Genomic DNA, 57,671 nt, shown 5'->3' on the forward strand with positions numbered 1-57,671 from the left:
CGTGGTTGTGTTCGCCTGCTTTGAGCGAGCCGTAGATCACGACCCGGTGTTTACCGTCGGGTGTTGTGGGGTCTGACATAAATCACCGCGTGTGTCCGCTGGGTGTGCCGCTCACGATGTCATTAATACCGATACGACGTCGATAAAAACACACTGACGTCCATCACCGTGGTGTCCTGCACCAGATTTTTCAGGTCTCCGAACAGCTGCGATTCGCCTTCCCCGCGACTGGCCATCACCCCCATCGTAATCGATGAATCCCGCGTGAAGCGACTCAGGCTGGTGGTCAGCCCGATGATGTCGATGTGCGGGTCCTGAAACGTTTTTCCGAGTTCGAGCTCGGGGGTGTTGGCGTTGGCGGTGAACACGCCGCCACGCACGGCGTAGCGGGGCGTCCAATAGTACTCCGCGCCCAGGGCGACATCGAGCGTCGGCTCGCGTTCTGAGAACACGATGATGTCGTCGTTTTCCGTCGCGCCCGCGCCGGTGTGGAAAATCATATCGGCGGACAACAGTAAAGCCGGGTTTGGAAACCAGGCGATGCCGGTCCGCACCTGAACCGGGTAGAGTCGAACGTCATTGAAGGTTTGAATTTCGGGGACGGCTTCCTCACCATCGGCATCGCACCCGCTGGAACCTGTGCCCGTTCGGCAACGTGCCGACTGGTAATGCGTGTTTGACGACAACACCAGGGTTTGATCGATGGACAAACCGATCGCAACTTTGTCGGCCGGTGACCACATAAAACCAAGCTTGGGTCGTACACCGTGTTCCTTGGTTTCCAGGTAGGTGTTTAGCCATTCCAGGGTATCGTCATTGAACCGCACATACTGGTTAATGTTGCTTTCGAAAACCCGGTAGTGGTAATTCAGCGTTAGACCAATCGCGAATTGCTCGTTCAATTCATAAGCGATACCGGGGCCGAAGTTATAGCGAACGTCCTCCCGGTTGAGATTAATGATGTAACGGTCGACGCTGCCGAAATCCTCGAATTGCTGGTCCTGGTTTTCCGATACGGAATCCGGAGTCGAGGAAGACAGGCCGACCTTGAACGGACCGACGGTTTGCATCACGCCGAAGAAGTTCGGCAGCAACTGGGTGCTGGTGCGTTCCCAATCGTACTGACCGTCCAACACATCGTCGTATTGAATCTGCCGGTATTGCAGGCTGTTGACGCTGGCGGAGATGTTGTCGGCGGTGGCGTACACCAGGCCGGCGGGGTTGTAGTACAACCCCGCCGGGTCGTCGGAGACGGCGGTATAGGCACCGGCCATGCCGAGGGCGCGATCGCCGACGATCTGGTTCACGTTGTGGTATTCGTCGGCCAGGGCCGGCAGCGCCAGCAAAGGCAGGACGAAGCCGACTCGGGTGAGCCTGTGTCTTCTAATCGATCTCATGGTTGGGTTCTGTCCCGGAATCGCTCGGCCAGGCGCGGATAATCGAGTCCGGTCAGGCCTTCGTCGTGCAGTTGACGGTCGAGTGCGGCGAGGCGCACATCGAAGGGGGGATGGGTGCCGCTCAATTCGGCGTGTTGATCGGTACCGCTTTCGTGAACACGATCGAGATAGCGGCGCAGGGCGCCGGGGTCGTAACCGGTGCTTGCCAGCAGGATGGCGCCCTGGGCGTCGGCTTCCAGTTCGTCCTGGCGTTCGAGACCTTTCTCGAACAGGATCGACAACGCCTGATCGACGGCCTGGTCGAACACCACCCGGGTGGTCTCGCTGGCACCGCCCATCAACTGCGCCAGGCCGGCGTCGCTGCCGGTGGCGCCGATGTCCAGCGCCCGTACGATATGGCGCTGGTCGACGTGGGCGATTTCATGGGCCAATACGGCCGCCAATTCGCTTTCGTCCCGCATCAGGGCCAGCGCCGGTCGGGTGATGAAGACATAGCCGCCCGGTGCGGCGTAGGCGTTCACCTGATCGGATTCGAGCACGTAGAAATAAAAATCCAGCTCCGGACGTCGGCTGGCCCGGGCGACCGTCTGACCGACCAGATTGACGTAGCGTTGCACGGCGTCGTTGTCGAGGCCGTCCATGCGGCCGAGGATGGATGCGGCGACGTGGCGGCCGAAGTCGACTTCGGCCTGAATGTCGGCCGGCGTTAACGTCTCTTCGAGTTGCTGGGACAGGCGTGGTCGGTAGTCATCCGGTGGCGCGCTCGCGCAGGCGGACAACAGCAGTGCGAGTGACAGACACAGGGCGGGGGACAGGGTGCAGGTTCTCGGGTCCATGGTCGGCCTCAGCGTGCGGTCAGTGGGCGCTGGAATTCGGTCAGCTCGTTCGGGTCGGGTTGCAGCCCTTCCATCCGCTCCAGCTCGGCGTAATCAGTACCGCCGCCGAATTCGGTTTCGCCCTCGCTTAGGCCGCGGATGGCGCCGGCTGTGGTCACTTCGGAGGCGCGCAGCCGGACTTCATCCGCGTCCAGCTCCCCTTCGAGGTGGGTGACTTTCGCCTGCGGCGGTTCGGTGCCGACGAGCCAGCGCGAGACCCAGCCGGTCTGGCCGTGGTAGTCCACCTGCAGCCAGTTGTTCTCATTGGTGAGAATCGTGAGCGCCGTGCCTTTCGGAGGTTCGGCCAGGGTGGTGGCGTTGAAGCGGGGCGCATCCAAAACGGGCGCCACCTCGCTGAGCACGAAGACTTCATCGGCCAGGGCCGACAGACTCATCAGCAGACTTATCAGCAAACCGGTACACAGGCCGGTCAGCCACCGGCGAGCGCTCGATGTTTGAATCACAACCGTCTCTCCTCGAATCGGGCAACCCTACTTACTGGTTGCAGTATAGACACCCGCCCATTCTTTGCCGGGCGGCTCTCGCTGGAATTGCCAGCACCGGGCGCGGTACAGCTTGCGCAACCCCGGGTGGTCGATGGCGCTGAACAGATCGAGCGCGTCTTCCCAGCGTTGTTCGTAGTAGCAGGCCAGGGCTTCGGTCATCCGGCGGACCAGGTCCTCGGCTTCGGCGCGCGCTTCCGGGCTGGGGTCGAGTCCGGTCCAGGGGGCGAAGAGGTCGACCGGACGCTGGCGGCCTTTGACCTGCACGCGGTCGACCGGCACACATGGGATGTCCAACGTCAGGGCACGATGGGTGCTTTCGGAAATCAGCAGGCGCAGGCCGTAGGTCTTGGTCAGGCCTTCAACGCGCGAGGCCAGGTTCACGTTGTCGCCGATGACGGTGTAGTCCAGATGTTGGTCGGAGCCGATGTTGCCGAGGATGACATCGCCGCTGTTCAGACCGATGCCGATGTCGATCTGCGGCAACCGCATCGCTTCGAGTTGTTCATTGACGTGATCGAGCCGCTCCACCATGCGCAGCGCGGCGGAGACCGCCAGGTCGGCGTGATTGTTAATGCGGATGGGGGCGCCCCAGAACGCCATCAGCGCGTCACCGATGAATTTGTCGACCGTGCCGTCGAACTCGAAAATGGCCGCCGACATCTCGGCGAAATGGCAGTTCAACAGTTGCACGATGTCACGCGCAGCGAGGTTTTCCGACAGACCGGTGAAGTTGCGCACGTCGGAAAACATAACCGTCATGTGTTCGGTCACGCCGACCTGGGCGTGCAACACCTCGTCCGGCCGGTTCAATACGTCGGTCAGCACCGAGGGCGAGACATACTGCGACAGCATGCGCTTGATGCGGCGTTTGTCGCTGCTTTCGACGAAGAAACGATGCGACAGCGAACCCATCCAGGTGAGTGTCAGGCCGGCCAGAGGCGTGACCGTGTCCAGCACCCGGTTGTGCGACAGCAGAACATCCGCCAGCACCGCATAGCCGAGGCCGATGCCGAACGGCACCAGCAATTGCAGGCTGAAGCGGTTGAGCCGGGCCACGGCGAGCAGGGTTAGGGTCGAGGTCAGAACCAGCGCCAGATAGGTCCAGCCGGCGCGGGGCGGGTGCAGCAACCGGCCGTCCATCAGGTTGCCGGTGGCCGTGGCGTGAATGAAGACGCCGGGGGTTTTCTGGCTCATCGGCGTGGCCTTGATGTCGTCCAGCCCGACCGCGCTGGCGCCGATGTAGACCAGTTTGTCCTCGAACTCGTCCGGCGTTATGCGCAGGTTGGCGATGTCGCCGTTGCGGATCCGTTGCAGTGAATCCAGCACGCCGGCCATCGAATAGGGCCGATACTCGCCGTAGTAATTCAGCAGCAGTTGTTCATCCTCGCCGATCGGGATGTCGAAGCCATCGACGAACAGATGGTGGCCGTCCCGCCGGGCGCGGGACTGGTTCGGCTCGTTCAGCAGCGGCGCCAGGCTCATCGCCGGGAAGTAAGCGGAATGGTATTCCCACAGCAGGCGGAGACGGCGATAGACCCCGTCCCGATCCGGTTCGGCGCCGACGATGCCGAGGTGGGGCGTGGTTTCCAGCAGGGCGTCGAAAGGCAGCGAATAGTGATTGTGCCGGCCTTTCTCCAGGCCGGTGGCGGTTAACAGGCTGTGGCGGTCACGTACGCCGTCCGGCATGGGTTGGTTCAGCCGCTGGGCGCCTTCGTCCACGCTTTCGTTGCGCATCAGGCCGGAGTGATACAGGTTTGAATGGTTCCAACTGGTTACCACCAACTGCTGGTCGCTGGCGCTCAGCGCCTCCTCGGCACGGCCCTCGCGTTCGGTCAGCAGGATATCGAACAGCACCGCCCGGGCATTGCCCATGGCCAGGAATTCCGCCAGGTCGGCGTAAACCGACCGCGGCCAGGGAAACCGGCCCAGTACCGGTTCCAACGCTTGTAACGAGGCCTCGTCGATCAGGATGAGGGCGATGTCCTCGGGCAGTGGTACGTCCTGGCGCTTGGCTTCCAGGCGGGTGTCGTACACCTGGTGGTTCAGGCGTTCGAACGCCTGGATGTGGTGCAACACGCCGACGATCAGCAGCGTGACGATCAGAACCAGGCTCTGGGCCAACCAAAAGGGCAGTCGTTTCAGTCGGTTCAACAAATCGGCAGCGTCCTTCTGTGGTTGTGATTAAGGGGTGGTGGCACCGGATTCCAGCAGCCGGATCGAGACGGCGTAGTCTCCGTAGCGGGCCAGATAGCCGTAATTGGCCGGGGCGAGCCAGGCGGCATCGGCGGTATCGGTGACCAGGTAAAGGGTACCGTCTTCGGCGGCCACGAATTCCAGCGAAGAGGCGAAGTGGCTGCCGTCGTGCAGCGGCGAGCAGCCGCCGGCCTGGGTCTCGCAGTCGACGTCGTCGTCGTTGACGAGCGGGTCACCATTGCCGTCCAGCAGTGCCGTGCCATCGGTATGATAGAGGCCTATACGGGTATCGGCGCCATTGCGCAGATCGTGAGTCCAGATGCGGTAGCGCACCCCGGCCGTAACGCTGATGGCCAGAGTGTCGCTGTCGGCCTGGCCGCTGGCGTGGTAGAGGGTGTGGCGTTCGCCGACGATGCAGTCCGCCGGCAGCGTCTGGTCGGTCAGGGAGCAGTCGCGTGCCGGGGCATCGGCGAAGAGTTGATCGCTCTCCAGGGCGTCGCGTTGGTACAGAATCGACCGTTCGCTGAGTATAGCGCGCCACTGGGCCAGTTCCTGGTTGGTCGGCTGGCTCTGCAACAGGCCGTCCCAATAGGCTTCGAGGGTGTCGGCATAGGAATTGGCGGGTAGCTGGTCGACCAGCGGCGCCCAGACCCGGGCCTGGCCGGCGTTGTCCTGCAGGCCGATCAGGGTCATGGCGATGGCGGCCTCGTTGGTGGCGTAGCTGAAGCTGGTAGGCAGGCTGGCCAGATCGAGGCTGACGTTGACGGTGTTGCTGCGGGTGTCGGTATAGCGGGTGCTGGCCAGGTGGCCGGGAATCGACAGCCGCTGCGGGTACTGGGCGCGCAGCCAGGCTTTGACCGCGATCTGGAAATAGTTGGCCATGCCCTCGCTCCAGCTCAGGCGCAGGTCCAGGTCGGTGTCCGCCAGGCTGTGGTAGCCGCCGGGCGAGTCGGTCATGCCGGTCGAGAACTCGATGTGGTGGGCGAATTCGTGCCAGAGCACATCGTCGTCGAATTCGTCGGTGTCGCCCGTGGAATACGGGTCGCTCAGCACGTAGATGCCGGAGCCTTCGCTGCAACCGCCGCCAGTACCGAGGCAGGTGTAGGAGCCGGGGCTCTGGCCGTATTGCCAGAACAGGTTGAGGTCGTTCAGCGTGGCGGTCGTGTCGCTGTAGTAGTGGTAGAACTCGGTACCGCTGAGCATGACGTCGAGCATGTTGAAGGGGCCGGCCATGCGGCTGGACAGTGGAACGTTCACGTCGGCCGTGGTCTGTTCCTCGCTGAAGCTGACCGCCTGGCTCACGGCGTAGAGGGTATCGCTCATGTTGTAGACGTTCAGGGTTTCGCCGCTGTCGGCCGTGGCGCGGGCGAGTACCCGGAGGCTGTAGTCGCCGATCGGGACCTGGGTGAAGGCGTAGTTGCCCGAGTGATCGGTAAGCGTGGTATCGACCGGATTGTTGTCGGCGTCGAGCAGGTCCACCACAACCCGGCGGGCGGGTTTGTCGGGTGTATTGCCGGTGATGAACCCGGTGTCGTCGTACATCCGGTCCTGGTAGGTGATGCGGCCGGATACGTCGACCTGTGGCTGTGTCGTGGTCTGGCTGGTGTCGTCTTTGGTATTGGCGTCCGCGTCGCCTTCGGTCCCGTCACCGGTTACCGAACCGGACGGGCCACAGGCCGTCAGCCCGAGCAGGGCGAGCGTAACAACCCAGAGGCGGGCGGTCATCGCTGTGCCTCCGGGTTCAGCGGAACCACCCAGAGGGGTTCGCCGTCGCGCGATTGCAGCTCGGGCGCGGGTGCCAGCGAGCGGCTCGCCGGTTTTTCAGACGCATTGGACCACTCGGCTTTGAAGGGGTGGTCCAGGGAGTCGCCCTCCGGCAACGTCAGGGTGACGTTAATTCCGATGGGCGTAGTGAAATCGATCGGACCGGTCAGGGTCCAGTGTAATTGAGTGGTGTGGCGCTCGGTGAGCGCTCCCCGCCATTCTGTGCCGTCCACCGCATTCAGCGGGGCGGGCAGTTGCAGATGGATCGAGGCCGGCGCTTCGGGCAGCACCGTGGTCAGGGTGACCGTCAGGCTGGCGCTGTCGGGCCCGGTCGCTTCCAGATGGCTGACCAGATTGAGCCAGGCCGCCGGTTTCTGGGTGGTGTTCGCCCAGACAACGGAAAACGGCGTCAGCAACAGCACGCCGATGAATACGATGTGAAACGGAATCCGACGGTTTCCCATGCTGTGATTCCCCGGTTACGACAAGGCCGGGTACCGCCCGTAAGCGGTACCCGGCGTCGGGTCAGTTTTCAGGACGGATCAGTGGCGCTGACGGGCCGCCTGTACGCGGCGCGTACGGGCTTGATCCTCGGCGGTCGGTTGGCCGCTGCCGGGTTTCCAATAGTGGTCATCCATGCCGAATTCACCGTCGTTCAGATAAATTTCATGACCACGGCATCCTTCGGGACCACACCCCTCCACTCGGATCATCACCTGCTCGGCACCCGCTGGAATCGTGGGGCTGAGGCTGAAGCCGTTGGCCGGGGTTTCCGGGTCGTAAGTCATCGGCATGTCGCCCATGGTGTTGGGCGTGACCAACGTTGAGTCGAAGTAGGTCGACTTCCAGGTTCCGTCGGTCGGATCCTGATAGCCGACGTCCGCCCACATGCTGTCCGGGACGAAACCGGAGCTGCCGAAGTCCCCGGAGACCGTGATCGGGTCGCCACTGACATCATCGCTGCCGTGGACCGGGTCGGTGATGTAGACATATTGAGGACGGGGTTCGCCATTAGTGACCTGGATGTTCACATTGAACTGGTTCCAGTCAGCGTCGCTGATGTTGATTGAGTTATTGCCGTCGTACAGATCCACATCGAAGCTGAAGGTGCCATCGACGATCTGGAAGGTTTGGAAGGTATTGCCGGCCCAGAATTCGCCGGAACCGTCACTGCCACTGGTTGTACCGCTTAAGGTGACGGTCATGAGCTGGCCGCTGGCGTCACCGGCATCCCACTGAAGGTATCCACAGCCGTCATTGTAGGTCTCCGTCATACCGTTGGGCATCGGTACGCTGATCGCCGGCGCGGGTGGCGTCACGTTGTTGTCGGACAAGACCGTAACGCTGAACCAGTTGTGGCCGTCGTTGATGTCGATCCACTGGTGATGTTGATTGCCGTTGGCGGCGTCCGGATCGTACACCGATATCACAGCGCTCCAGTTATAGGTTCCAGTGCCGTTGGCGGTGCTGCTCGCCTGGACAGACACTTCCTCCATACTGCCGCAGGCTTCAGTGGACAGTTTGATGTTGCGACCGGGAACGGTGGATGTGCCATTGACCGTTACCGTGTCGGCCACAATCGGTTCAGGGAAACCGGAGCCCCCGTCGATGCCGTAGGTGTCCATATCGGAGACCAGGGTATTGCTACTGCTGTCGACGAGTCCGGTTACATCCAGCATCGGTTCGGTGTAGGTGCATGAGGTCTCGCTGGTGCGAATCTCGACACCAGCCCAGGTGCCATTGGTTTCGTCGTAGATGTTGACGAAATTGTAGGCTCCGGTGCCGCCGATGACCTGGAAGGTCGCGGACCAGGATTGAGTCGCACCCTCCGCGGTGCCATCGCCGGCCAACAGGACTTCCTGGTTTTCCCAGTAGTAGTCCACATCGTCGCTGCCTTGCCAATCGACCCACAGTCGTGAGGTATTACCAGGGGCGGTACCGTTGACCGTGGCTGTGCAACTGGCGATGTTGGCGACCCACTGGCCGAAGTCATCCACCGGCGTGACGCTATTCACGTCCACGACTTCGGGGCGCGGCAGAGTGGCGCCGTTGTCGGTGTAGATGTTCAGGTTATAGAAGTCGCCACTGCCGTTGTCGATACCGATCCAGTTCCAGCCGTTATAGAGCTGAACAGTGAAGGTGAAGGAGCCGTCGCCACTGGCGTCGATTTCGCCATCGGTATGGGCACCATCCGCGCCGGCGTTGTAGTAGCCCAGGGTCGGTTCGGCGAATTGCCCGGTGATGGTCACCTCATTGGTATTCACCGTTACCTCAGTGGCGTTCCAGTCGGAACCCTGTCCCCAGTTGCCGGTTTCTTTCAAGGTACCTTCACTGGTGGTCGGCGCGTCGATGGAGACGGGTGCGACAAAGGTGCTGCCGGTGTCGGTATAGACGCCGAAGTGGGTACTGACGTTGGCGTGTTCACCGGTGCCGTTCGGGTCGCCGCTCAGGTCGAGGTTGATCCAGTTGTCACCGGAGAAAATCGGCATATCGACGACGCTGACAGTACCGTTCTGCTCACTCAGCGTGAAAGCGGACGAATCCTGACAATAGCTGTACTGTGCATAAGCGCCGCTGTCGTTGTGAACCCAGATGTTCAAGTCGGCCCAGCCGCCTGTTTCACTGCACAGGGCGCCCATCAGGTCGGATACTTTGGTGTTGTTCGGATCCGCAGCCCAGGTAACATCCAGCGCGGTGGTGCCACTTGGGGCGTCGGCGAAGTTCCACTCGTTCAAGTCCACTGTGCCCAGTGAGCCGCCCATGGTGTTGAGCGCATTGATGGTCGTGGCTTCAACCGCCGGTGCCTGACCGCCTTCGGTGTGGATCTGGAAGTCTTTGTACAGGTTGCCGCCGTCATTAACAGAGACCCAGTTCCAACCCTGGAAGAGCGGTACGGTGACGGTGGCTTTGGCGGTACCGTCGCTGTTGTCGCTGAAAGTTAGCGGATGTTCGGCGAAGCCACTGTTGCTGTTCAGATAGAGGAAACCACCGTTCTGTACAGCTTCGTCAACGTTCGGTGTGGTGACGGTGATGTCCACGCCATCGGATGAACCGGCGTCGAAGCCCCAGATGAATTCATCGAAGGTCAACGGTTGACCGATGTCATCGACCACGCCGAGCGCTAACTCTTTGCGTTCGCCCGGATTCTTGAATTTCTTGACCGCACTGACGGCTTTGAAGTCACGCACCAGGTCGCTGACCGAAGGCATGTTTTCCCCGTCGGCGAAATCACCCGGCGTCAAACTGCCCAGACCAATGATCTCCCACAGGAAGGCTTCGCCGTCACGTTCGATGCCCCAGTCGCGTTCGGTCTCAAAGTCGAACAATTCACTGACATCGACCGCTCCGGACGGCAGACCTTCGCTGCCGGAAGAGTCCGGTACGGTCAGGGATTTCAGCGAGGTTGAGCCTTCGACGCTGTCCAGGTTGCTCTCGCTGATGGCAATGGCCACGCCCAGTTCGGACGGGTGCCGTGCGTTGGCGATCAGCAGGATATAGCTGTCGACGCCCTGGACCGAGGTATCGAACCGGAAGGTCAGTGGGTCGGCTTGGGACGGAGCGGCACTCAGGGTGTCACCGGAAGCGATGTCGGTACCGGTATCATCGGACAGAATGGCCTCCAGCAATTCGAAGCTTTGCAGCTGGGAACCGCGATGGTCGAAGCCTTCGGACATGCGCGACAGTTTCCATGCGCCGTTGCTGTTCTTGACGGACGCGAACATGGAGTCCTGCGGGCCGCTTTCCAGGCATTCTTGGCTTTGATTGTCGGACTCGAAATTCAGCGAGAATTCAAAGTCACCGGTGCTGGCATCCGAGACGTTGATGGCGCTCTCGATGTTGCCGGTGATGGTCATGCCGCAATATTCCCAATGGGTCAGGCCTTTTTCCATCATGCTGATAAATTCGTTCAGGCTGAGACGACCATTGCGGTTAACGTCCTCGTCCATGAACCCTTGCTGCAGCACACTGTATTCGAATACGAAGCTGCCGGTCATCATCGACTGCAGTTGCGACAGGTTGCGATCGTTGATGGCCCGCACCCACTTTCCGAATATCTCGGAAATGCCGGACTGGGCGGTCTGCGTTTCGGTGCTGGCGGTATCGTCCACGCCTTCGGCTTCGGTGGCGCCTTCGGTGGTGAAGCTGCCGTCGATGGTACCGTTCACATTGCCGGACAGGTCCGCGATGCCGGAAATGCTGTAGTCGTAGGTGGTGGCCAGTTGCAGCGGATTGCCCAAAATGAACTCATAGACATAGCTGCCATCGGTTTCGCCGACGAACAGAACGCCCGGTACGCCGACATCCGGCGTGGCATCGAGGGTCAGACCGTTCACGTCCAGGGCTTCATTGGAACTGATCCGAATCGGATCGCTGGTCTTGACGCCGGTGGTCGCGGTGGGCGAAACCAGGCTGACGGTGGGCGCTGTGCTGTCGGTTTCCGCCAGAGCCGTGAAGGTGCCGGTAGCGGCGTCGCCCATGGCATTGCCGTACACATTGGTGACGAAATCCGGAACATAGACTTCGTAGACGCCGGCGGCCAACGGCTCATCCGGCTGGAAGGTGGCGGTCAGCCAGTCGGCGCTCAGTTTCCAGGACCCGGCGATGTCGCCACCATTTTGAGTGACGTCGATGTTCTGCACGCTGCCGCGGCTCATCGACATATCGAAAGTGACCTGGATGGCCGAATTGGGCGCCAGTTCCAGAGCCTCGGAGCCCCAGGTGTTGGTGCCGTCGGTGTTCTTGGCCTTGCCGAACATCTTCAGTACGCGCGGGGTGACGTCGCTGACTTCGGCTTCGACATTCTCGACCGCGACGGATTCATCCTCGGCCTTGAACGCCGGCATGACCGCGACGATGGAATCGGTGGTGACGCCGCTGATCGGGTCGAAACTGGAGGGTTTGAACACCAGCATGGTGTACTTGCCGGTCGGCAGCGGGTCGCCGTCGACATAGAGATTACCGTTGGACGCCGCGGTCGCGACACAGTCGCTGGACTGGACATTGTCGGTACAGCCGTAGGCGCTGATGTCGTATGCCCCTTCGCTGTTGGTCTTGTCCTGGGCGACCGGGGCCAGCCACTCGGGGTGATCCGCGTCGTACACGTAGACAAAGGCGTTGGAGAGGGTACTGCCGGTGGCCATCATGGCGGCGGCGTTGACCTGGCCGTTGATGATCGGCTTGTTGGCGACCTTGAAGCTGCCATCGGCCTGGACCTTCTTGCGCGGACTGTGCGCGGAGCCCCGCATCAACAGATCCCCCGGCTTGTTGGAACCGGCGACCGAGCTGGACAGTGTAACGGTACCGGACAGGCGGGTCTTGTTGCTTTGGGTCGTGTCACCGCCGTCATTACCGGTATCGCCTCCGGTGTCACCACCGGTATCGCCGGTATCCGTACTGGTGTCTGTACTGCTGTCACTGCCACCAGAGTCGTCTGAACTGGAAGATCCACCACTGGAGCTGACATTACAGGCGGCCACTGCAAGGGTCGCCAGTAAGATCAGCATCCATCTGCCTAAAGGTCTCATACGCTGTCCTCTTGTTTTCTACTGCACGGACCGGCGCCCAACAGCTCGGGCCGGATTTGGTCCAATCAGTATAGGAAGCTGAACGTTGGTGGGAGATCGCCGAAATAGGCGTCAAATCTTACTTTGCTCGATGTAACGGAATGTAATTTATGGTCGGGGCGAGGCTGACTGTTCTGTGATTTGCGTCACACAAGGGGTCATGGGTACGGAGGCGGACACAGATGCGCCCTGTAATAAGAAAAAGCGGGTTTATGACAGCCAATTTGACGTGAATTCCCGTGCGGAGGTGTCGGAAAACCATCAATGGGCTGTCGATGAGTTACCAATCCGTAACAAAAAAGTGTGAACCAATCCATAAAAGCGGGTATGGAAAGCGTGAAGGACGGAAGACCGTGTCAACGACGTCAGAAATTCGTACGGAAAGCATCTAGCTTGGTGACAACGGTGAATAGGACGTAACAATGGACCAAATGCGTAACAACCTGACCCGATTCGTCTGTGGGATGTGCCTCTGTGCACCGCTGACCTGGGCCGAGAATCTGACGCCCGACGTGGCGAATGAGTCGGTGGGTGACAGTACACTGACGCCCTACAAACAATGCATCGTGAACATTGCCGAGAGTGCGTCCAACGTCTTGTCCGTCGCCCAGTTGCGCAACTATTGCAGTGCGGAAACCCGTGGGGAGGATACCTTCGACAGCGACAGCACACCGCTGCAACGACGCATCGAGCTCGAGCAGTTTTCGATGAACAACCCGTTCAGCCTGCTGCCGCATCGCCCGAACTACATACTGCCGCTGACCTACACCCAATACCCCAACGGCGACTACATCGACCCGGGCGAGGGCGACCTGCAAAACATTGAAGTGCAATTCCAGCTCAGTCTGAAAGTCGTGCTGCTCGACGGCATCTACCGGGACTACGGCAACCTGTCCTTCGCCTACACCGCCCGTTCCTTCTGGCAGGCTTACAACCTGAAACTCTCGTCCCCGTTCCGCGACACCAACCACGAACCCGAATTCATTCTCGCCCTCGGCAGCGGGCTGGAACTCGGTTCGTTCCGCAATGCCGGCAACGCCCTCTCGCTCAACCACCAGTCGAATGGTCGGGGCGGCGAAGACTCGCGCAGCTGGAACCGGGTCATCTTCCAGACCCTGTGGGAAAACGGCCCCGTGGTCATCGCCTTCCGCCCCTGGTACCGCATCCCCTCACCCGAACCCCGCTACCCCGGCGACCCACTCGGCGACGACAACCCCGACATCCAGCACTACCTGGGTCACTTCGACCTCAACGTCGCCTATGCCGCCGGCAAACAGCGCTATTCACTGATGCTTCGCAACAACCTGGAGTTCGATGACAACAAAGGCGCCGTCGAGCTTGCCTGGTCATTCCCGTTCAACAACCGGGTGCGCGGACGCCTGAACTACTTCGAAGGATACGGGGAAAGTTTGATCGACTACGACAACTACAGCCGCTCAATCGGCCTAGGCATTGAACTCAGCGGCTGGCTTTAACCCCGGGTCCGGACTACGTGCTTATAACCCGCATCGGCTACCGGTGGCTCCTATTCAGGGTCGCACGGGGTGCCGCCCACTCAATCCATCCATGGAGGCTTGACCTCGGCATCCATGCCTCGCACATCCCTGAATAGGTGCCACCGGCATCCGTTGCTAGTCTATTGATGCCACTTAACACGAGCTGCGGGGGCACCTGTCTCCGCAGCGGGTTCCTGGCACGATAAGGCTGAAGCCGGGGCCCGTGTCAGAGGTTGACCGCTTCCCTGGTGTCGAGTGTTTCGACGGTCCAATCGGCCGGGTTGTAGTTCCGGTTGGCCGGGAAGGCGACCAGATGGTCGGTGTGCAGAGTCAGGGGTAAGTAGTCACCCGCCTTGTGGCGATGCAGCGCACGGAACACGGCATCCAGCCGACGGCCGCTCGGCAACTCGACGCCATAGCGCGTCTGCGTTCCCATAAAGGCACGGCTGAGCACGCGGGCCTCGACACCGGATGCCTCCACCAGAACTTCATCCGGGCGGACGAACACATCCAGGCTCGCACCCACCGGCCAGCGCTCGTCCGGGTCGGGCAGCAGCCCCAGCTCCGACTCGATCCAGCCATCCTCGCGCACCCGCGCTTCAATGAAGGTACCGTCCCCGACGAAACTCGCCACCGTCGGTGTCGCCGGCTGATGGTAAATCACCTCCGGACGGTCCCACTGCAACAAATGCCCGTCGTCGAGCACCCCGATGTGATCGCTGATGGCGAAGGCCTCGTCGCGATCGTGCGTGACCATGATGGCCGTGATGCCTGCCCGCTTGAGGATATCCCGCACCTCGGTCGCCAGAGCCCGGCGCAGCTCGGTGTCGAGGTTGGAAAACGGCTCGTCCATCAACAACAGGCGGGGTTTCGGCGCCAGGGCGCGGGCCAGGGCAACCCGTTGTTGCTGCCCGCCGGACAATTGATGCGGGTAGCGGTCGGCCAGTTCGGACATCTGCACCAGGTCGAGAACTTCGCGTATCCGGGACTTCCGTTCGACGCGGTCGAGGTGCTTGAGGCCGAAGCCGATGTTGTCATGCACCGTCAGGTGCGGGAACAGTGCGTAGTCCTGAAACACCATGCCGATCCCGCGCTTTTCCGGTGGCAGGGCGTCGTCGGGCTGGGCAATGATCTGGTCGTGCAGGCGGATGGTGCCTTGTGTGACGGGGTTAAAACCGGCGATGGCTTGCAGCAGGGTGGTTTTGCCGCATCCGCTGGGGCCGAGCAGGGTGTTGATGTCGCCTTCGGATACGGTGAAGGAGAAGTCTTCGATGATGGTACGGGGTCCGAACCGGCATTCGATGCTTTCTACGGCTAGCAAGGCTGTCACACGCGGTACCTGTCTGCTCGTTTACCTGAAGTAAGTGGCTGTCAATTGTAAATGAATCTCAGTATGGCACAAGTTTGGGGTCTTTGCCCCCTCAAGAGGCGCCGGCGTCCCGCCGGCATTGGTGGCAGGGTTTGCTTGGGTGCCAACAACCCGCACCGGCTAACCGGGGTGCTCACATGAGGCCGCCATGAACCCATCCATGGGGGCTTAGCTTCGGCATCCATGCCTCAGATATCCTCATGTGAGCATCCCGGTCATCCGCTGCTAGTCGATGGTGCCACCGCAGTATGCACAAGAAGGCAGGGTATGCTCTGGAAGGGACATCTGAGGCTGTTGGTAGGTTGGATCGGTCCGACGCTTCGGTAGCCGGAGGCGTAATCCAACATTCGTTATTGCGTCTTCCATACCTACGCGGGCTGATCTCCGTATAGCCGCGCACGTGGTGTTTCAGATAGTGTATTTCGTCAGAGGTGACTCGTGTCTGTTAGTTCATAGGGCTAGCAGCGGATGCCGGTGGCTCCCAGTCAGGGATGTGCGAGGCATGGATGCCGAGGTCAAGCCCCCATGGATGGGTTCACGGCGACCCTGAATGGGAGTTACCGGCAGCCGCTGCGGGTTTCTGGCACCAAACATAATTCAGCCACCAAGTCAGTGGGTTTAGGCGTTGCCCTCTCCCATGAGTTCCGGGGGTGGTTCGGGTCGGTCACCCCGGATGGAACGGCTGAGCAGGATGACCGGGATAAGGCCGACGAGGACGATCATCAGGGCGCCCATGGCCGAGGCTTCCAGGCGTTCGTCGGAGGCGAACTGGTAAACGTGGGTGGCCAGGGTGTCGAAATTGAAGGGCCGCAGCATCAGGGTGGCGGGCAGTTCCTTCATGCAATCGACGAAGACGACCAAGGCACCGGTCAGCAGGCCGGGCCGGATCAGGGGCAGATGGACCAGTCGCAGCGTGGACAGGGTGTTCTGGCCGAGCGAACGGGAGGCTTTATCCATCGACGGGGTGACCTTGTCGAGGCTGGACTCGATGGCCCCGGCCGCAACTGCCAGAAAACGCACGCTGTAGGCGAACACCAGTGCGAAAACAGTGCCGCTGAGCAACAGGCCGGATGAGACGTCGAACGTCGCCCGCAGCCAGGCGTCCAGGGTGTTGTCGAACGCGGCCAGAGGGATCAGCACGCCGATGGCGAGCATGGTGCCGGGCATGGCATAACCGAGTTTGGCGAGGTTGACCTGCACGCCCATGGCCCGGCTGGGGTAGAGCCGTCGGCCGTAGGCGAGCAGGGTGCCGAGCACGACGGTGGTCAGGGCAGCGGCGGCCGAGAGGAAGAAGCTATTGAACGAGTAGCTGAAGAAATCCTCGGTCCAGTAGCTGCTGAAATTACCCAGCGCGTAGTCGGCCAGGACCCAGGCCGGGACCACGAAGCCGAGTATCAACGGCAGTGCGCACGCCACCAGAGCGGCCCAGGCGCGCCAGCCGGAGAGAACATAGAGCGCGGCGTCGCGATCCGGTCGACTTTGGCTGTAGTGACGCTGCCGGGCCCGGCCCAGGCGTTCCAGCCCGATCAATACCACGACGAACACCAGCATCAGACTGGCGATCTGGGCGGCACCGCCGAGATTGCTCATGTGCAGCCAGGTGTCGTACACACCGAGGCTCAGGGTGCGAATGGCGAAGTAATCGACGGTGCCGAAGTCGTTCAGCGTTTCCATCAGCACCAACGACAGACCGACGGCGATGGCCGGCCGGGCCATGGGCAGGGAAACGCGGTAGAAGCTTTGCCAGGGCGTGCAGCCCAGCGAGCGGCTGGCGGCCTGGACGGCGTTGGATTGCTCCAGGAACGCGGCGCGGGCGAGCATGTAGACGTAGGGGTAGAGCACCAGCGACATCAGGGCAATGGCGCCGCCCATGCTGCGCACCTCGGGGAACCAGTAGTCGCGCATGGTCTGCCAGCCGAACCAGTCGCGCAGGGCGGATTGGACGGGCCCGGCGTATTCGAGCAGGTCGGTGTAGACGAAGGCGATGACGTAGGCCGGGACGGCGAACGGCAGCAGCAGGGCCCATTCGAAGATGTGGCGGCCGGGAAACCGGCAGGCGGTAACGAGCCAGGCGGTGCCGATGCCGATGACAAAGGAGGTGGCGCCGACGCCGGCGAGCAATATGAGTGTGGAGCGTATGTAGTACCACAGGACGGTGTCGACCAGGTGGGCCCAGATGTTTTCCTTGGGGAAGAGGGCGATGTAGAAGACGGAGAGGACCGGAAGCAGGACCAGCAAGGCGGTCAGCGTGACGGTCCATGTCCAGGCATGACGTTGACGGGATTGGCCTAGCGGTTTGGACGGTGTCATTGGTTGAGTCAGTGCCTGTTTTTGGTCGTGGTTGCTTGTGCTTGTTAGCCAGGAATTCGCGACCGGTGCCCGGGGTACCCATCCGGGGTCGCTGTGAACCCGTCCATGGGCGCTTGACGGCAGCATCCTTGCTGCCCACATCCCCGGCTGGGTACCCCGCCCACCGGTCGCTTGATCACCACCCAAACCACCGAAAGATATCTCCAGAATGCCTGTCTTAGTGGTTCACATCCACAGATGAGTACCTTGGGCACCCGTCCGTCTCTCGCTAAGTGCTTGATCAACCGACAGGGCAATACCACAGAGTGGTATTTGTGAGTTAGCCACCTGTGACTAGCGCCGACCGCCGGGAGTGTTCCTGTAGGAGGCATCTGAGGCATGGATGCCGAAGCTAAGCGTACATGGATGTATTTACAGCGGCCTCCGGAAGGAATACTGCCGGTGGTCGGTGCGGGTTCCTGGCAACCAATGAAGCCACATCGGAAATAACAACGGCAGCCTGTGGCTGCCGTTGCGGAGTGTAATGGAAGCCGGTTGGCCTTAGAAGTCGTAGGCGACCTTGTCGACCAGTTTAGACGCTTCACTGACGTGTTCGGCGACCTTGGTCAGTGAGACGGTGTCGGCTTTGAAGTCGCCCATGTACTGGTTGAGCAGCGAGCTGTTCGGGACGCCGGGGCGAACCGGGAACTCGAAGTTTTCCTGGGCGTACATGTACTGGGCCATGGGGCTGGCGAGGAATTCCATCAGCTGGACGGCGGCGTCCCGGTTCGGGGCGTGCTGGGTCAGCGCCACGCCGGAGATGAACATGTGGGCACCGCGGCCTTCCTGGTTGGGGAAGACGATGTTGACGGATTTGGCCCATTCGATCTGTTCCGGCTCTTCGGTGTTGGTGATCATTTTGCCGAAGTAGTAGCTGTTACCGAGAGCGAGGTCGCAGACGCCTTCCTTGATGGCTTTGACCTGGGCGCGGTCGTTGCCCTGGGGCTTGCGGGCGAGGTTGTCTTTGAGGCCCTGCAGCCATTCTTCGGTGTATTCCTCGCCGTGGTGTTCGATCATGGAGGCGAACAGGGAGAGGTTGTAGTTGTGCTTGCCGCTGCGGGTGCAGATGCGGCCTTCCCATTTCGGGTCGGCGAGCTCTTCGTAAGTGGTGATCTCGCCCGGCTGGACGCGGTCCTTCGAGGCGTAGATGACGCGGGCGCGGGTGGTGAGGCCGAACCAGTGGTTGTCTTCGGCGCGGTATTGGGCCGGGATGGCGTCGGTCAGGACGTCGCTGTCGATGGCCTGGGTCAGGCCCTTGGCGTAGGCGTCGGTGAGTACGCTGGTATTGGAGGTGAGCACCAGGTCGGCCGGGCTGTTGCGGCCTTCGGCTTCAAGGCGTTCAATCAGGCCGTTGCCGTAGACGACGTTGATGTCGATCCCGGTCTGTTCGCTGAAGGCATCGAGCATGGGTTCGATCAGGAAGGCCTGACGATAGGAGTAGATGTTCACTTCCTGGGCCTGGGCGACGCCGGTGCTGACGGCGGCAACCAGGGTCAAGGCGGAGAGTGACTTCAACAGTTTCACGGGCGGTGACTCCAGTTGTGAGTAATTTTGATGTTGATAAGTATTCTCACTTTGATTGGGGAGGGTGTCAAGTCGACAACCTTCCCGAACATTGACCTCCGTCAAGGCGCATTGTTTTTTGCTTTGTGAACTTGGCACTGGGCGCTGATTGGCTAGACTGGAGTCGGCGTCTCAAAGACCCCTGGAGGCTGTAGATGATTCGGCACGCGACCAATACGGATTTTCGGGAACTGGCGGATATCTACCACGATGCCAGCTTGATCGCCCACCCCTTTATCGATCCGGCGTACGTTGCGGTCGACAAGGTCGCGCTGCAGCAGGATCGCCTTCCGTTGCAGGAGGCCTTCCTCTATGAAATACCCGGTGAAATCGCCGGTTACATCTCATTGACCGGGCCTCACATCAACGGCTTGTTCGTCAAGGTCGACCGCCAGCGACAGGGCATCGGCCGGGCACTGATCGAACATGCCAAACAGTTGCAGGACCATCTCGACGTCCGGGTTTTCCAGGAAAACTATTCCGCGCAGCGCTTCTACTACGCCATGGGGTTCGAGGTGGTGGAAGAGCGCAGTCACGTGCAGTTGCCGCATGATGAGTATTTGATGCGGTGGCCGGAGTGAGATAGATAGACACCTCCCCTCTCCCCTAACGCCTCTCCCGAGGGGAGACCCTCTCCCCTAGCTCTCCCGAAGCGTCGGACCGCCCGCGGGAGAGAGTTAGGGAGAGGGATAACCTATTCTTTACTCCCGAATCCGATAAACCGTCGTCGTCCCGCTCACCTCATTCGCGACAATCAACAACGCCTCACCGATCGGGCTCGCCTCCAGCGGCACAAACCGCATGCCTTCCGGCGCCAGATCACCGGCATCGGCCAGGGTGGCTTCGGTCACTTCGCCATCCTCGGTCGCTTCAACGGCATTGAAGTTGCGGTTGTTGACGTAGTCCAGGTACTGAACGTTCATCGGGTCGGTCACATCGGCCACGATAAATCCGCCCATGCGCTCCAGCCCCACAAACGCCAGGGTACGGTCACCCAGTCGACCGAGGGTCAGCGCTTCCGGTTCGGGCCCTTTGTTGTCGCTGCGGTCGTCGATGGCCAGTTCGTTGTCGGTGGTGTTGAAGAAATCCGGATGCGCTTCGGCGGTGATGCGTTCGAGCAGGTCGCCGGAGTCGTACACTTGCTGACCGATGCTGTCGAAGATGGCGAACGAGCGGGCGCCGAAGGCGTACACCTCGTCATAGTCGCCATCGCCGTCGGTATCACCGCGTACCGAAAGCATTTTCAGATCGCCGATGGCCGAGAGCGAGTGCGCGCTGCTGTCCAGTTCGACATCGCCGATTTCGGTTTCGTCGGTGTAGGCCAGGCAGCCGTCGTCTTCGTCGTAGTCATAGATCCCATTGGGCAGGGGGCCGGTGCAGTCGGCTTCGCTGTCCACGTCGAAGAAGTATTCCCGCGCATCGCCTTCGTTCGCGGTGATGATGTAGTCCTCGCCATTGACCCGGTAGGCCGCGATGGAGTCCGGATGATAGGTGCCGAACAGCTTTTCGTGGGTGTGCAGGTTGGCGACTTCGTCGTCCTTGTTCGCATCGAGGGCGTTACCGGCCAGGCTGTGGTCCTTGAAGCCCAGCGGGAACAGACCGGTGACGCGCGGCTCACCGGTCAGGCTGATGCGGGCCAGGGCGTTGTTTTCCTGCAGCGACACATAGGCGGTGCGGGAGTCGTCACTGACGGTGATGTATTCCGGCTCCAGATCCTGGGACAGGCGGGTGTAGCCCGGGTCCGGGTTGTTGCCGGTGATGATGTCCGGGTGGTGGTTGTCGTCGAAGGCATTGAAGTTCAGTTGAATGCCAAGGTCCGCGGGTTCGCCGAGGTTGATCGGAATAACGGTGACGCTGCCTTCCGGGTCGATCATGTAGTCGTCGCTGGGCTCGCCTTCATTAGCGACCAGTGCGAAACGTCCGCTGGGCGAGAACGTCACCATGTCCGGCAGGGCGCCGGCTTGCACGGCCTTGATGAAGGTGGTGTCGCCTTTGGCGTTCAGTTGGTAGAACAACACCGCACCGCGGTCGACTTTGTTGTCGTTCTCGACCGCGATGGCCAGCATATTGCCATGAACCGCCAGGCTGTTGGCCCCGCCGATAACGACCTTCTTGTGACCCGTGTACGGGTCGGCGACCCAGACCTGATCGGGCACGTCGCCGCGACGCTCGCCCAGGTTGTTCAGGCGTATCGGATCGGCGGCGGCCTCATTCGGCAGGCGGTTCAGGCTCACGGCGGTGATCTCGCCGGTGGCGCCGTTGGTCAGGTAGGCGAAACCGGAATATTCGTGGTAAGCGACGATTTCGGCCGCGCTCTCATCGAAGATGCCGCTGGTGTGCCGGCCGATGACGTCGATGGTCAGGGAACCGGATTGGGTGGTGGGAGCGGCGTCGGTTGATTCGGTGGTCGGGTTGGAACTGCAGGCGGTCAGGGCCAGACCGGCCGTGACGGCCACGAAAAGCGGCTTCAGACTCATGGTGAACTCCTGTTCGAGACTGTGTTTGGGATGTTTTGGTGCGAATTCACCCTAAAGCCGAAATGTGACTGTTCTGCGAAGGAACGATGACGATGGAAGCGAATCTGAATTGTCGATGTCGCGTACAGTGCGCAACGCGCCGTCCCAGTGCGTCGTAGGCGTCGCCCTGCAGAAGCATCTGCCGTACACTGAATGGCTGTGATGAACGATCAAAGGAGCGGTTATGACTCTGGCTACCTGGCTCACCGTGGTCAGCATTTGCATTCTGGGCGCCATGTCCCCCGGCCCCTCACTGGCGGTAGTGCTCAAGCAAACCCTGGGCGGTGGTCGTCGCAACGGCGTCGTCGTTGCCTTAACGCACGGCCTGGGCGTCGGACTGTACGCCTTACTGAGCATCATCGGCCTGGCGGCCGTGATCACCGCGTCACCGCTCGCGTTCAGCATTCTGCAGTGGGGCGGGGCGCTCTATTTGGCGTGGCTCGGTGTGAAAGGGCTGACGGCCAAACGCTCGGATGACTCAGACCTGCCGGAAGTACCGACCACCACCAGCGCCGCACGCGACGGCTTCCTGGTCGTCTTCCTCAACCCCAAGATCGCCGTCTTCTTCATCGCCCTGTTCAGTCAGGTAGTGGGCGTGGACACCTCCTTCATCGCCAAACTCGGCTACGCCGCCACCGCCATGATCATCGACGGCGGCTGGTACCTCATCGTAGCCTGGCTCTTCTCCAACCCACGCTGGCTGCACCGGCTGCAACAACACAGCGTCTGGTTCGAACGCATATTCGGCACCATCCTGATAGCCCTCGCAGGCCGACTGGTAGTAGGAATGCTAAAAGCCTGATTAAATCGTAGGTTGGATTAGCGCGCGAGCGCGTAATCCAACAACCAAACCGAACCCTCAAAGCAGCCTGTGCCAACGAGCTCTCGTAGGGTGGGCACCGCCCACCAAGGAAGAATAAATTAATTCCGACTGGTCTCCTGGCTAAACGTTGACTATGGCGCCTACCCACCAAAAACAGGTGGGCCGTGCCCACCCTACAAGACCCGTCGCCGCTAGACTCGACTATTCTCCGGCCCCCCCAACCGACCCCTCAAAAACCAACCCCCTCAACACCTCAATCAACCCCCGATCCCGCGCCTGCAAATACACCTGCTTACGACAAACCAAAGTCGCCGGCCGACTCAACCCCTCCACCCCCAAATCCAAACTGCAATCAAGCACGTTCAAAGCCACAGCCACCCCTTTCGGCACCAACGCATGCCCCCACCCGGACAAGGCCAACCGCGCCGCCGCGAACGACGACTCCACCGGCCAGCGCGGCTCCAGCTTCAACCGCAGCGCCTGACTGCGCAAGCCCTGCCAGGTGTTCGACTTCTCCTCAATACACAACACCGGCAACGCCTTCAACGTTTCCCGTTCGCGCCCCAACGCCGCCAGATCCCCCGATCGCGCCACCAGAACCATCGGCTCATCCAGCAGTTTTTCCGCCACAAGTCCCGTCTGATTGGGCAACTGACCCGCACATAAGCCAAACGGGTACAGACCGGCCTGCACCTTATCCACAATGGTCGGCGAGCGATGCGTGTGGATGTGAATATCCAACTCCGGCAACGCCTCGCGCAGCGCCACCAATAAGGGTGCCCCCCAGGAACTGAGAATGGCCTCGGACACCGCAATGCTCAATTGCTCCCGTGCATCCGAATGCCGCCGCGACAGCACGGTATTCAAATCCGCCATCAGGGGCGCTACTTCATCAACCAGGGCCTGACCCTCGGCCGTCAGCACCGTACGCCGCCCCTCTCGGCGAATGAGCCGCTTACCGAGCTGATGCTCCAATTGACCAATGCGCTTGCTGACCGCCGACTGACTGACCCGCAACGACAACGCCGCGGCACTCATCGTACCGTGCCGAACCAGCGCCAGCAGCGCGTCCAGTTGAGTGAACATAGCATTCCAAACGGGAAACTGTATCTAGCCTATTATTCGCTTTTTTCAATCATCTGCCCACCCGATACTAACGCAAAAGCCAAACAAACAACCCGTAAAGAACAACGCCAATCACAGTAGGGTGCGCACCGCGCACCAAAACGACAAGTTACGTAGGTTGGATTAGCCGATAGGCGTAATCCAACATCATGCCAATGGCGTTGATATCGCCAAAGCCACCATCGTCGGATTACGGCCCTTCGGACCTAATCCGACCTACGGGATGCTGGAGGGGACCACCCACCAACAACCAACAACAGGAGTAAAACCATGTGGATCGCCATCGTCACCGCCATGGCCTTAACCAGCTTCCTCTCCGGCATCCTAGGCATGGGCGGCGGCATCATCCTCATGGGTGTCCTCGTCCTCATGCTCCCCCTGGCCTCCGCCATGGTCCTCCACGCCCTCTCTCAGATCTCAGCCAACGGCATCCGCGCCTGGCTGCACCGCGACCACATTCATTGGGGCGTATTGCGCTGGTACATCCTCGGCGGCCTGCTCATGCTCGGCCTGTTTTTCTTCCTTTGGTTCGAAGTCCAAAAAGCCTGGTTCTTCATCGGCCTCGGCACAATGGCCCTGGCCAACAACGTCGTCCCGCGTTCACTGAACATCGACGTCACCCGTCGCCCCCAGGCCACCTTATGCGGCGCACTGGTCACCGGCTGCCAACTGTTCGTCGGCGTGGCCGGCACCATCCTCGACATCTTCTTCGTCAACTCCCGGCTCGACCGCTACCAGATCGTTGCCACCAAGGCCGTCACCCAGACCAGTGGCCACATCATGAAACTGATCTTCTATGGCAGCGTGATCGCCATGGACTACGAAACCCTCGCCATACCGCTGTGGGTCTACATCGCCGTCGTGCCCATGGCCTTCATCGGCACCCGCCTTGGCGCCGAGATATTGCACCGCATCAACGACACCCAATTCCGGCTGTACACCCGCTGGCTGCTTAATGCTGTGGGCGTAATCTACCTGGGGCGCGGAGTCCTCCTGCTGTAACCCGCGCTCATCTACCGTAGGAGCGCACGCCGTGCGCGACCTTCCCCAGACCCGGCTATACTCCCAACCGGACGCCTTTGGTTTGGCACTTGGGACGGTCGATGGTGATCCGGGTTGCAAGCCGTTGCGTCACGTCATGGTCTGTTCAAAAGCACTGTGGTTCGACATAACCGATGATTTGCCTCTATCCGATAACACCGCACCCAGTGACTAGGATGTACCGACAGACAGCAGCGTTGCTACACCAACATGGGGGACACTTGCTTAACCCAGAGGGTGTAGACCAGGCCATTCAGGTGGGAAAATGAGTCAGTATAGCGTGCGCCATGCCAAACCCGGGGAGCTGTCGGCACTCATCGCGATTGACGACGCCGCGAGCCGCCTGTATGAAACTGTTGGTATCACCTTCGACATGGCGGACGACCACCCGTTCGTGGTGGCGGAGTCCGAACGTTGGGCTCGCGCCATAGAGCAGGGGGCTGCGTTTGTGGCGGTCGAATCTGGGGAGTCTCCCGTCGGGTTCATCGCGTTAAAGCGTGTCGACAATGAACCGTATCTCGATCAACTGTCAGTACACCCGGATCACATGCGGCAGGGGTTGGGGGCCCGGTTGCTGAGCCAGGCTATTCAGTGGAGCGGTGACCACCCGCTGTGGCTAACCACCTATGCTCATGTGCAGTGGAATAAGCCGTTCTACGAGCGATATGGCTTTTATCAGGTTCCCGCGAATCTGTGCGGACCGGAGCTCCTGGCCATTCTCGACGGGCAGCGTGTCGCGCTTCCGGAACCCGATCAGCGGATCGCGATGGTCCGGACTTAGATCGTGGGCTGCAATAGCCCGATCGGCACCGGAATCCCTACTGACAATTCCTGACACACCGGCGTACTATAGTGACATCTCCTCAATAATCGCCGCAGCGTCGGCATAAGGAGACTGTCATGGAAAGCCCATCCATCATGAACCACGTGTCTATCGGATCCAACAACATCGAGCAGGCGCTCCCCTTTTACGATGCTGTATTGGCTACTTTAGGGGCCAAGCGCCAAATCGATATCCCCGGCATCGGGGCGGCCTACGGGAAGCTCTTTCCGGAGTTCTGGGTGCAACAAACTCATGACGGGCAGCCAGCTGGAACGGCGAATGGGGTTCACTTCGCGTTTAATGCGGAATCCAAGGCGGATGTCGACCGGTTTTACCAGGCCGCATTGGCGGCCGGTGCTAGGGATGAAGGCGAACCGGGTCCTCGTGAGATGTATGGCCCCGCGTATTACGGGTGTTTTGTGCGCGATCTCGAAGGCCACAAAATAGAAGCCACCTTCTGGGATGAAACGCTTCACGAATGACCAAAGCGGAACGCCTGCTCGCTATTCTAACCTACCTGCGCGGCCGCCATCGGGCGGTCCGCGCCCAGCAGTTGGCGGACCATCTGAATGTCTCGGTGCGCACCATTTACCGGGACATAGAGTCGTTGGCGTTGCAGGGTGTGGACATCCAAGGTGAAGCCGGTGTTGGGTATCGGCTGAGTGAGGGGGACAGTCTACCGCCGCTCAGTTTTACCGTGGATGAACTGGAAGCGCTCACGTTCGGTGCACGCCTGGTAAAGGCCTGCGCCGACCCTGAATTGACTCAAGCCCTGGATCAGGCCCTGCAAAAGATCCGTTCCGTATTACCCGCCAAAAAGCAGCACGAGATTGAGCGACGCCGAGCCCCAATGCTGGTGGCCACTCAGATCGACACCAGCCTTTCCCGCTATGCCAGTGATATTCGCCATGCCATTCAACAGGAACGTCTGGTCCAATTTGGTTACCGCGATGAACACGGTACCGAGACGGAGCGGCGGGTCCAACCCCTGGGGTTGGTGTATTGGGGCTATTGCTGGCACCTGGTGGGTTGGTGCCTGCTGCGCGAAGACTACCGGGTGTTTCGGCTGGACCGGCTGCAGAGCCTGTTGGAACTGGAACAGCCGTTCTGTCGAGAGGATGTCAGCATGGGCGATTACCTGTCGCAATATGCACCCGACGCACAAACCGATTTCTGGGCATTGTGATAGCCACAGGGGGCTGCCGACGGGGGCTCGGCCTTGCTGGATTTATATAAAACGTATATGGTTTATATAAACTCGGGAGGCTCGACTATGGGCATCGTAAAAATCAGCGACGAACTGCACGAAGAAATCCGCCACGCCAGTGCGGTCATGGGCCGGTCCATCAATGGCCAGGCCGAGTTCTGGATCAAGATCGGCTTGCTGGCAGAACTCTATCCGGACCTGACCTACCCGCAATTGACGCGAAAACTGCTCGCCCACCCCGAGTTGACGATCCGGGAGGTGCTCGACGATGTCAGTTAAGCGCAAAACTCCGGCTGCGCTCGATCACATGCGCGAGTCAGGACGATTGTTGGCTCAGGTGTTTGCGCATCTCGATGGGATTGTGAAGCCGGGTCTGACGACCATGGCGATCAATGACGAAGTCGAACGCTTCGTTGTTGAAGAACTGGAGGCGCGGCCGGCCAGCAAGGGCCAGTATGGTTTTCCTCATGTCCTCAACGCCTCGGTTAATGAGGTGGTCTGCCACGGCTGGCCCAAGGCGAGCCAGAAACTCAAACGCGGTCAGATCATCAACCTCGACATCACGCTCGAGAAAAACGGCTACATTGCCGATTCCAGCAAGATGTACTGCATCGGCGAGGTGTCACCCGAGGCCCGTCGTCTGGTGAACACCACCTACGAAGCCATGTGGGCCGGCATTCGGGTCGTCCGACCGGGTGCGACACTGGGCGATATTGGCCATGCTATCCAGATGCTCGCCGAAGGGGCGGGTTATAGCGTGGTGCGGGAGTTCTGCGGCCACGGCATCGGCCGTGAGATGCACGAAGACCCCCAGGTCATGCACTTCGGCGAACCGGGTTTCGGGGAGCGGTTGGAGCCTGGGATGACCTTCACCATCGAGCCGATGATCAACGCCGGCGGCCGCAACGTGAAAACCCTAAAAGATGGCTGGACGGTGGTGACGCGCGACAAGAGTCTTTCGGCCCAGTGGGAGCATACGGTGGCTGTGACGGAAACCGGTGTCCAGGTGCTTACGCTGCGTGATGAAGAAGCGGCGATCGCCAAAGCCGTATAGCCGGCTCGATCACCGGCCGAGTTGGACCTTCAGCGAACGCGTGTGAAGAGGTAGGCGAACGCGGGCCGGGTATAGGCGATGCCCCGTCCAGAGGCTTTGATGCTCTCCCGAGTAACGGTTTGGGGTTTTTTCGGGACCATGAATCGATCCAGATCCGAGTGCGTCACGGTGTAGTGCTCTCCCCGAGATAATACCGCCGCCGTCAGCTTAAACCGTGAATCCAATGCAGCGAGGGCGGCATCGCCATGGCTGGCATTCACCAGTAAGGTTCCGCCTATACGCAAGCAATGCCCGCACGCCTCGGAGATAAACCCCGCGTACAGTGAAATCAGCAGGTCATAGCGTTCATCATCCAGTGGCACCGACCGATAGTCCCCGTGCAGAAAGGTGAATCGGCCATTTTCGTCATCCCCATGCTCCCGGATGATCTGCTGTACACCTTCCGTGTCGGCAAAGAACCGGGCTGCTCGCTTGTCCAGATCGACGTAGGTGACGTCGGAATAGACGAAGGACGGCGCCACATCCACATAGCTGCCTGCGTACAGAACAGCGTCAGCCGGTACGGCTTCGCGGATAGCTTGGAACAGTCGCCATCGGTCTCCCGGGTGTTGGTCCTGTTTGTCCCACAATTGCTGTGTCATTTGCTTCACCGGGTTACCTCCGACAGGGAGTTCCATCGTTCCATTGCGATGTCATGAGCGATCATTTCGACACAGAACCCACCTTCTGATGCGGCGGCTGCAATTCCACTGAAACCGATGCGGGCATCGCCGATGAGGTACAGCCCTGGAATAGAGGTGGTCCCGGATTCATTTGCCATGACGGGCATGTTCCACGAGTTATTGTCATTGGCAACCACACCCAGGCTCTCGGCGAAATGGGTAGCGGGACTTGAGTAGTCATCCACGACAAATCCACTCTGACGGGGTATTGACCGACCGCCTTGCAATACGACCTGAGTCAGTTTGCCGTTGTCCGACATCAGCTGATCTACAGGAGCCTCCTCAACGGCGACGCCGTGGTCGGTCAACTCGGCTTTTAGTGCGGTATCCAATGGTCGGCCATTGCTAAACACGACAATGTCATTCGACCACAGCCGCATCATCGGAACAAAATGCTGAATCGCCTCAAAACCAAAAACGGCGATGGCTTCGTCCGCATGCTCATAACCATCGCAAAACGGGCAGGGGTAGACAGACTTGCCGTAGACGGATTCTATGCCGGGCAAGTTCAGCCGCTCAAGATGGTCCCGGTGACCTGTGGCGATGATCAATCGAGACGTTCTCAGAATGGTGCCCTGAGAGGTTGTTACGGAAAAGCCACGGTCAATACGGTCTACCGCTTCAACCTGGTCGGCAACGTATTGAACCGACGGGTAGCGCTGCAGCTGTTCTTTGGCGATCGCCAGCAACTCGGAAGGGTGCACGCCATCTCGGGTCAGAAATCCGTGTGAGGCTGTTGTGACAAGATTGCGCGGTGTTTCGGCATTGATCAGTACGGTCTTCAACCGGGTTCGTCCCGCGATCAGTGCTGCGGACTGCCCGGCAGGACCGCCTCCGATGATGATGAGGTCGTTGTGGTCTGAGTTCATCGTGTTCTCCTGGGTAGAGGGGCTGCGTGATGCTGGTTTCCAGCTTAGAGGATGCCAGCCTTGTTCTGGAGAGCGAGGGTTTGGAGATAATCGGCTTATTTTTAGGTGTAGGTGCTTTGAGGGATGGTCGGGTGCGCTACCGACGACGGTCATTGGTCGACCGCACTCGGGTAAGGCTGAATGTCACTTGATCAGCACAGATTGTATGAAAGAATATTAAAGCAATACTGAAGTTCTATAAATGCTATACTTGGTTGATTTATGTGATTCCTTTTGCGATCTATGACTCAATAGACGCCAGGAGGGACAAAACTGATGAGTAGAACACTGCGAAACAAGTATGAAAACGTTGATTTGACCCCGGGTCTCGGCAAGGTGAGCGCGACCTTCTCCATTGGGCTCGGTCTGCTGTCACTGTTCGGTGCATTGTGTTTCCTGATGCCGGAGTTGTTCACCACTCCCGAATTTCGGGGGTTTTACGAGGGACCGGTACTGCAGGCGGTGCTGCAATTGGGCATCGCGGTCGGGTTCGGGTGCGGCCTTTACTCCATGATGAAGCATCGTTCCACGGGTTACGGCCTGGTCGGGATGGGGCTGGCCACGGTGGCGGCCTTAGTGGCGTCCGGTAAAGTGGAAGCCCCGACGGTCGACATGCGTAACCTGTACGTCGGCCTCGATTATTTCATTCTGACCTTGGTGATTCTCGCCCTGGTGTTTATTCCGTTGGAACACGCTTTTCCGAAAGACCCGTCCCAGAAAGTGTTGCGCAAGGGGTGGGTGACGGACCTTAAATATTTCATGTTCAGCCACCTGGGCATTCAATTGATCAGCTTTTTCACCATCATTCCGGTTCAGGCCGTTCTGCATCAGGCCAGCACCTGGGAGCTTCAGCAATGGGTGGCGGCTCAGCCGGTCTGGCTGCAGTTTATCGAGATACTGGTGGTGGTGGATTTTGGCACCTATTGGATTCACCGTGCCATGCATGAAATCCCGGCACTGTGGAAAATCCACGCGGTGCATCATTCCACGGAACACATGGACTGGCTGGCGTCTTCCCGGTTGCACGTCCTGGAGATTCTTGTGAACCGGTTCGTGGGGTATGTGCCGATATTCGTACTGGGGTTTTCGCCGTCCGCTGTGTACGCGTATTTGGTGTTTGTGTCCTTTCACGCCATTTTCATTCATTCCAATGTGCGTTTTCGCTTTCCTATGCTTCGCCGGATTCTGGCGACGCCTGAATTCCACCACTGGCACCACTCGTCGGAGCAGGCCGCGATCGATAAGAACTACGCGGCGTTCTTACCCATATACGATGTGGTCTTCGGGACGGCCTATATGCCGACGCACCTGGCTGCGCGCTATGGGACGGTGTCAAACAACGTTCCAGTCGGTGTGTTGGGGCAGTTCCTGTACCCGTTCCGGTGTTGGTTGGGTAAGGCTAGGTAGTCTTTGCCTCACTTCGTGGAGGTCCTGAAGCCATTGTTCGTGGTTGAATAACATGAACCATATAATGTACTGCTTATAATTGAACCATGAATAGTACAACTAGAGTGATGCTCGCATGAGAATCATAAGCTTCTCCGATGCTCGGAGTAAGTTAAGGAGTGTTTTGGATCAAGTGGTTTACGACGCGGACTATACGGTTATTACCCGAAGAGATGCGGAAGACGTCGTGGTGATGTCTTTGGATCAGTTTAATGGCCTGATGGAAACCGTTCATCTGCTCAAGTTCCCCGCCAATGCATCCCACCTGGAAAAGTCCATTCAGCAATACCGGGCTGGAAAGGCGAAGCACTGTGAAAGGTAAATCTACGACTGTTGAGTTGGTTTTCCGCTTGGATGCAACCGTTGATATTGAGGACGGTTTCCGGTTGGCAAATTGAAGGTGGGCAGTGCCCACCCTACAGTCATATCGTGTAGTCTACTGACGTGATTGGGCGACAGTCTCGTAGGCGGCGTGCAATCGGTCCAACACCGGCTTCGGCGTTTCCTTGTTCATCGCCAGGTACATGTCTACTGTCCGCAGCACCCAGGCGGGTTCGATGTCCGCGAACCCGGCGTCTTCGGCCAGTCGATAGGCGCTGACGTCCGACGCGATCCAGACGTCGATCTGGCCCTGGGCCAGCCGCTGCGGGTTCAGGCTGTCGTTGGGCAGGGTCGACACATCGATGCCCTGGTCCTGCAGGTAGAGCGTAGTGGCGGAGTTGTCGTAGCCGCCGACGCGCAGTGACCGCAAATCCTCCAGGCTGTTCACTTTGACACCGCTGTCTTTGTAGCGGAAGACAATCCAGTTGTACTGCGCGATGGGGCCGACCCATTCGAACAGGTCTTCGCGCTGGTCGGTGCGGGCGGTGGAAAACAGTCCGTAGTTCGGCCGGTCCAGCGTGCGTTGGTAGCCGACCCGCCAGGTTCGCAGTCGCATGCGGTAGTCGAGTCCGCTCTCGGCCATCAGTGTTTTAACGAAGTCGGTGGAGGTACCGCCGATGTCCTCGCCCCAATGTTCGTAATCGCGGCCGTTCAGGCTGTAATTGTAGGCACCGTAGTTTTCAGTGTAGAGGTAGAGCTTGGTGGCATCGTCGTCTTCGGCGTGTGCGAAGATCGACCATCCCAGTAGAGTCGATAGGCAAAGCAGGCAATGAATCAGACGGTTCATGGCGTGACTCTCAGGTTTTTTGAATGATGAGCGTGTGTCCGCTCTTTGTTGTTGTGGTTGCGTTCGAGGGAATCCCTGCGGAGGGTTTTTTTATTATCGTGAGGGTGCCCGACGTCCTCGTCGGGCGGGCTGCCGCCCGGAGCACCGGGGGCGATCGTCGACGACCCGCGAGGGCAGACGCGGTCGTCAACGGTCGGCCCCGGCACCCGAGGCGAACAGAACTCGGCTCAGTGCCCCAGAATCTGGCTGAGGAACAGTTTGGTTCGATCGTTCTGCGGATTGGCGAAGAACTCGTGCGGTTCGTTCTGTTCGATGATCTGGCCGGCGTCCATGAAGATCACGCGGTCGGCGACCAACTTGGCGAAGCCCATTTCGTGCGTCACACACAGCATGGTCATGCCTTCTTCGGCCAGTTCGACCATGACGTCGAGCACTTCCTTGATCATCTCCGGGTCGAGGGCCGAGGTCGGCTCATCGAACAACATGACCTTGGGGTTCATGCACAGGGAGCGGGCGATGGCGACACGCTGCTGCTGACCGCCGGACAGCTGACCGGGGTACTTGTTCGCCTGCTCGGCGATCTTCACCCGCTCCAGGTATTTCATCGCCGTGGCTTCGGCTTCTTCCTTCTTGCGCTTCAATACGAACATCGGCGCCAGCGTCAGGTTCTCCAGCACGGTCAGGTGCGGGAACAGGTTGAAGTGCTGAAACACCATGCAGACATCCTTGCGGATGACTTCGATGTTTTTCACGTTGTCGGTCAGTTCGATGCCGTTGACGGTGACGTTGCCCTGCTGGTGTTCTTCCAGACGGTTCAGGCAGCGGATCATGGTGGACTTACCGGAACCGGACGGGCCGCAGATGACGATGCGCTCGCCCTGCTTCACGTCCAGGTTGATGTCTCGCAGTACGTGAAAGTCGCCGTACCACTTGTTCATGTTGGTGACTTGAATGACGGATTCGCGGTCAGCCAGTCGGTCTTGTGCGGTCATGGTCGTTCTCCAGAATTCGTGTCCGGCCACCCGCGTGGCGGGTGGCGTCTGTCAATCGGGTTCTTAGTGGGACATGCCCTGTTTCAAATCGCGATCGAGCTTCAGGCTGTAACGCGACAGGAAGAAACACATGATGAAGAAGATCAGGGCAATGAAGACGTAGCCTTCCAGAAACTGCTGGCGCCAAGCCGGGTCGTTGATCGCCGACTTGGTGGTGGCGAGCAGGTCGAACAGGCCGATGATCACCACCAGGGAGGTGTCCTTCAGCAAGGAGATGAAGGTACTCATGGTCGGCGGAATCACCAGGCGCAGGGCCTGCGGCAGGATGATCTTGCCCATTTTCTGCCAGTAGGACAGACCCAGGGAATCGGCCGCTTCATATTGGCCCGAGGGAATGGCCTGCATGCCACCCCGGAACACTTCGGCGAGGTAGGCCGCCTGGAAGAAGATGATGCCGACCTGGGCGCGCAGCAGCTTGTTCACGGTCACGCCTTCCGGCAGGAACAGCGGGAACATCACCGAGGCCATGATCAGTACGGAGATCAGCGGCACGCCACGGAACACCTCGATGACGACCACGCAGATCACCTTGACGAACGGCATCTCGGAGCGACGGCCCAGCGCCAGCATCAGTGCCAGCGGTGCCGCGAAACCGATGCCGACAACGGCCAGCAACAGGGTCAGGGTCAGGCCACCCCAGTGCGCGGTGTCGACACGCTCAAGGCCTAATACGCCACCGGCGAGTACGAAGTAGAGGACAACCAGGCCGACCAGCCAGCCGACCAGCAACCCGACGCTCCAGAAGCGTCGGTTGGTACTGATCAGGACGCCGGAAATCAGCATGGCGATGGCCAGAACGGAGCGCCACTGTTCGTCTTCCGGGAAGGTGCCGAACAGGATGAAGCGTGCGTTCTGGTGCACGTAGGCCCAGCAGGCGCCGCTGATGTTCTCACAGGCGTCCTTGGTCGCCGCGAAGCTCGCGTCGAACACGGTCCAGGACAGAATTGTGCTCAGGACCTGCCAGATCAGGTAACCACAGACCAGGGTAATGGCCGTGTTCACCGGTGAGGAAAAGAGGTTGTCGCGCATCCAGCGCAGGCTGCGGTTGGATGCGGTGCCGCCCGTCGGGCGAGCCTGGCTTTCGATCAGAGTCGTCATCTTATCGCTCCACCAGCGCCATGCGCTTGTTGTACCAGTTCATGAACAGGGAGATCAGCAGGCTGATGCTCAGGTAAATCGACATGAAGATCACCACCGCTTCGACCGCCTGTCCGGTCTGGTTCATCGTGGTGTTGGAGATCGACACCAGATCCGGATAACCGATGGCCACCGCCAGCGAGCTGTTCTTGGTCAGGTTGAGATACTGGTTGGTCATCGGCGGGATGATCACGCGCAGTGCCTGCGGCAGGATGATCAGCCGCATGACCCAGCTCGGCTTCAGGCCGAGGGAGGTCGCCGCTTCGTTCTGGCCCTTGGGCACCGACTGAATACCGGACCGGACGATTTCGGCGATGTAGGTGGCGGTGTAGACGGTCAGACCGAGCAACAGGGTGAAGAATTCCGGCGACATGTTCAGGCCACCGCTGAAGTTGAAACCGGTCAGCTCTGGTGTGTTCAACTCGGTCGGGGCGCCGGAGACCAGCCAGGTCAGTAACGGTACGGCCACGATAACGCCCAGACCCACACTCAGGTAGGGAAAGACTTCACCGGTGGCTTCGAGACGTTTCAGGGCCCATTTGCGCAGCAGGAAGAAACCGGCGATGCCGGCGACCAGGGCGATGAGGACAGCGGTCCAGACCGGGTTTTCGGCCGGAACCGGCAGATACAGCCCGCGGTTGGTCAGAAACACACCATCAATCGGATTCAGCGCGTTGCGCGGGCTCGGGAAGGCGTTGGTGACCACGGAGTACCAGAAAAACAGTTGCAGCAGCAGGGGAATGTTGCGGAAGGTTTCAATGTAGGTCTTGCCCAGAAAGCGCAACAACCAGTTTTTCGAGACCAGGCCAATGCCGATGAAAGTACCCAGGATGGTCGCGAGAATAATACCGGTGATCGAGACTTTTAGCGTATTGAGTACACCGACGACCAGAGCGCGGCCGTAGCTGCTCTCGGGAGTATACTGGATCAGGCTTTCGCTGATGCCGAAGGCGGCTTCTTTTTCGAGGAATCCGAAGCCGGTGGCGATGTCTTGTTGCTCCAGGTTGGTCAGGGTGTTGTTCACCAGGTACCAACCCATCAGGAATACGCCGCCAAACACCAGGATCTGGTAAATGATCGAGCGCACGGTTTTATCGTACAGCAGCGTCATCACCGGGTTGGCAGCGGCTTGGTTTGTTTGATTCTGGGTCATAACCCAACGTCTCCGCAGGTAGTTCCAAGTTCTTTCAGGGCGTTTTAAGCGCACAGGGCACTTGAGCAGACAGGCGTCTGCTTAAATGTCCTGATGCGGAATTGGGAACCCGCGACAGCGGACTGCGGGTTTCCCAAAGAACCCCGGGTGGAACCCCGGGGCGATTGGCCGAAAGGCCGATTAGCGGATCGGGAAGGCGTACATCAGGCCACCGTCGGTCCACAGCGCGTTCAGACCACGCTCCAGGCCCAGTTTCTCGGTGACGTTACGCTGGTAGGATTCACCGTAGTTACCCACCTGCTTAACGATGTTGTAAGCCCACTTCTCGTCCAGACCCAGAGCTTCACCCATGCCCGGCGTGACGCCCAGGAAGCGCTTGATGCCCGGGTTGTCGGTGTCCATCATGTCGTCGACATTGTCGGACGTGATGCCGAACTCTTCAGCCTGGATCATGGCGATGTGCGACCACTTGACGATGTCCAGCCACTCGTCGTCACCGTGACGGACCACAGGGCCCAGCGGTTCCTTGGAGATGATTTCCGGCAGGATCACATAGTCTTCCGGGTTCTCGGCGGAAACGTTACGCGCCGACGCCAGACCAGAGGCATCCGTGGTGTAGACGTCGCAACGACCGGAGAAGAAGGCCGCGGTCACTTCGGTGGTGTTCTCGATAACCACCGGCTCGAAGTCCATGTTGTTGGCGCGGAAGTAATCCGCCAGATTCAGCTCGGTGGTGGTACCCGGCTCGACGCAGATGGCGGCACCGCTCAACTGCTTGGCGCTGGTGACACCCAGGTCCTTGCGCACCATGAAGCCCTGACCGTCGTAGTAGTTGATACCGGCGAAGTTCAGGCCCAGGCTGGTGTCTCGCGTGGTGGTCCAGGTGGTGTTCCGGGACAAGACGTCGACTTCGCCGGACTGCAACGCGGTGAAGCGCTGGGCGGCGGTCAGCGGGGTGAAGCGAACGGCGTCGGCGTCGCCGAACATGGCGGCGGCCACGGCGCGGCAGACGTCCACGTCCAGACCTTCCCATTCACCGCCGGTGGCGGCGGAGAAGCCGGCCAGAGCGGTATTCACGCCGCACTGGACGTAGCCTTTGTCACGAACGGAGTCGACGGTTTCACCGGCCTGGGCGCCTGTGGCGACCATGGTCAGGGACAGCGCGGTCGCAGCAGCGGTGCTGGTCAAAGTTTTAAACATCTTACTCTCCATTTCTTTGTTGCTCTTATTATGTGCCCGACCGACTGCATCTCTGGTCGGGCCCGATCAGTCTGGCTTCCCGTGGAATGCAGACTGTCTCTACCGACGAACCGAATGACGGCCGACGGACAAGAACCGATAACAACCTCGTATTGAACGGGGCTGCGGTGAATGTTCAGTCATGATGGCGGAAGACAGGGCTTCCTTCGGGTCTTACCACTGTGTTTGAGTCGAGCCGGCATAGGGTTCTCTGTTTTTGTTATCGAATGCCTGGTGACGCTGTTGATCGCGTCTGGGGTTCTATAGAGCAAGGACGGGGCCAATTTGTATCGTTACACCTGAAACCCGTGCAGTAGAGCGGTTCCCGGGACTTGATGGTGCCGATGAGCGTCCCGGTATCGTTATAACCTATGGAATAGCGTTGTGGTTTCGGGGGTGTGGCCGCCTCGCACCGACATGCATCAATGCTCCATCAATGGGCGGACGATTGTCTCGATACGGTGCCGAACGAATCGGCGGGAGGCGGCGCGAGGTGTCGGCTGGGGGGTGGAACGCGGCGATGCACCGGAACGGGGCGAAAGACCGCCGCGAACGGCGGTTTATAACTTATGGAATAATTATAACCAATGGAATAATGGGTTATTCGGGCTCGATGCCGTTCTTCAGGTTGTCGCGCAGTCGCTTCAGTCGCTTGCTCAGGGCCGGCTGCGAAATGCCCAAAATGCGGGCGGCGATGGACTGGTTGTAGTCGGCGCGGTGCATGGCTTCCTGAATCAGGATCTCGTCCATTTCCGCTAGGGTAGGCAGGCGGTTGTCCGGCGCGAACTGAACCAGGGTATCGTGCTTGCCCGGTGTGCCTTCGGGCGGGCGGTCGCGCAGCAGCTGCAAATCGCTGGCCCGCATCGGTCCCTGCTGGTGGCGGCTGATGGCGTCGAAGGCCATGGCGCGCAGCTCGCGAATGTTGCCGGGGAAGTCGTAATTCTGCAGCGCAGCCCAGAGTTCCGGTGTGTACTCCGGCGCCGGTTTGCCCATGTCCTCGGCGGCCTGTTCGGCGAAATAGGTGAACAGCAGACGGATGTCCTCGCGCCGGGCGCGCAACGGTGGAATCTGCACCTGGTGGGTACAGAGCCGGTAATAGAGGTCGCGCCGGAACCGGCCCTCGCGCTGGTGTTCGGCCAGGTCCTGATGGGTGGCGACGAAGATGCGCGCCTGCATCCGCTTGGGCCGGTCCGCGCCCATGGGGTAATACTCGCCTTCCTGCAGCAGGCGCAGCAGCTTGATCTGGGAGCTGTGGCTCAGATCGCCGATTTCATCCAGAAACAGGGTGCCGCCGGAGGCTTCCTCGACCAGGCCGGCGCGTTCGGTTTCGGCGCCGGTGAAGGCGCCCTTGCGATGGCCGAACAGGGTGTCGTTGAAAATCTGGTCATCCAGCCCGGCGACGTTCACCGTGACCAGCTTGCCCTTGCGCCCACTGATGGCGTGGACGGCGCGGGCGATCAATTCCTTGCCGGTGCCGCTTTCACCGCAGATCATCAATGGTTGGGAACTGCGCGCCACCGATTCCAGGTATTGAAACACCGAGGCCATGCTGCGGCTTTGAGTCAGAATGTCGGAAAAGGCTTCGGGGGAATCCAGGCGGCGGCTCAACACCCGATGCCTTAACTCCTGGTTCTCGCGTTTGATTTCCTGCAGCTGGATGGCGCGCTTGATGCCTTCCAGCAGTCGGGCCGACTCGGTGGTTTTCACGTAGAAATCGAAGGCCCCGAGACGCAGGCATTCGACCGCCGTCTCAATCTGGTTCAAACCGCTGATGATGACCACGGCGACGTCCGGAAACGCCTCGGTCAGTTCACTCAGCAGTTCCTTGCCGCTTTTATGCGGCATGTTCAGATCGAGCAGGACCACGCCGATGGAATGCGTCTCCAGCATGTCCATCGCCTGACGGCTGTCCTGGCAATAATAGAGGTGGTTGATGCCGCCCTTGCGTTCGAGCATCAGCCCCAGGCTGCGATGGTAGGACGGCTCGTCGTCGACCAGCAGGATGCCGAATTCGGGATAGAGGCTGTCTTTCAAGGCGGTGCTGTTCATGCCGTCTCGTTCCTGTTCCACGGAAAGGTGACTTCGACCCGGGTGCCGGCGCCGGGTTTGGAGTGAAAGCGAATCTCGCCATCATAAGCGTTGATGATGCCGGCCGAAACCGACAGGCCCAGCCCGGTGCCGCCCTGTTCGCGTTTGGTGGTGAAGAAGGGATCGGTCAGGTTGGCCATGGCCTCCGGCGGGATGCCGCAGCCTTCGTCGTGCACGGCGAGTACGATGCGTTGACTGCCGTGGTCGATGCGGGTTTCGACTTTCACGCCGTGTTGCGGATCCGGCAGCGCCTGGCAGGCGTTGATGATGAGGTTGATCACCACTTGCTCGATGCGCTGGGCATTGCCGAGCATCGACGGCAGGTAGGGGTCCAGCAACAGGTTGAATTTGTTGGTGTAACCGCGAATGGTCACGTCCAGCAGGCGGGCGGCGGTGGACACCACTTCGTTCAGGTTGATCGGCTCGGCGGTGTCGGTCGCTTCCTGGCGGGCGAAGTCGCGCAGGTCGTTGACGATGCGTTTGATGCGCTGGGCACCCTCGTTCATTTCATTCAGCACGTAGGGGATTTCATCGCGGATACGCTGGTAGTCGACCCCGCCGATGTCGAAGCCGCCGTTTTCGGCATAGAATCGGTCGAGCAGGGGCATGCTGTCTTCCCAGGCGTCTTTGAGCATCGGCAGGTTCAGCAGGATCAAACCGCTGGGGTTGTTGATCTCGTGCGCCACGCCCGAGACCAGGGTGCCGAGCGAACTCATCTTGTCGGCCTGAATCAGTTGCTGTTGTTGTTGCTTCACTTCTTCGGTGCGGCGTTCGACCTGGCGTTGCAGCGTGCGGATCCAGATGGTCACGATGCCGATGCCGAGCAACAACACGGCGTAGACGATGCCGGCGCCGATGGCTATCCATTGCCAGTTTTGGGTGTCCGGGGTTTCCAGTGTGCCCAGCCATTTGTCGTAGATTTCCTGCTGGCGACCGGTGTTTTTCAGGATGGCCAGGCCTTCGGAAAACAGGGCGAGGGTTTCTTCGTTGCCTTTGCGAACGGCGTAGCCATAGGGCTGGGGTTTCAGCGGCCGCCAGACGACGCCGATGTTGGACAGCTTGTGTTCACGGCTGAAGTAGAGGCTGGGCAGGGTGGCGCCGAGGGCATAATCGTAGTTGCCGGCCGCCAACTGACGCAGGGCGTCGGAGTGGGCGCGCACCGGTATGATGTCGACGCCGTAATCGTTCTCGCGCAGGAAGTCGTGCACGATGCCTTCGTTCTGCACCACGACCGATTTGCCGGCCAGGTCGTCGTAGCTTTCCGGTTCGGGGTCGCCTTTCCGGGCGAAGAAGGAATAATTAACAATGACCGAGGGTGCGCTGAACGAGAACTGTTTTTCGCGTTCTTCGGAGGCGACCATGCCCTGCAAGACGTCCATGTCGCCGTTTTCGAGGGCGGCGCGCATTTCGGACCAGCTGGCGAGGGTGATGTCGACGTCGATGCCCATGACTTCGGCGATGGCGCGGGTCATGTCGACGTTGTAGCCGGCGATGTTGCCTTCTTTGTCGATGAATTCGTAGGGCGGGTAGCTGTCGTCGCCGCCGACGCGGATGACCGGCGCGTTTTCGGCCAGCAGCATGCCGGCCGGGGTCAGGACCAGCAAACACTGTAAGGCTAGGTTCACAATGGCGCGCAAGACGACTCCCGTGGCTGTCCTGGAGCTCCTCGGCAAGCGGGAACGGACAAGGTTAGAATGGTGGTTTATCGGATGTTCTTGTTTGAGCCGCTAAGAATATCGGCTTCGTCTGTAATGGGCAAAGGCGGTGGTGGCCTTGCGGCTTAAATAACCCTGTTCAGTGGCAGAACCCGCGCCGGTGACCGGGTGGTCATCCTCGGGGTCGCCGTGAACCCGTCCATGGGGGCTTGGCGGCAGCATCCTTGCTGCCGACATCCCCGATGATGACCACCCGGTCGCCGTCGCTAGCCTTCCGCGGGAAAAAATAGGAAGTTAGAGTAGTAGGTTGGATTAGCGCGTGAGTGCGTAATCCAACATCCATACCGTGCCCGTGAAGCAGACCGTGCCAACGACGAACCTGTTGGATTACGCCTTCGGCTACCGAAGCGTCGGACCGATCCAACCTACTGTTCTCCGATGGCCTCCTAGCGTATCGGAAAGAATCTGAATTGAGTCCATAACCGACAAGGAATCCCTATGCATGCACGATTATTGACCGAAGCCGATCAACCTCGGCTCGAATCATTTTTGAAACAACACACCGACCGTTCACTGTTCCTGCTCAACAATTTGAGCCGATCCGGACTGGTGGCGGGTGATGAGCCCTATCATGGCCAGTATTGGGGGGCGTTCGAGGGCGATGAGCTTGTGGGCGCAGCGGCTTTGTATTGGAACGGCATGATCATTCCCTCGGCGCCTGAAGGATTGGAGGCGTTGGCGGAGGTGATCCAGCGGGAGGCGGATCGGCCGATTGCGGGGTTTGTCGGGGATCAGAGCCAGGTTGATTGGTTGGCGGAATGGTTTGGATGTCGGGTTTTTCGTGTGAACAGTCCGGAGCGGTTGTTTGCCCTTGAACTGACTCATCTTGAGGAGCCTGAGATGCTCAAGGACCCCGATATCGAGTGTCGTCTGGCTACGCCGGAGGATCAGGATCAGTTGGTGCAGTGGCGGCTGGATTACGATGTGGAATTGATGGGGGCCGATTATTCGGAGCAGGCGCGTGAGCGGGCCGAAGCCAATATAAGTAAGGATATTCAGAGCGGTGTGAGTTATGTGTTGGCTCGCTCCGGGGTTCCGGTGGCGATGTCCTGCTTCAATGCCGCTCTGGACACTGTGGTTCAGATCGGGGGTGTGTTCACACCGCCGAGTGAGCGTGGCAAAGGCTATGGCCGGGCTGTGGTGGCCGGTTCCCTGCTGCAGGCGCGCGAGCGGGGTGTGGGGCGTTCCATTCTGTTTACCGGTTTTAGCAATGAGCCGGCACAGCGCGCGTATCAGGCGTTGGGTTACCGGCCCATCGGGGCGTTTTGTTTGAAGGTTTTGAAGGTGGACTGAGCCTGATCAGTCCAGCGTCAATTCAAACGGGTAGCTGCGTTCGGCCCGTTGTTCGGCCAACAGCAGTTGCAACCGGTCAGGTCTGTCCGCGACCTTGACCCAGAGCACGGGCTCGCCAAACCCGTTCGACAGGCTGACGTCGTTGTCGACCCGTTCGCCTACGGCGTCGAAGGCCTGTACGGACAGCAGTCGGTCGGTCTGGCCGTCGATGTGCAGGCCGATTTCCCCGGTTCGCCATTCCCGGACTTCGACTGCCATCTTGCCGTCGGACCAGCGGCTCCCCGGTTGGGTGGGCAGCGCTTCCGTCGCGATCGCGAGCGGCGCCTGGAAGCGGATCTGCCCGAGTATCGAGGTGGGCTTCTCGCCTTCGTATTCCGACAGTTGGAGCGTCGCATCACCACGCCACCAGGGGCGTTCCGGGTCCGGTACGAACTCGCCGTTGTTCCAGTATCCGCCGTCCGGTCCCAGGGCTACGGGGGTGGAGGCGTTCAAGGCCCGGGTTCGGCCATCGGGCAAACGGGCTGTGTTGAAGGTCACCACCGCTCCGGCCAGTTGGTGCGCCACGGGCAGAGTGTTCGGCACGTAGAGCTGCATTTGCGCGTAGAGCCCCTGAAAATCGGACACGTCCAGGCGCTGAATGGCCAGCCGGCCCGGTCCGGTCGTCACTTCCTGTTCCGGTTCGTTGAAGGCATATTCGACCGTCGGTGGCGAGGCTTCGACGGTGCGTTCGAATACATTCGCCTCGACGGGAGAAATCGTTGGCGGCGCGGTGTTGAAGTCGGACGTCATCGACGGGTAGGCGCTGGCCAGGTTGAACGGGAAGGTGACGGTTTCCAGTTCGGTGGCGATGAAGACTTCGACCTGGTTGGCTTCGCCCTGTATGGAGATCGATGCGTTCTTGCCGCCCCCGAACCAATTGTCGCCCCAGCTGCTGCTCGACTCGCTCAGTACCTCACCGGCCTCGTTCAGACCGCGCACCGCCAGCAACCGATGCGTTTCGCCGCTCAATTGATAGGACAGTGTCGAAGCGTTGCTTTCGGAAAAGTGCAGACGAACGTTGTCGGTTTCGACGACACGACCGAGGAGCGGTGTCTGGACGACAAAACGTTGAACCTGTGTCGGCATGCGGTATTCGATGAGGCCACGGATACTGGCGACTTGCTCGGCCGTTACACCCTCGGCCAACGGCACGGTTTTCTCGCCCGTGACCGTCGGGTATTGCACCGATTCCCCGTCCTTGAATCCAAAACCCTCGGAGACCCGGTTCAGAGTCATGGTTTCCAATGGCCGACCCGGTTTGCAACGGCCCGGCTCCAGCAACGATTCGCCGTTGGCGTCCGTCACGCCATGGAGGGTCAGGCTCACCAATTCCGAACGCGAGGCCAGATTGGGCAAACCACGGCCTTCGGCTTCAATATGAACCCTGAGTTGCCCCTCCTCGTTCAACGTCAACTTGCTGACCGCCAGACCAAAGGGACCGTCCGTCCAGGCCATCGAGGCGTCGTTGTCGGAAAACCCGGAAAAGGCTTGCAGGTCCGAGCGGCTGGCCGGTTCGAATATCGTCGGATTGTCCTCGATGCGTTCTTCCGGCACAGCCTGGCCCGGCCGGGACGCGACCCCGAACATCCGACCGGCCGACGCGGCTACCAGATTGCGGATTTCGTCGTCGAAATCGGAATCGAACCGCATGACGCCACTGACTTCTCCCGGAGCCTGGTCCAGTGATATCCGGTCGAACAGGTCGGCCAGATCGGGCCACTCCTTCGTCGCCGATGCTCGTACGGATGCCAAAGCGGTTTTCGCGCTCTCATAGGTTTGTTGCAGGAAATCGGGGTTATCGCTGAACAGTGTCGCGTCCACCGACAATCCCGGAGGCAGCAGAGTGGGCGCCGCGCTGAGAATGATCGACCGGGCAGGCGCCGCGGCTTCACCGGCGCCGGCCATCAGCATGCCGGGCAAACCGGGCAGGGTATTTCCCATCCGTTTCGGGCCGAACACCGCCACCGTCGCCAGGCTCGTATCCGCCCGGGCACGCCAGTCACCCAGAGCACTCGCCGCGGTCGCGTTCGTATCCAGACGCCGTGTCAGGTCCGGTAATCGCTCCGCCGACGTCATAACCAGCCGACTCGGCTCCAGACGCATCGCTTGGAGCGGCGAGGGTTCGCAGGTGTGCTGGTTCAACCAGGAAAAATAAACCGTCCGCGTCGACTCATCGACCCGCTCAACCTCGAACCGCTCATTCAGCCAGGCCCGCACCGATTGAGTATCGAAATCGCCCAGAATAACCAACGCCACATTCGGCTCGGCTTGCGACGTATACAGCCCCAGCAGAACATCCGACACATCGCGACGCGCATCCAGACCGAACCGCGCCAGCGTGCTCCACAAACCCTGGGCATCGCTCAGCAACGCATCCGAATCCGGCGCCCCGAACAACCGCTCCTCCAATGCCGTCGCCCGCTTCACATCCACACTCGCCAGCGCCACCAGATCCTCACTGGCCAACGCCGCCGCCGTCCGATTGCGATACTCCGTATCCTCATCGAACGACCAGATCGGATAGCTCCACCAGGCCGCGCCACCGGCCACGAACAACAGCAGAATAAACACCCAGGCCGTCACTTTCAGACCCAGACGGGAACGCGGATCGTCACCCGAATCCGGCACCGTTTGCGAAGGCGACTCCGCATCGAACTCCGGCTCTGCCGCGATGTGCAACACCGCCCCCGCCTTCTCGAACGCCGCCACATATCGACGCGCCTGCTCCCGCGTACCAACACGGCGAATGGGCACGGGCTTACCGGAAAAGAGTTTTTGTTCGATCAGTCGCGGGGATTTCTTCAGAAGCTTGGACAGGGACTCAACCACGTCAGCCTGGTCCTTGCCTTCCTTCAACTCTCCCTTGAATATCAGCTTGAATGTCATAGATGTTCCCAATTGTGTTTTGTTGTTTTTTTATTTCACGGTGTCACCAGAGGTTATTTGTGTCCAAGGGCTAGCAGCGGGAGGTCGGGATGCTCCGGCGGGGATGTCTGCGGCATGGATGCCGCAGCCAAGCCTACATGGACGTATACACGGCGACCCCGTCGGAGTATCCCGGCCTACCGATGCGGGTTCCTGCCACCCAAGACCAACAACTAGGTCCCGTATTCTGGCCCCAACTCCTCATGGAATTGCTCCACCTGATTCGCCACATCCTCATGCATCCCCCGATACCGGGCAATGTGAAACAACGCATCCCCCTCGTACACCATCGCCAACTGCGTAAAGCCCACGATAATGCCCGCCCGGGTCGCCCGCACCTCGGTCGCCTGCATCGTACTCGGCCCGATGATGCGCGCCAGCAACTGATTCTTCTTGATGTAGGTGCCCGGCTTCACCAGCACATGAAACACCCCCGAATCCTGCGCCCGCTCCCAATAGGAACTGTCGGCCACCGCCTGGTCCGCCGGCACCTTCGGCATGCCACGCAGCATACCCAGATGCATCATCACATTGGTGATGCCGCGCTTGCCGGCGCGAATGCTGATTTCATCCAGCCGCAGCGCTTCGCCCGCCTCGTAGACGATAACCGGAATGCCGTTATCCCCGGCCGCCTGACGCAGGGAACCGTCGCGCAGTTCGCTGTTGAGGATCAGTGGTACGCCGAAGGCATTGGCCATGCCTTCGGCGGTTTCGTCGGTATCCAGATTGGCGCGGATTTGCGGCACGTTGAACCGGTGAATAGCGGCGGTGTGCAGGTCGATGCCGTAGTCGGACTTCATCACCACTTCCTGCATCAACACCTCGGCCACCCGAGCGGCCAGCGAGCCCTTGGCGGATCCGGGAAAGACCCGGTTCAGATCACGCCGGTCCGGCAGGTAACGCGAACCCATGCCGAAACCGTGCACATTGACCACGGGCACAACGATGACCGTGCCCATCAGACTGCTCAGTTTGCGGCTGCGCATGAAACGCCGGATGATTTCCAGGCCGTTCAACTCGTCGCCGTGCATGGCGGCGGTGATGAACAGGGTCGGGCCCGGTTTGCGGCTGCGACGGACGAAGGCATGCATGATCGCCTCCGAACCACCGGGCGCGCCCGGCAAGGGCAGCGGAATATTGTGCCATTGGCCCGGTGCCAGGCTGGATGGTTCGATCAGGCTCATGCTTCCACGCGTTTTTTCGGTTTGTCGACGATGTTCTTCTCGATGTGCTGGATAATCAGGCTGGCGACATCCTTGCCGGTCGCTGTCTCGATGCCCTCCAGCCCGGGCGAGGAGTTCACCTCCATCACCACCGGGCCGTGATTGGAGCGCAGGATATCGACACCCGCCACTTCCAGGCCCATGACCTTGGCGGCGCGCACGGCGGTCTTGCGTTCCTCCGGCGTGATCTTGATCACCGAGGCGGAGCCGCCGCGATGCAGATTGGAACGGAACTCGCCGGGCTCGGCCTGCCGCTTGATCGCGGCCACCACTTTGTCACCGATGACGAAGCAGCGGATGTCGGCTCCGCCGGCTTCCTTGATGTATTCCTGCACCAGAATGTTGGTGTCCAGCCCGAGGAACGCCTCGATCACGCTCTCCGCCGCCTTGCGGGTCTCGCACAGCACCACGCCGATGCCCTGGGTGCCTTCCAGCAGCTTGACCACCAGCGGCGCGCCGCCGACCATCTGGATCAGGTCCGGCACTTCGTCCGGGCTGTGGGCGAAGCCCGTGACCGGCAGGCCGATGCCCTTGCGCGCCAGCATCTGCATCGAGCGCAGCTTGTCGCGCGAGCGGGAAATGGCCAGGGAACTGTTCATGGTCTTGGTGCCCATCATCTCGAACTGGCGCACCACGGCCGTACCGTAAAAGGTGATGGACGAGCCGATGCGGGGAATGATGGCATCGACGTGTTCCAGGGCTTCGCCTTTGTAATGAATGGACGGCCGATGCGAGGCGATGTTCATATAACACCGCAGTGTGTCGATCACGCGGACTTCATGACCTCGCGCCTCGCAAGCCGCTACCAGGCGCTGGTTGGAATAGTTGTTCGGCTCGCGGGACAGCACTGCCAGTTTCATTTGGAACTCCCAATTGAGAAATGGTATATCAGATCGATCAGCCCACAGTATAGGGCTCATGGCTTGCAGAGGAAGCGATGAACAGAGCCTCACATCATCGTCGATCTATGTTAGCTTGCCAAGGTACTACACATTGGTCCGTTCATCTTAGTCAGTATGCGGGCATTTTGCCGACACACCGGTCACCCCAGGCTAAACGGGGGACACAAGTCATAAGGGAGTTACGACATGAAACTGTTTCTGGTTTTGGTGGCCGGGTTGCTGGCCAGTTGGTGGTTGATGGGGCAACCCGTCGAGACCTGGGCCTGGGCGGAGCACGCTCACTGGGGCGTTAAGGGATTCGGCGGGGCCTTGGTACTCTATCTGTGGAGTAAGCTGTTTGGCTCGCCGTTGGCCAGCCGAAGCGGCAGCCCCGGCTATTGGGATGGTGGCGGCGGCTCGGACGGCGGTGGCGATGGCGGATGATGCCGTGCAGGTGACTCCCGGTCTTCGACGTGCCCGACCGGGTGATGCGGCTCAACTGCACCCCCTGCTGGATCAACTGGGCTATGTCATGGACATCGATCGTCTCGCGGCGCGGTTGGCGTGGTTCGCCGCCGATGCGAGCAGCCCCGTCTGGGTGGCCGAATACAAGGGACGAGTAGTGGGCTGTATCGCCTGCCACCTGACACCACCCTTGCATCAGGTCGAACCGTTGGGACGAATTACCGCCCTGGTCGTGGATGAGAACCTGCGTGGTCTGGGCATTGGCAAAGCGCTGGTGAACGAGGCGGACGACTTCTTTCGAAGCCAGGGGTGCCTGGCCGCCGAACTGACCAGCAGCGACCACCGTTTGGCGGCGCATGCGTTTTACGAGGCTCGGGGATACCGAGCCGACAAGCGTCGATTCCTGAAATCGTTCGATTAAAGTCGGGAGGGGAGCTTCTCGCCGACACATGAGCCTGTACTTCGGTTTTTCCGGCTCAATCCGCTTCGTTGATATCCTGCATCATGCCAATAAAGGCATCCTGGTTCTCTTTCGGTAACCGGGAGAGATAGTGGTCGTTCACCCGTCGCGCCAGATCGGTCAGCGGTTTTTCCAGCGCACGACCTTTCTCCGTCAGGTAGATGCGGAATGTACGGCGACTGTTCGGGTCGGTTCGACGTTCGATCAGCCCCAGAATTTCCAGCTTGTCCAGAATTCGGGTCGTGGTGTAGTGCTCGGTCATGCAAGCCTTGGCGAGTTCCGTCTGGGACAGACCCTCCTGTTCCCAAAGCAGAAACAGGGTCGGCCAATAGCTGATTTTCAGATCGTATTTCTTCAGCTCCGAATCCAGCCGGGCAGCCATCTTGCGCGCCAGAACAGCCACGTGCCAGCCCAGACTTTCTCTCCGATTCAGTTCAACCAAAACGTCATACTCACTGCATTTACTGTGTGGCCCCATGGGTACAAGGCAAGATTGCCCGAACTAATTAGCAATTGCAAAAGTTGCAATTGCAACTAATATGGAGTCGAATGAAGCGATTGGGCCGTTACCGGAACACCTGGATCGGAATTGCGATCGATGCACTGGCGGTGACGACCGTGTGTACGGATTTGGCCCTGACATCCATGAATAGGAGGCACGAATGATGACACACCGTATCCATGCTATTGCCGGTGTATTGGCTATGACGCTGATCAGTCTGTTTATGGCCGCTACACTCTACTCGGAGATGTTTGCCGATCACGAATCGATAGCAACGGTCAAAAGCCTGATCGTCGCGCCCGGTCTGTTTATCCTGATTCCCTGCCTTATGGCTGTGGGCGGTTCAGGGTTTCGCTTGGCCAGGGAGCGAGGTGGCCGGTGGGTGGCCGTGAAAAAGAAACGTATGCCGTTCATCGCGATGAATGGTCTTCTGGTTTTGATTCCCTGTGCGATTGTGTTGAATACCTGGGCGGGGCAAGGGCGCTTTGATGGTGCCTTTTATGCGCTGCAGTCGGTGGAACTGCTGGCCGGTGCCGTTAATCTGGGGCTGATGAGCCTCAACCTGAGGGACGGCTTGAAGCTGGCTGGTCGATTGAGAACGCCGGTGGCCGCACCCTCCCGTTAAACACCGACGTCGCGCAAAGACCACGACCTGTATGCATCCGAAACCGGTCAACGGAGCGTACCGGTCCTTGAGTCAACAAGCGCTCATCACCGCCGGGCTTCCCGCCCAGGCATGCTATAGTAAGTGCTTGTTTGCTCTACTTTTTCCCGGGATCGGATCAGGACACGCTCATGTCGACACGCGAAGACACCCTGCAGGAACACGTTGAATTCTGGCTTGAAGAGTTGGCCGAGGAACGACCGGCCAGCCGCGAGTGGTTCGAAGGGCTGTCCGAGGCCGATATCGCCTTCGCACTGGAGTGTATGCCGTTCGAGCAGCGGCTGACCGTCTGGCAGGCCGTGCCGCCGGCCCTGCGGGGTGCTGTCCTGGTTGAATTGCACGACGAGCACCGGCGCTCGTTGCTGAAAGCGGCGCCGCCGGACGCCTTGTTGCAGTGGCTGGGGCGGACCGACCCGGAAGACCTGCTCGAACTGATGGACGACCTGCCGGGCCAGCTTGGTCGCAAGGTGTTGCGTCGACTCGATCAGGAAGAGCGCGAGCAGTTGCAGGCGGCCCTCGGTTACGACGACAACCAGCTCGGCCGTTGGCTCAGCTTCAATGTCATCACCGCCGAAGCGGAAACCCCCGGGCGACTGTTCCGCAAGGCGCTGCGTGAGACCGGGTTGCCGGAGATGACCGATGTCATAGTACTGGTCGACGAGGACGGACGCTACAAGGGCTGTCTGTCGCTGGACGCGGCCATGCAGACGCCGACTCAGGCACCACTCAGCCGCTTTATCGACCCGGACATCCTGCCGCTCAATCCCGCCTTGTCGTTGCACGACGGCGCCCAGAAAGTCCACAGTGCGGACCGGGCCATGCTGCCGGTGGTCGACGAAAACGGCACTGTGCTGGGCCGCTTTACCGCTCGCGACGCGCTCGATGTCATTGTCGAGGAGCAGGAAAAGCAGATGATGCAACTCAGTGGCGGCGGCCTGGAAGAGGAAGACCTGTTTTCGCCGCTGCGGCGGGCGGTGCCCAAGCGCAGTGTCTGGCTGGGCATCAATCTGGTCACGGCTTTGCTGGCGGCCTGGGTGATCGGTCTGTTCGAAGCGGCCCTGTCGCAGTGGGTGGCACTGGCGGTGATGATGCCGGTGGTCGCCAGCATGGGCGGCATCGCCGGCAGTCAGACCCTGGGGCTGGCCATACGCGGTCTGGCGACCGGCCAACTGGGGGCGGCCAACGTGACCAGTCTGATGCGCAAGGAGATGCTGGTCGGCGTCGTCAATGCCATCGTCTGGGCCATCGTGATCGGGCTGGTGGCCAGTTGGTGGTTCGGCAGTGCGGCTTTGATGTGGGTGATCGCCTTTGCCATCCTGGTCAATCTGCTGGCCGCTGCGGCGGCCGGTGTTGCCATACCCTGGGTGTTGTCACGGATGAAGATCGATCCGGCCCTGGCCGGTTCGGTCGTGCTCACCACCGTGACCGATGTCGTCGGTTTTTTTGCCTTTCTGGGGACGGCGTCGCTGGTGCTGAAATTCGTTGGAGCTTAATCGCGTAGGGTGGGCACCGCCCACCGGTGAGCTGGGTTAAGCCATCGGTCATTGTTTTTGGCAACATGATTTGAGCAGCCGACAGGCACAATGCTTCGGCCAACTGTTCTTCCCCGGTGGGCCGTGCCCACCCTACCGGTATGGTTGAGCGGTGGCGTTGTCTTTTTCCAGCAAGGCTTTCAATTCACCGATCGGCATCGGTTTGGCGAAATAATACCCCTGCATGGTGGCGCAGCCGAACTGGGTCAGGAAGGCGGCCTGGTCGGCGGTTTCCACGCCTTCGGCCACCACGTCCAGTGACAACACGCGCGCCATCGCCAGTATTGTTTGGGTGATGACCTCATCGTTGCGGTCCTGGGGAATATCCTGGATAAAACTGCGGTCGATTTTAAGCTCGCTCAGCGGCAGTTGCTTGAGCATCGCCAGCGAGGAATAGCCGGTGCCGAAATCGTCCATTGAAAAGGCGATGCCCTGTTGGCGCCAGGCTTCCATGGCCGCCAGCGTGGCTTGCAGGTTTTCCATGGCGGCCGTTTCGGTGATTTCCAGAATCAACGCCGGTCTCTGTTCCGGCTTGGACCGGGCCCGGTCGAACAGACGTTGCATCAGGTGCTGGTCCAGCAAGGCTTTCCGGGACAGGTTGATCGACAGGCGCGGCAGTTGAAGATGACCGATGCCCGCCTGTCGCATTTCCTCCAGGGCGCGCGTCAGCACGAATTCGGTGATGACGCTGATCAGGCCCTGCTCTTCGGCCAGGGGGATGAATTCGGCCGGCGACACATAACCACGCTTGGGGTGATGCCAGCGAATCAATACCTCGGCCCCGATCCAGAGATCGCGTTCCATGTTCCATTGAGGTTGGTACACCAACTCGAAACTCAGGTCGTCGCAGGCCTGTTTGAGGTCCTTGGTCAGCGCCAGTCGTTCCATCAGACGGAATTTCAGATCCTCGTTGAAGACGGCATGCTGGTCCCGCCCGTGCGTCTTGGCGTGAAACAGCGCCATGTCGGCGTGGCGCATCAGATCCCGAGCTGTCCCGCCATCGGAGGGGTGAAAACTGGTCCCGGTACAGAGTGTGTGTTTGGACAGGCTCGGGTGGTCACTGGTTCGGGTCAGTTCGCGTTGCAGCTGATCGAGTGTCTCCCGCGCGGTTTTCTTGTCCAGCTTTGCGGGCGACAACAGGCCGAATTCATCCCCGCCCAGCCGGGCGATGTACCAGTCTTCATCCAGAAACCGGTCCAGCGAGCGACGCAGCGCAAGCAGCAGGTCGTCGCCTTCGGCATGGCCGTGTTCATCGTTCAGGTCCTGGAAATGGTCGACGTCGAGAATGCTGGTGCAGAAATACTGGTTGGCGTGTCGGCAGCGTTCGTTGAGTTCCGCCTCGAAAGCCTGGCGGTTGGGCAGGTGGGTCAGCGGGTCTTCCAGAGCGACGGTGCGCAGACGTTTCAGCGAGCGCAGCACCAGACCATACAGCAGCAGGCCCGTGACCAGAACGAACAGCCAGCCTTTGACGGTTTGCGCCCGGTTGCGCCAGAACGGATCCTCGAATGCCATGTTGACCGCCTGATCCGAGAACAGGATCCAGAGTCCGCTGACGAGGATGTACAACAAGGCGATGCGTTTCGCCGGTTTCAGCAGGGAATCGTGCATCTGCAACCGTGTCCTTAGGTGGTGGCCCCTATCCGTTTGTACGTCCATGTACGCGGGTGCCGATCACGAATGAGGTCGGATACCGGTCGGATCGGGGGCGGTCAGTCGTCGCCCATCCTGCCCAGCAGTTCACTGATGACGCTGGCCAGGTGGGTCAGAAACAGGGTGTCGGTGCCGCTGCGAAAATGTTCGGCCGAGTGGTGGCCCAGGGCCAGGAGCCCGTTGACCTCTCCGTGCCGTTCCAGCGGGGCCAGTGCGATGGATTGCACCGGCAGACCGGCGAACAGGAAGTTGCGCTCTTCCTCGTCGAAACCGCCACACAGCGCCTTGCGCTCATGCACCAGTTTCGGATAGTGACCGGCCAGGGTGTCGCGGTCGATCTGCAGCCAGGCGTCGCCATCCTGGTTGGGCCGGTCGCACAGGATGACCGTGGTTTCATGGACGTCGAAGTCCCGGACCAGGCCCTGTTGCAGTGTGGAGAGGAGGTCGTTGCAGCCGGCTTGCGACAAGAGGTCGAGCACCAGCCGCTGCAATTGCAGAAAGAGGCGGTCGTTGCGCTGGGCGACCTGGATGAAATGGTTCAATCGGTCGATCAACTGGCGGTTTTCCTGGCGCAGGATCTGGTTCTGCCGCTCCATCAGCGAGATGGCCTCGCCGGCATCGTGCCGCAGGTGTAGTTTTTTCAGCAGGTTCGGATGATCCTCGAAAAAACGCGGATGGCGGCGCAGATAGTGCGCGACAGCTTCGGGGCTCAGATCATTGTCGCTCAGTGTTTCCGTCACCCGACGACTCCTTCAAATACCGTTTCCACCGGCCCGGTCATCAGCACATTGCCTTCACCCGGCCACTCAATCAGCAGGGTACCACCTCGCAGGGCGATGTGAACACGGTCGTCGAACCAACCGTTGATGTGGCCGGCGACGATGGCCGCACAGGCACCGGTGCCGCAGGCCAGGGTTTCGCCGACGCCGCGCTCGAACACGCGCAACCGGGCGTGAGTGCGATCGACCACCTCAAGAAAACCGACGTTGACCCGTTGCGGGAAGCGTTCGTGTTCTTCCAGTTCCGGGCCCAGCGTCTCCACCGGGGCGGTGTCGACCGAGTCGACACGAATCACGCAGTGGGGGTTGCCCATGCTGACGGCGGCGACGTCCAGTTGGGTTCCGTCTTCGGTGGTCAGCGGGTAGAGCAGCGCGCGTTCGTCGGCCAGAAAAGGGATTTTCTCCGGTGCCAGGCGCGGCCGGCCCATGTCGACCGTGACCTGGCCGTCGTCCTGGATGATCAGCTCCAGGTCGCCGCCGGCGGTTTCGACGCATATGCGGTCGGCGTGGATCAGGTTGTGGTCGACCACGAAGCGGGCAAAGCAGCGGGCGCCGTTGCCGCAGTTTTCGACTTCGCTGCCATCGGCGTTGAAGATGCGGTAGCGGAAGTCACGGTCCGGTCGGGTCGGGGGTTCGACCAGCAACAGTTGATCGAAGCCGATGCCGAAGTGGCGGTCGGCCCAACGCTCGATGCGCTCCGGCGACAGCTCGACCGACTGGGTGACACCGTCGATGACCATGAAGTCGTTACCCAGGCCGTGCATTTTGGTGAACTTCAGACGCATCAAAGCCTCAAGAGAGTCGGGATTCGAGGGTAATCTGGTCGTCCAGGGTCTCGCGCCGGCGCACCACTTGAGAGCGGTTGCCGGCGACCATGACCTCGGCCGGCCGATTACGCGAATTATAGTTGGAGGCCATGACAAAGCCATAGGCCCCGGCGGACATGACGGCCAGCAGGTCGTCCGGCTTCAGGTTCAGCCGCCGTTCTTTCGCCAGGAAATCGCCGGTTTCGCAGATCGGCCCGACCAGGTCCCAGGCGGCTTCGGTGCCGTCTTCGTGGGGCCGGACCGCCTGCACGTCCATCCAGGCCTGGTACAACGCCGGACGGATCTGGTCGTTCATGCCGGCATCGAGAATGGCGAAGGCATGGTCGCCGTTGTACTTCAGGTATTCGACCCGGGTCAACAGGACGCCGGCATTGGCGACGATGCTGCGGCCGGGTTCCAGGATCAGTTCGAGATTGCGTTGTTTCAGGTGCGCGGCGACAGCCCGGACATAGGCGCGCACATCGGGTTCGACCTCACCCTCCTGGTAGCGCACGCCCAGGCCGCCGCCGATGTCGACGTGCTTGAGGCGGATGCCCTGGTCCGCCAGTTCGTCGACCAGCGCCAGTACCCGGTCGGTGGCGTCTTCGAACGGTTCGCTTTTCAGGATCTGGGAGCCGATGTGGAAGTCCACACCGACCACGGCGATGTGGGGCAGGCTGGCGGCGTGGCGGTAGACGCGCGGCGCCTCCTCGATGGCGATGCCGAACTTGTTCTGCTTCAGGCCGGTGGAGATGTAGGGGTGGGTCTGGGCGTCGACGTCCGGGTTCACCCGGATCGAGATGTTGGCGACCCGACCCATCTCGCCGGCGACCTGGTTCAGCCGCTCCAGCTCGCCTTCGGACTCGATGTTGAAACAGTGGATGCCGACGTCGAGCGCGCGGCGCATCTCGTCGGCCTGCTTGGCGACGCCGGAGAAGACCACCTTGGCCGGATCGCCTCCGGCGGCCAGAACGCGTTCCAGTTCACCCAGGCTGACGATGTCGAATCCCGCTCCACGCCGGGCCAGCGCATCGAGCACGGCCAGGTTGGAGTTGGCCTTGACCGCGTAGCAGATCAGCCCCGGGTGGTCGCCGAGGCCTTCCTTGTAGGCATCGAACTGCCGTTCGATGGCGGTTTGGGAATAGACATAGAGCGGCGTACCGTACTGCCGGGCCAGGTCGGCCAGGGGCAGGTCTTCGGCATGGAGTTGGCCCTGGCGGTATTCGAAAGTGGTTTGGGCGTCGGTCATGGGGTGATGCTGGCCTGATCGGTCGGGGTGAGTTGGGCGTCCTGGGGCTCGGGGGGCAGGTAGAGGTCGCCTTTTTGGCCACAGCCGGCCAGGCCGAGCAGCACAGTGGTCAGCAGGACGAGCCGGAACATTCGGCGTGAACGGTGCGTGGCGGGCGATCCCGGGTGCATGAGCGATCCAGACGGTTGGTCAAACGGAAAACAGCCATTGTACAGTCTGGCCGGGAGACTGTGGACCCTGTCACGGGTTTTATTCGACGGGCGCCAAGCCGAGCGCCGGATTCGCACCTCCGTCCTCGACGATCCCGTATCGGGCCAGGATGGCGCGGTAGTCTTCGGTTTGCTTGAATTCGGCCAATCGCTCGCTGAACCGCCGCGACAACGCCTCGAGGCCCGGTTTGTGGGCGAACACCAGGTAGACCGGCTCGACCGGGGCGATGGGCGGTGTCAGCAGGCGAAAGTCGCTCGCTTCGTCCATCTGCTGCAGCGTGAACAGCCCGACTCGATTGTTGATGGCGTAGTAATCGACTCGCCCGCGCGCCAGCAGCATGAAGCCTTGCCGGAAGGAGCCGACCTCGACCCGGTCGATCCCCGGGTGGGCGTCGAACGCGTCCGAATACTGGTAACCGCGGTTAACCGCGACGATCGCGTTGGTCAGTTCTTCGAGACCGGGGGCGCTCGTTCGATCACAATCGTGGCAAAACAGCGAACTGGTGCTGGTGCTGAGCGGTTCGTCCGGATAATAGAGCCAGGCGTGCCGGTCCGGACCATCGAACGCATCCAGAACGGCGTCGACTTCGCGGCTTTTGGCGTGCACCAGAGCGCGGCGCCAGGGCATCAATCTCAGTTGCAGATCGTAGCCGAGGTCGGCCAGCACGCGCCGGCTGACCTCGACATCGAAGCCGGGCAGGTCGCTTCGATCGGTCACGTAGGGCGGCCAGACCTCGGAAGCGACAATCAGGGGTTTGAGTTCCGCAGCCGGGAGCGATCCGGCCAGAAGAAGGATGAAGATCAGACGGTTCAGCATCGCTGGAGTATAGCAGTCAGAAGCGGGGTCGATATAATGCCCGCCTGTTTACACGGTATTCGAGGATGGGATGCGAGCGATTCTGGTAGTGGCCTTGCTGGCCGCGGCGACCGCCAACGCCGATGAACTGAAGATGTACAACCTGGCCGTGGGCACCTCGGTGGGCACTCTGCTGGCGGTGAACGCTTTCCACGCCAGCAGCGCGGGGTTCGACTACGCCTGGGATTCGGGCAAGGAACGCGGGCGGCTGTTGCTGCAATGGGATATACCGCTGGGCGCCCGGTTCGGGCCGGTGTCGGTGACCTCGGGGCTGGAACTGGGGCTGGGCCAGGCCACCTACCAGGGCGAAGAACAGCCCATGGCCAACCTGACGCCGCTGTTCGACTGGTCACTCCCGGTCGGGCCGGCCACGCTTGTGTTCGAGACCGGACTGGGGGCGGCCTACCTGACGTCCACCTCGCTGGGACCGGATGAATACAGCACTTACTGGCAATTCAGCCAGGTCATGGGGCTTGGGGCGCGTTACAAGGATTGGCAGGCGGGCTGGCGCTTCCAGCACATTTCCAACGGCAGTGTGCAAAAGCCGAACAACGGCCAGAATTGGTATGGGCTGGTGGTTAAGTACCATTATTGAGACAAGAGTAGGGCAGAAGTGTCGGACCACTTCTGCCCTACCTCTTCTTTTACACCGAGCCTTCAATTCCGCGCCGATGCTTGATCCACTCCAACCCCTTCCGGGCCACCAGCGGAAACAGCCCCAGCAACGCAAAGGACACCAGCAGACTTGGCGAGACAATCCCGCCCAGGCTGTCGATCTGCGCCAGCTGAGTACCCGCATTCACATAAACGGCGGTACCGGCGAGCATGCCGACCTGGCTGACCCAATAAAACGTCCAGGTCCTGATCGGGGTTAAACCCATAACGAGGTTGATGACGAAGAACGGGAAGAGCGGTACCAGGCGCAGCGAGAACAGATAAAACGCCCCGTCTCGTTCGATCCCCTCGTTGATGGCGGTCAATCGGTCATGAAACCGGCTTTGCACCCAGTCACCGAGCAGGAAACGGGCGACCAGAAAGGCGAGGGTGGCGCCGATGGAGCTGGCGAAGCTGACCAGGAGCAGGCCCTGCCACACACCAAAGACGGCGCCACCGGCCAGTGTCATCAGGGTGGCACCGGGCAGGGATAACGCAGTCACCAGGATGTAGATTAGCAGGTAACCGACCGCGAGCAGGCCAGGGTGCTCGGCGCGAAAAATGGCCAGCTCGGCCTGACGGGCTTTCAGTTGGTCCAGCGTCAGGTACTGGCCGAGATCGAACAGGAAGAAGGCGGCGATGGCGGCAGCGATGAGGCCGAGCAGAATCCAGCGTTGCATCTAGCGCACTCCGTCGCGGGTGTTGGGGGCGGTCGGTGTCATGGGGCGACTCTCTATCCGGTTGTCTGTGTGTCCCCTGATCCGACCGATCGGCCGCTGAAAAGTTCAGTCGTCGCGGTTTTCCGGTTCCACCCAGTCCTTGCCGGTGCGGCGTTCGTAGAGGATAACCATGCGGGCCCGGTCGCGCTGGAAGCGATCGCGCGCCTCTTCCTGGCGGGCTTCGACCTCGGCGATTTCGGACTGATAGCGTTCGATTTCCTCTTCGATCTGCGCCATGTCGGCCAGCAGGCCTTCATCGACGGCCTTGCCGGCGCGTTCCTGGTCCGCCGCCTTGGACTGCAACTGGTTGTACTCGGTGCGCAGGATGGCGATGCGGTTTTCCTTGAGCCGGATTTCCATGTCCAGCCGGCTGAGCCAGGTCTTCATCGCCCGGTCGACATCGATGGGCGAGCGATAGAGTTTGGTCAACTCGGCATCGCGCGCCTCCTGGTTGGCGATGCGTTCCTGTTCC

At 60.4% G+C, this 57,671-nt stretch carries 51 protein-coding genes (2 of these 51 running past the window's edge); 17 read left to right on the forward strand and 34 right to left on the reverse strand.

Annotated elements, in window-relative coordinates:
* The 8 genes from IE111_RS13420 to IE111_RS13455 all read right to left on the reverse strand — a co-directional run.
* On the reverse strand, nucleotides 1-79 hold the beginning of the coding sequence (locus tag IE111_RS13420; protein ID WP_189609537.1) for a gamma-glutamylcyclotransferase family protein. Its footprint begins 341 nt before the window's first position; the window shows 79 of its 420 coding nt (coding positions 1-79); its start codon is at nucleotides 77-79; the stop codon falls past the left edge of the window.
* Between the two features lie 43 nt (nucleotides 80-122).
* Complete coding sequence (locus IE111_RS13425) at nucleotides 123-1,397, reverse strand: OmpP1/FadL family transporter (protein WP_189609539.1); 1,275 nt, start codon at nucleotides 1,395-1,397, stop codon at nucleotides 123-125.
* The gene (locus IE111_RS13430) at nucleotides 1,394-2,233 is read right to left on the reverse strand and encodes a M48 family metalloprotease (RefSeq protein ID WP_189609541.1); all 840 of its coding nucleotides are present in this window, start codon (nucleotides 2,231-2,233) and stop codon (nucleotides 1,394-1,396) included. Before IE111_RS13430 ends, IE111_RS13425 begins: the two co-directional genes overlap by 4 nt.
* Before the next feature lie 8 nt (nucleotides 2,234-2,241).
* Entirely contained in the window at nucleotides 2,242-2,736 is a 495-nt protein-coding gene (locus IE111_RS13435) for an SH3 domain-containing protein (RefSeq protein ID WP_189609542.1), read from the reverse strand.
* Nucleotides 2,737-2,763: 27 nt separating this feature from the next.
* Nucleotides 2,764-4,932 carry a CHASE2 domain-containing protein gene (locus IE111_RS13440; RefSeq protein ID WP_189609544.1) on the reverse strand — a complete coding sequence of 723 codons (2,169 nt, stop codon included), beginning with the start codon at nucleotides 4,930-4,932 and terminating at the stop codon, nucleotides 2,764-2,766.
* A gap of 27 nt (nucleotides 4,933-4,959) precedes the next feature.
* Nucleotides 4,960-6,696, reverse strand: coding sequence for a carboxypeptidase-like regulatory domain-containing protein (locus IE111_RS13445; RefSeq protein ID WP_189609546.1), 1,737 nt, complete (start codon nucleotides 6,694-6,696; stop codon nucleotides 4,960-4,962).
* The gene (locus IE111_RS13450; RefSeq protein ID WP_189609548.1) at nucleotides 6,693-7,199 is read right to left on the reverse strand and encodes a hypothetical protein; all 507 of its coding nucleotides are present in this window, start codon (nucleotides 7,197-7,199) and stop codon (nucleotides 6,693-6,695) included. The genes IE111_RS13445 and IE111_RS13450 overlap by 4 nt, the downstream gene beginning before the upstream one ends.
* Nucleotides 7,200-7,277: 78 nt before the next feature.
* Complete coding sequence (locus tag IE111_RS13455) at nucleotides 7,278-12,239, reverse strand: Ig-like domain-containing domain (RefSeq protein ID WP_189609550.1); 4,962 nt, start codon at nucleotides 12,237-12,239, stop codon at nucleotides 7,278-7,280.
* 482 nt (nucleotides 12,240-12,721) lie between these two features.
* Here IE111_RS13455 and IE111_RS13460 point away from each other — a divergent pair, with 482 nt between their 5' ends.
* The gene (locus tag IE111_RS13460) at nucleotides 12,722-13,774 is read left to right on the forward strand and encodes a phospholipase A (protein ID WP_189609552.1); all 1,053 of its coding nucleotides are present in this window, start codon (nucleotides 12,722-12,724) and stop codon (nucleotides 13,772-13,774) included.
* A 247-nt stretch (nucleotides 13,775-14,021) separates the two neighbouring features.
* On the opposite strand, the gene IE111_RS13465 is transcribed toward IE111_RS13460, so the two are convergent.
* The 3 genes from IE111_RS13465 to IE111_RS13475 form a co-directional block, all read right to left on the reverse strand.
* Nucleotides 14,022-15,125, reverse strand: coding sequence for an ABC transporter ATP-binding protein (locus IE111_RS13465; protein ID WP_189609554.1), 1,104 nt, complete (start codon nucleotides 15,123-15,125; stop codon nucleotides 14,022-14,024).
* Between the two features lie 657 nt (nucleotides 15,126-15,782).
* Nucleotides 15,783-17,474, reverse strand: a complete 1,692-nt coding sequence (locus tag IE111_RS13470) for an ABC transporter permease (protein ID WP_189609556.1) — start codon at nucleotides 17,472-17,474, stop codon at nucleotides 15,783-15,785.
* 540 nt (nucleotides 17,475-18,014) lie between these two features.
* Complete coding sequence (locus tag IE111_RS13475) at nucleotides 18,015-19,037, reverse strand: Fe(3+) ABC transporter substrate-binding protein (protein WP_268245030.1); 1,023 nt, start codon at nucleotides 19,035-19,037, stop codon at nucleotides 18,015-18,017.
* A 194-nt stretch (nucleotides 19,038-19,231) separates the two neighbouring features.
* Here IE111_RS13475 and IE111_RS13480 point away from each other — a divergent pair, with 194 nt between their 5' ends.
* Nucleotides 19,232-19,657 carry a GNAT family N-acetyltransferase gene (locus IE111_RS13480; RefSeq protein WP_189609558.1) on the forward strand — a complete coding sequence of 142 codons (426 nt, stop codon included), beginning with the start codon at nucleotides 19,232-19,234 and terminating at the stop codon, nucleotides 19,655-19,657.
* Nucleotides 19,658-19,777: 120 nt separating this feature from the next.
* On the opposite strand, the gene IE111_RS13485 is transcribed toward IE111_RS13480, so the two are convergent.
* Nucleotides 19,778-21,553: a choice-of-anchor I family protein gene (locus IE111_RS13485; RefSeq protein WP_189609560.1), complete on the reverse strand. Its 1,776-nt coding sequence runs from the start codon at nucleotides 21,551-21,553 to the stop codon at nucleotides 19,778-19,780.
* A gap of 223 nt (nucleotides 21,554-21,776) precedes the next feature.
* Between IE111_RS13485 and IE111_RS13490 the strand changes: the two genes are divergently transcribed.
* Nucleotides 21,777-22,394: a LysE family translocator gene (locus IE111_RS13490; protein ID WP_189609562.1), complete on the forward strand. Its 618-nt coding sequence runs from the start codon at nucleotides 21,777-21,779 to the stop codon at nucleotides 22,392-22,394.
* Between the two features lie 222 nt (nucleotides 22,395-22,616).
* On the opposite strand, the gene IE111_RS13495 is transcribed toward IE111_RS13490, so the two are convergent.
* Nucleotides 22,617-23,501, reverse strand: coding sequence for a LysR family transcriptional regulator (locus IE111_RS13495; protein ID WP_189609564.1), 885 nt, complete (start codon nucleotides 23,499-23,501; stop codon nucleotides 22,617-22,619).
* A gap of 309 nt (nucleotides 23,502-23,810) precedes the next feature.
* On the opposite strand from IE111_RS13495, the gene IE111_RS13500 reads away from it, so the two are divergent.
* The 6 genes from IE111_RS13500 to map all read left to right on the forward strand — a co-directional run bounded on the left by IE111_RS13500 (nucleotide 23,811) and on the right by map (nucleotide 27,665).
* Entirely contained in the window at nucleotides 23,811-24,542 is a 732-nt protein-coding gene (locus IE111_RS13500) for a TSUP family transporter (protein WP_189609566.1), read from the forward strand.
* 304 nt (nucleotides 24,543-24,846) lie between these two features.
* Nucleotides 24,847-25,362: a GNAT family N-acetyltransferase gene (locus IE111_RS13505; protein ID WP_189609568.1), complete on the forward strand. Its 516-nt coding sequence runs from the start codon at nucleotides 24,847-24,849 to the stop codon at nucleotides 25,360-25,362.
* A gap of 119 nt (nucleotides 25,363-25,481) precedes the next feature.
* Nucleotides 25,482-25,886, forward strand: coding sequence for a VOC family protein (locus IE111_RS13510; RefSeq protein WP_189609570.1), 405 nt, complete (start codon nucleotides 25,482-25,484; stop codon nucleotides 25,884-25,886).
* Nucleotides 25,883-26,590, forward strand: coding sequence for a helix-turn-helix transcriptional regulator (locus tag IE111_RS13515; protein ID WP_189609572.1), 708 nt, complete (start codon nucleotides 25,883-25,885; stop codon nucleotides 26,588-26,590). Before IE111_RS13510 ends, IE111_RS13515 begins: the two co-directional genes overlap by 4 nt.
* Nucleotides 26,591-26,677: 87 nt before the next feature.
* Entirely contained in the window at nucleotides 26,678-26,890 is a 213-nt protein-coding gene (locus IE111_RS13520) for a ParD-like family protein (RefSeq protein ID WP_189609574.1), read from the forward strand.
* On the forward strand, nucleotides 26,880-27,665 hold the full coding sequence (gene map / locus IE111_RS13525; protein WP_189609575.1) for a type I methionyl aminopeptidase: 786 nt from the start codon (nucleotides 26,880-26,882) through the stop codon (nucleotides 27,663-27,665). The genes IE111_RS13520 and map overlap by 11 nt, the downstream gene beginning before the upstream one ends.
* 29 nt (nucleotides 27,666-27,694) lie before the next feature.
* Here map and IE111_RS13530 read toward each other — a convergent pair whose 3' ends face one another.
* Together IE111_RS13530 and IE111_RS13535 are read right to left on the reverse strand one after the other, a co-directional pair.
* The gene (locus tag IE111_RS13530; RefSeq protein ID WP_189609576.1) at nucleotides 27,695-28,306 is read right to left on the reverse strand and encodes a class I SAM-dependent methyltransferase; all 612 of its coding nucleotides are present in this window, start codon (nucleotides 28,304-28,306) and stop codon (nucleotides 27,695-27,697) included.
* 5 nt (nucleotides 28,307-28,311) lie between these two features.
* Nucleotides 28,312-29,256: an NAD(P)/FAD-dependent oxidoreductase gene (locus IE111_RS13535; protein ID WP_189609577.1), complete on the reverse strand. Its 945-nt coding sequence runs from the start codon at nucleotides 29,254-29,256 to the stop codon at nucleotides 28,312-28,314.
* 315 nt (nucleotides 29,257-29,571) lie between these two features.
* On the opposite strand from IE111_RS13535, the gene IE111_RS13540 reads away from it, so the two are divergent.
* The gene (locus IE111_RS13540) at nucleotides 29,572-30,702 is read left to right on the forward strand and encodes a sterol desaturase family protein (RefSeq protein WP_189609578.1); all 1,131 of its coding nucleotides are present in this window, start codon (nucleotides 29,572-29,574) and stop codon (nucleotides 30,700-30,702) included.
* Between the two features lie 115 nt (nucleotides 30,703-30,817).
* A complete protein-coding gene (locus IE111_RS13545) occupies nucleotides 30,818-31,063 on the forward strand; it encodes a type II toxin-antitoxin system Phd/YefM family antitoxin (RefSeq protein ID WP_189609579.1) in 246 nt (81 codons plus the stop codon).
* A gap of 114 nt (nucleotides 31,064-31,177) precedes the next feature.
* Here the strand turns inward: IE111_RS13545 and IE111_RS13550 are convergent, their stop codons facing one another.
* From IE111_RS13550 to IE111_RS13580, 7 genes are all read right to left on the reverse strand, one after another.
* Nucleotides 31,178-31,909, reverse strand: a complete 732-nt coding sequence (locus tag IE111_RS13550) for a substrate-binding periplasmic protein (protein ID WP_189609581.1) — start codon at nucleotides 31,907-31,909, stop codon at nucleotides 31,178-31,180.
* Between the two features lie 227 nt (nucleotides 31,910-32,136).
* Nucleotides 32,137-32,901 (reverse strand): amino acid ABC transporter ATP-binding protein, encoded by a 765-nt coding sequence (locus tag IE111_RS13555; protein WP_189609582.1) that lies wholly within the window; start codon nucleotides 32,899-32,901, stop codon nucleotides 32,137-32,139.
* A gap of 63 nt (nucleotides 32,902-32,964) precedes the next feature.
* Entirely contained in the window at nucleotides 32,965-34,059 is a 1,095-nt protein-coding gene (locus tag IE111_RS13560; protein ID WP_189609584.1) for an amino acid ABC transporter permease, read from the reverse strand.
* Nucleotide 34,060: 1 nt separating this feature from the next.
* Nucleotides 34,061-35,251: an amino acid ABC transporter permease gene (locus IE111_RS13565; protein ID WP_189609586.1), complete on the reverse strand. Its 1,191-nt coding sequence runs from the start codon at nucleotides 35,249-35,251 to the stop codon at nucleotides 34,061-34,063.
* Nucleotides 35,252-35,431: 180 nt separating this feature from the next.
* Nucleotides 35,432-36,451, reverse strand: coding sequence for an amino acid ABC transporter substrate-binding protein (locus tag IE111_RS13570; RefSeq protein WP_229805352.1), 1,020 nt, complete (start codon nucleotides 36,449-36,451; stop codon nucleotides 35,432-35,434).
* Between the two features lie 639 nt (nucleotides 36,452-37,090).
* Nucleotides 37,091-38,539, reverse strand: coding sequence for a sigma-54-dependent transcriptional regulator (locus IE111_RS13575; RefSeq protein ID WP_229805353.1), 1,449 nt, complete (start codon nucleotides 38,537-38,539; stop codon nucleotides 37,091-37,093).
* A complete protein-coding gene (locus tag IE111_RS13580; RefSeq protein ID WP_229805354.1) occupies nucleotides 38,536-40,215 on the reverse strand; it encodes a transporter substrate-binding domain-containing protein in 1,680 nt (559 codons plus the stop codon). Before IE111_RS13580 ends, IE111_RS13575 begins: the two co-directional genes overlap by 4 nt.
* Nucleotides 40,216-40,731: 516 nt before the next feature.
* Between IE111_RS13580 and IE111_RS13585 the strand changes: the two genes are divergently transcribed.
* Nucleotides 40,732-41,586, forward strand: coding sequence for a GNAT family N-acetyltransferase (locus IE111_RS13585; RefSeq protein WP_189609590.1), 855 nt, complete (start codon nucleotides 40,732-40,734; stop codon nucleotides 41,584-41,586).
* Between the two features lie 6 nt (nucleotides 41,587-41,592).
* Here the strand turns inward: IE111_RS13585 and IE111_RS13590 are convergent, their stop codons facing one another.
* The 3 genes from IE111_RS13590 to rimK all read right to left on the reverse strand — a co-directional run bounded on the left by IE111_RS13590 (nucleotide 41,593) and on the right by rimK (nucleotide 46,633).
* On the reverse strand, nucleotides 41,593-44,511 hold the full coding sequence (locus IE111_RS13590; RefSeq protein WP_189609592.1) for a hypothetical protein: 2,919 nt from the start codon (nucleotides 44,509-44,511) through the stop codon (nucleotides 41,593-41,595).
* A gap of 212 nt (nucleotides 44,512-44,723) precedes the next feature.
* Entirely contained in the window at nucleotides 44,724-45,734 is a 1,011-nt protein-coding gene (locus IE111_RS13595) for a succinylglutamate desuccinylase/aspartoacylase family protein (RefSeq protein ID WP_189609594.1), read from the reverse strand.
* Nucleotides 45,731-46,633 carry a 30S ribosomal protein S6--L-glutamate ligase gene (gene rimK / locus IE111_RS13600; protein WP_189609596.1) on the reverse strand — a complete coding sequence of 301 codons (903 nt, stop codon included), beginning with the start codon at nucleotides 46,631-46,633 and terminating at the stop codon, nucleotides 45,731-45,733. The genes IE111_RS13595 and rimK overlap by 4 nt, the downstream gene beginning before the upstream one ends.
* Nucleotides 46,634-46,861: 228 nt before the next feature.
* On the opposite strand from rimK, the gene IE111_RS13605 reads away from it, so the two are divergent.
* A complete protein-coding gene (locus IE111_RS13605) occupies nucleotides 46,862-47,098 on the forward strand; it encodes a hypothetical protein (RefSeq protein WP_189609598.1) in 237 nt (78 codons plus the stop codon).
* Nucleotides 47,088-47,540, forward strand: a complete 453-nt coding sequence (locus tag IE111_RS13610; RefSeq protein ID WP_229805355.1) for a GNAT family N-acetyltransferase — start codon at nucleotides 47,088-47,090, stop codon at nucleotides 47,538-47,540. The genes IE111_RS13605 and IE111_RS13610 overlap by 11 nt, the downstream gene beginning before the upstream one ends.
* Before the next feature lie 55 nt (nucleotides 47,541-47,595).
* Here IE111_RS13610 and IE111_RS13615 read toward each other — a convergent pair whose 3' ends face one another.
* Nucleotides 47,596-48,021, reverse strand: a complete 426-nt coding sequence (locus IE111_RS13615) for a MarR family winged helix-turn-helix transcriptional regulator (protein WP_229805356.1) — start codon at nucleotides 48,019-48,021, stop codon at nucleotides 47,596-47,598.
* Between the two features lie 262 nt (nucleotides 48,022-48,283).
* Between IE111_RS13615 and IE111_RS13620 the strand changes: the two genes are divergently transcribed.
* Complete coding sequence (locus tag IE111_RS13620; protein ID WP_229805357.1) at nucleotides 48,284-48,706, forward strand: hypothetical protein; 423 nt, start codon at nucleotides 48,284-48,286, stop codon at nucleotides 48,704-48,706.
* Nucleotides 48,707-48,876: 170 nt separating this feature from the next.
* The gene (locus IE111_RS13625) at nucleotides 48,877-50,238 is read left to right on the forward strand and encodes a magnesium transporter (protein ID WP_189609602.1); all 1,362 of its coding nucleotides are present in this window, start codon (nucleotides 48,877-48,879) and stop codon (nucleotides 50,236-50,238) included.
* A gap of 132 nt (nucleotides 50,239-50,370) precedes the next feature.
* Here IE111_RS13625 and IE111_RS13630 read toward each other — a convergent pair whose 3' ends face one another.
* The 6 genes from IE111_RS13630 to IE111_RS13655 all read right to left on the reverse strand — a co-directional run bounded on the left by IE111_RS13630 (nucleotide 50,371) and on the right by IE111_RS13655 (nucleotide 55,787).
* Nucleotides 50,371-51,885, reverse strand: coding sequence for a putative bifunctional diguanylate cyclase/phosphodiesterase (locus IE111_RS13630; RefSeq protein ID WP_189609604.1), 1,515 nt, complete (start codon nucleotides 51,883-51,885; stop codon nucleotides 50,371-50,373).
* Between the two features lie 101 nt (nucleotides 51,886-51,986).
* The gene (locus tag IE111_RS13635; RefSeq protein WP_189609606.1) at nucleotides 51,987-52,667 is read right to left on the reverse strand and encodes a DUF484 family protein; all 681 of its coding nucleotides are present in this window, start codon (nucleotides 52,665-52,667) and stop codon (nucleotides 51,987-51,989) included.
* Nucleotides 52,664-53,491: a diaminopimelate epimerase gene (gene dapF, locus IE111_RS13640; protein WP_189609608.1), complete on the reverse strand. Its 828-nt coding sequence runs from the start codon at nucleotides 53,489-53,491 to the stop codon at nucleotides 52,664-52,666. The genes IE111_RS13635 and dapF overlap by 4 nt, the downstream gene beginning before the upstream one ends.
* A 7-nt stretch (nucleotides 53,492-53,498) precedes the next feature.
* Nucleotides 53,499-54,761 carry a diaminopimelate decarboxylase gene (gene lysA, locus IE111_RS13645; RefSeq protein WP_189609610.1) on the reverse strand — a complete coding sequence of 421 codons (1,263 nt, stop codon included), beginning with the start codon at nucleotides 54,759-54,761 and terminating at the stop codon, nucleotides 53,499-53,501.
* Nucleotides 54,758-54,931 (reverse strand): LPS translocon maturation chaperone LptM, encoded by a 174-nt coding sequence (gene lptM / locus IE111_RS13650; RefSeq protein WP_229805358.1) that lies wholly within the window; start codon nucleotides 54,929-54,931, stop codon nucleotides 54,758-54,760. Before lptM ends, lysA begins: the two co-directional genes overlap by 4 nt.
* Before the next feature lie 79 nt (nucleotides 54,932-55,010).
* Entirely contained in the window at nucleotides 55,011-55,787 is a 777-nt protein-coding gene (locus IE111_RS13655) for a transporter substrate-binding domain-containing protein (protein WP_189609612.1), read from the reverse strand.
* Between the two features lie 70 nt (nucleotides 55,788-55,857).
* Here IE111_RS13655 and IE111_RS13660 point away from each other — a divergent pair, with 70 nt between their 5' ends.
* Nucleotides 55,858-56,421, forward strand: coding sequence for an acyloxyacyl hydrolase (locus IE111_RS13660; RefSeq protein WP_189609614.1), 564 nt, complete (start codon nucleotides 55,858-55,860; stop codon nucleotides 56,419-56,421).
* Between the two features lie 49 nt (nucleotides 56,422-56,470).
* Here IE111_RS13660 and IE111_RS13665 read toward each other — a convergent pair whose 3' ends face one another.
* Both IE111_RS13665 and IE111_RS13670 read right to left on the reverse strand, forming a co-directional pair.
* Nucleotides 56,471-57,160, reverse strand: a complete 690-nt coding sequence (locus IE111_RS13665) for a TVP38/TMEM64 family protein (RefSeq protein WP_189609617.1) — start codon at nucleotides 57,158-57,160, stop codon at nucleotides 56,471-56,473.
* A gap of 105 nt (nucleotides 57,161-57,265) precedes the next feature.
* Nucleotides 57,266-57,671, reverse strand: the 3' portion of a protein-coding gene (locus IE111_RS13670; RefSeq protein WP_189609619.1) for a hypothetical protein. 227 nt of this gene lie beyond the right edge of the window; 406 of the gene's 633 nt are visible here — the last part of the coding sequence; the start codon falls outside the window, past its right edge; the stop codon is at nucleotides 57,266-57,268.

The sequence above is a fragment of the Saccharospirillum salsuginis genome (assembly GCF_014651855.1).
Taxonomy (GTDB): domain Bacteria; phylum Pseudomonadota; class Gammaproteobacteria; order Pseudomonadales; family Natronospirillaceae; genus Saccharospirillum; species Saccharospirillum salsuginis.

Coding starts and splice junctions, on each gene's coding strand:
- IE111_RS13425 (WP_189609539.1), bottom strand. CDS start 1,397: ATGAGATCGATTAGAAGACACAGGCTCACCCGAGTCGGCTTCGTCCTG.
- IE111_RS13430 (WP_189609541.1), bottom strand. CDS start 2,233: ATGGACCCGAGAACCTGCACCCTGTCCCCCGCCCTGTGTCTGTCACTC.
- IE111_RS13445 (WP_189609546.1), bottom strand. CDS start 6,696: ATGACCGCCCGCCTCTGGGTTGTTACGCTCGCCCTGCTCGGGCTGACG.
- IE111_RS13450 (WP_189609548.1), bottom strand. CDS start 7,199: ATGGGAAACCGTCGGATTCCGTTTCACATCGTATTCATCGGCGTGCTG.
- IE111_RS13455 (WP_189609550.1), bottom strand. CDS start 12,239: ATGCTGATCTTACTGGCGACCCTTGCAGTGGCCGCCTGTAATGTCAGC.
- IE111_RS13460 (WP_189609552.1), top strand. CDS start 12,722: ATGGACCAAATGCGTAACAACCTGACCCGATTCGTCTGTGGGATGTGC.
- IE111_RS13470 (WP_189609556.1), bottom strand. CDS start 17,474: ATGACACCGTCCAAACCGCTAGGCCAATCCCGTCAACGTCATGCCTGG.
- IE111_RS13480 (WP_189609558.1), top strand. CDS start 19,232: ATGATTCGGCACGCGACCAATACGGATTTTCGGGAACTGGCGGATATC.
- IE111_RS13485 (WP_189609560.1), bottom strand. CDS start 21,553: ATGAGTCTGAAGCCGCTTTTCGTGGCCGTCACGGCCGGTCTGGCCCTG.
- IE111_RS13490 (WP_189609562.1), top strand. CDS start 21,777: ATGACTCTGGCTACCTGGCTCACCGTGGTCAGCATTTGCATTCTGGGC.
- IE111_RS13495 (WP_189609564.1), bottom strand. CDS start 23,501: ATGTTCACTCAACTGGACGCGCTGCTGGCGCTGGTTCGGCACGGTACG.
- IE111_RS13500 (WP_189609566.1), top strand. CDS start 23,811: ATGTGGATCGCCATCGTCACCGCCATGGCCTTAACCAGCTTCCTCTCC.
- IE111_RS13505 (WP_189609568.1), top strand. CDS start 24,847: ATGAGTCAGTATAGCGTGCGCCATGCCAAACCCGGGGAGCTGTCGGCA.
- IE111_RS13510 (WP_189609570.1), top strand. CDS start 25,482: ATGGAAAGCCCATCCATCATGAACCACGTGTCTATCGGATCCAACAAC.
- IE111_RS13515 (WP_189609572.1), top strand. CDS start 25,883: ATGACCAAAGCGGAACGCCTGCTCGCTATTCTAACCTACCTGCGCGGC.
- IE111_RS13520 (WP_189609574.1), top strand. CDS start 26,678: ATGGGCATCGTAAAAATCAGCGACGAACTGCACGAAGAAATCCGCCAC.
- map (WP_189609575.1), top strand. CDS start 26,880: ATGTCAGTTAAGCGCAAAACTCCGGCTGCGCTCGATCACATGCGCGAG.
- IE111_RS13530 (WP_189609576.1), bottom strand. CDS start 28,306: ATGACACAGCAATTGTGGGACAAACAGGACCAACACCCGGGAGACCGA.
- IE111_RS13535 (WP_189609577.1), bottom strand. CDS start 29,256: ATGAACTCAGACCACAACGACCTCATCATCATCGGAGGCGGTCCTGCC.
- IE111_RS13540 (WP_189609578.1), top strand. CDS start 29,572: ATGAGTAGAACACTGCGAAACAAGTATGAAAACGTTGATTTGACCCCG.
- IE111_RS13545 (WP_189609579.1), top strand. CDS start 30,818: ATGAGAATCATAAGCTTCTCCGATGCTCGGAGTAAGTTAAGGAGTGTT.
- IE111_RS13550 (WP_189609581.1), bottom strand. CDS start 31,909: ATGAACCGTCTGATTCATTGCCTGCTTTGCCTATCGACTCTACTGGGA.
- IE111_RS13555 (WP_189609582.1), bottom strand. CDS start 32,901: ATGACCGCACAAGACCGACTGGCTGACCGCGAATCCGTCATTCAAGTC.
- IE111_RS13560 (WP_189609584.1), bottom strand. CDS start 34,059: ATGACGACTCTGATCGAAAGCCAGGCTCGCCCGACGGGCGGCACCGCA.
- IE111_RS13565 (WP_189609586.1), bottom strand. CDS start 35,251: ATGACCCAGAATCAAACAAACCAAGCCGCTGCCAACCCGGTGATGACG.
- IE111_RS13570 (WP_229805352.1), bottom strand. CDS start 36,451: ATGTTTAAAACTTTGACCAGCACCGCTGCTGCGACCGCGCTGTCCCTG.
- IE111_RS13575 (WP_229805353.1), bottom strand. CDS start 38,539: ATGAACAGCACCGCCTTGAAAGACAGCCTCTATCCCGAATTCGGCATC.
- IE111_RS13585 (WP_189609590.1), top strand. CDS start 40,732: ATGCATGCACGATTATTGACCGAAGCCGATCAACCTCGGCTCGAATCA.
- IE111_RS13590 (WP_189609592.1), bottom strand. CDS start 44,511: ATGACATTCAAGCTGATATTCAAGGGAGAGTTGAAGGAAGGCAAGGAC.
- IE111_RS13595 (WP_189609594.1), bottom strand. CDS start 45,734: ATGAGCCTGATCGAACCATCCAGCCTGGCACCGGGCCAATGGCACAAT.
- rimK (WP_189609596.1), bottom strand. CDS start 46,633: ATGAAACTGGCAGTGCTGTCCCGCGAGCCGAACAACTATTCCAACCAG.
- IE111_RS13605 (WP_189609598.1), top strand. CDS start 46,862: ATGAAACTGTTTCTGGTTTTGGTGGCCGGGTTGCTGGCCAGTTGGTGG.
- IE111_RS13610 (WP_229805355.1), top strand. CDS start 47,088: ATGGCGGATGATGCCGTGCAGGTGACTCCCGGTCTTCGACGTGCCCGA.
- IE111_RS13620 (WP_229805357.1), top strand. CDS start 48,284: ATGACGCTGATCAGTCTGTTTATGGCCGCTACACTCTACTCGGAGATG.
- IE111_RS13625 (WP_189609602.1), top strand. CDS start 48,877: ATGTCGACACGCGAAGACACCCTGCAGGAACACGTTGAATTCTGGCTT.
- IE111_RS13630 (WP_189609604.1), bottom strand. CDS start 51,885: ATGCACGATTCCCTGCTGAAACCGGCGAAACGCATCGCCTTGTTGTAC.
- dapF (WP_189609608.1), bottom strand. CDS start 53,491: ATGCGTCTGAAGTTCACCAAAATGCACGGCCTGGGTAACGACTTCATG.
- lysA (WP_189609610.1), bottom strand. CDS start 54,761: ATGACCGACGCCCAAACCACTTTCGAATACCGCCAGGGCCAACTCCAT.
- lptM (WP_229805358.1), bottom strand. CDS start 54,931: ATGCACCCGGGATCGCCCGCCACGCACCGTTCACGCCGAATGTTCCGG.
- IE111_RS13655 (WP_189609612.1), bottom strand. CDS start 55,787: ATGCTGAACCGTCTGATCTTCATCCTTCTTCTGGCCGGATCGCTCCCG.
- IE111_RS13660 (WP_189609614.1), top strand. CDS start 55,858: ATGCGAGCGATTCTGGTAGTGGCCTTGCTGGCCGCGGCGACCGCCAAC.
- IE111_RS13665 (WP_189609617.1), bottom strand. CDS start 57,160: ATGCAACGCTGGATTCTGCTCGGCCTCATCGCTGCCGCCATCGCCGCC.